Annotated in this window: 55 protein-coding genes, 1 pseudogene and 1 other annotated feature (2 of these 57 cut by a window edge); of the genes and pseudogenes, 6 read left to right on the top strand and 50 right to left on the bottom strand. The window is 40.4% G+C overall.

Translation table 11 applies throughout. From position 1 onward, the window contains the following. A protein-coding gene (locus ACVRZ8_RS01725; protein WP_447447801.1) for an ATP-binding cassette domain-containing protein crosses the window boundary here: on the top strand, positions 1 to 636 show its end. 870 nt of this gene lie to the left of the window's left edge; only the last 636 of its 1,506 coding nucleotides appear in the window; its start codon lies beyond the left edge, outside the window; its stop codon occupies positions 634 to 636. Positions 637 to 1,016: 380 nt separating this feature from the next. On the opposite strand, the gene ACVRZ8_RS01730 is transcribed toward ACVRZ8_RS01725, so the two are convergent. The 29 genes and pseudogenes from ACVRZ8_RS01730 to ACVRZ8_RS01870 all read right to left on the bottom strand — a co-directional run bounded on the left by ACVRZ8_RS01730 (position 1,017) and on the right by ACVRZ8_RS01870 (position 29,887). After that, complete coding sequence (locus ACVRZ8_RS01730) at positions 1,017 to 1,181, bottom strand: hypothetical protein (RefSeq protein WP_447447605.1); 165 nt, start codon at positions 1,179 to 1,181, stop codon at positions 1,017 to 1,019. Between the two features lie 442 nt (positions 1,182 to 1,623). After that, on the bottom strand, positions 1,624 to 2,937 hold the full coding sequence (gene obgE / locus ACVRZ8_RS01735) for a GTPase ObgE (RefSeq protein WP_447447606.1): 1,314 nt from the start codon (positions 2,935 to 2,937) through the stop codon (positions 1,624 to 1,626). Positions 2,938 to 3,007: 70 nt separating this feature from the next. Continuing rightward, on the bottom strand, positions 3,008 to 3,136 hold the full coding sequence (locus tag ACVRZ8_RS01740; RefSeq protein ID WP_447447607.1) for a DUF4044 domain-containing protein: 129 nt from the start codon (positions 3,134 to 3,136) through the stop codon (positions 3,008 to 3,010). A 256-nt stretch (positions 3,137 to 3,392) separates the two neighbouring features. Beyond that, positions 3,393 to 4,808 carry a hypothetical protein gene (locus ACVRZ8_RS01745; RefSeq protein WP_447447608.1) on the bottom strand — a complete coding sequence of 472 codons (1,416 nt, stop codon included), beginning with the start codon at positions 4,806 to 4,808 and terminating at the stop codon, positions 3,393 to 3,395. Between the two features lie 400 nt (positions 4,809 to 5,208). After that, on the bottom strand, positions 5,209 to 5,397 hold the full coding sequence (locus tag ACVRZ8_RS01750) for a hypothetical protein (RefSeq protein ID WP_447447609.1): 189 nt from the start codon (positions 5,395 to 5,397) through the stop codon (positions 5,209 to 5,211). Positions 5,398 to 5,431: 34 nt separating this feature from the next. After that, positions 5,432 to 5,914 carry a hypothetical protein gene (locus ACVRZ8_RS01755; RefSeq protein WP_447447610.1) on the bottom strand — a complete coding sequence of 161 codons (483 nt, stop codon included), beginning with the start codon at positions 5,912 to 5,914 and terminating at the stop codon, positions 5,432 to 5,434. A gap of 110 nt (positions 5,915 to 6,024) precedes the next feature. Then, complete coding sequence (locus ACVRZ8_RS01760; RefSeq protein ID WP_447447611.1) at positions 6,025 to 6,414, bottom strand: PaaI family thioesterase; 390 nt, start codon at positions 6,412 to 6,414, stop codon at positions 6,025 to 6,027. 89 nt (positions 6,415 to 6,503) lie between these two features. After that, on the bottom strand, positions 6,504 to 7,025 hold the full coding sequence (locus tag ACVRZ8_RS01765; protein WP_447447612.1) for a GNAT family N-acetyltransferase: 522 nt from the start codon (positions 7,023 to 7,025) through the stop codon (positions 6,504 to 6,506). Positions 7,026 to 7,459: 434 nt separating this feature from the next. Beyond that, entirely contained in the window at positions 7,460 to 8,488 is a 1,029-nt protein-coding gene (locus ACVRZ8_RS01770; RefSeq protein WP_447447613.1) for a S66 family peptidase, read from the bottom strand. A gap of 720 nt (positions 8,489 to 9,208) precedes the next feature. Further along, positions 9,209 to 10,096: a CPBP family intramembrane glutamic endopeptidase gene (locus ACVRZ8_RS01775; RefSeq protein ID WP_447447614.1), complete on the bottom strand. Its 888-nt coding sequence runs from the start codon at positions 10,094 to 10,096 to the stop codon at positions 9,209 to 9,211. A 22-nt stretch (positions 10,097 to 10,118) separates the two neighbouring features. Beyond that, the gene (locus tag ACVRZ8_RS01780; RefSeq protein WP_447447615.1) at positions 10,119 to 11,129 is read right to left on the bottom strand and encodes an alpha/beta fold hydrolase; all 1,011 of its coding nucleotides are present in this window, start codon (positions 11,127 to 11,129) and stop codon (positions 10,119 to 10,121) included. 16 nt (positions 11,130 to 11,145) lie between these two features. Next, positions 11,146 to 12,180 (bottom strand): alpha/beta fold hydrolase, encoded by a 1,035-nt coding sequence (locus tag ACVRZ8_RS01785; RefSeq protein ID WP_447447616.1) that lies wholly within the window; start codon positions 12,178 to 12,180, stop codon positions 11,146 to 11,148. A gap of 26 nt (positions 12,181 to 12,206) precedes the next feature. Beyond that, the gene (locus ACVRZ8_RS01790) at positions 12,207 to 12,974 is read right to left on the bottom strand and encodes a M13-type metalloendopeptidase (RefSeq protein ID WP_447447802.1); all 768 of its coding nucleotides are present in this window, start codon (positions 12,972 to 12,974) and stop codon (positions 12,207 to 12,209) included. Next, a pseudogene (locus ACVRZ8_RS01795) lies at positions 12,963 to 14,240 on the bottom strand (M13 family metallopeptidase); the annotation flags it as partial. The gene ACVRZ8_RS01790 and the pseudogene ACVRZ8_RS01795, both read right to left, overlap by 12 nt. Positions 14,241 to 14,324: 84 nt before the next feature. Further along, on the bottom strand, positions 14,325 to 15,443 hold the full coding sequence (locus tag ACVRZ8_RS01800) for a sensor histidine kinase (protein WP_447447617.1): 1,119 nt from the start codon (positions 15,441 to 15,443) through the stop codon (positions 14,325 to 14,327). Beyond that, the gene (locus ACVRZ8_RS01805) at positions 15,433 to 16,107 is read right to left on the bottom strand and encodes a response regulator transcription factor (protein WP_447447618.1); all 675 of its coding nucleotides are present in this window, start codon (positions 16,105 to 16,107) and stop codon (positions 15,433 to 15,435) included. The genes ACVRZ8_RS01800 and ACVRZ8_RS01805 overlap by 11 nt, the downstream gene beginning before the upstream one ends. 355 nt (positions 16,108 to 16,462) lie before the next feature. Next, positions 16,463 to 17,830, bottom strand: a complete 1,368-nt coding sequence (gene rlmD / locus ACVRZ8_RS01810) for a 23S rRNA (uracil(1939)-C(5))-methyltransferase RlmD (protein ID WP_447447619.1) — start codon at positions 17,828 to 17,830, stop codon at positions 16,463 to 16,465. A 137-nt stretch (positions 17,831 to 17,967) separates the two neighbouring features. Continuing rightward, a complete protein-coding gene (locus ACVRZ8_RS01815) occupies positions 17,968 to 19,425 on the bottom strand; it encodes an LCP family protein (RefSeq protein WP_447447620.1) in 1,458 nt (485 codons plus the stop codon). A gap of 11 nt (positions 19,426 to 19,436) precedes the next feature. Continuing rightward, positions 19,437 to 20,261 carry a prephenate dehydratase gene (gene pheA, locus ACVRZ8_RS01820; RefSeq protein ID WP_447447621.1) on the bottom strand — a complete coding sequence of 275 codons (825 nt, stop codon included), beginning with the start codon at positions 20,259 to 20,261 and terminating at the stop codon, positions 19,437 to 19,439. Then, complete coding sequence (locus ACVRZ8_RS01825; protein ID WP_447447622.1) at positions 20,252 to 20,743, bottom strand: shikimate kinase; 492 nt, start codon at positions 20,741 to 20,743, stop codon at positions 20,252 to 20,254. The genes pheA and ACVRZ8_RS01825 overlap by 10 nt, the downstream gene beginning before the upstream one ends. Beyond that, a complete protein-coding gene (gene aroA / locus ACVRZ8_RS01830; RefSeq protein ID WP_447447623.1) occupies positions 20,736 to 22,019 on the bottom strand; it encodes a 3-phosphoshikimate 1-carboxyvinyltransferase in 1,284 nt (427 codons plus the stop codon). The genes ACVRZ8_RS01825 and aroA overlap by 8 nt, the downstream gene beginning before the upstream one ends. Positions 22,020 to 22,096: 77 nt before the next feature. Beyond that, positions 22,097 to 23,050 carry an L-lactate dehydrogenase gene (locus tag ACVRZ8_RS01835; protein ID WP_447447624.1) on the bottom strand — a complete coding sequence of 318 codons (954 nt, stop codon included), beginning with the start codon at positions 23,048 to 23,050 and terminating at the stop codon, positions 22,097 to 22,099. Between the two features lie 229 nt (positions 23,051 to 23,279). Beyond that, positions 23,280 to 23,621, bottom strand: a complete 342-nt coding sequence (locus tag ACVRZ8_RS01840; RefSeq protein ID WP_447447625.1) for a YlbF/YmcA family competence regulator — start codon at positions 23,619 to 23,621, stop codon at positions 23,280 to 23,282. 9 nt (positions 23,622 to 23,630) lie between these two features. After that, positions 23,631 to 24,737 carry a prephenate dehydrogenase gene (locus ACVRZ8_RS01845; RefSeq protein WP_447447626.1) on the bottom strand — a complete coding sequence of 369 codons (1,107 nt, stop codon included), beginning with the start codon at positions 24,735 to 24,737 and terminating at the stop codon, positions 23,631 to 23,633. A 214-nt stretch (positions 24,738 to 24,951) separates the two neighbouring features. Further along, on the bottom strand, positions 24,952 to 26,118 hold the full coding sequence (gene aroC, locus ACVRZ8_RS01850; protein ID WP_447447627.1) for a chorismate synthase: 1,167 nt from the start codon (positions 26,116 to 26,118) through the stop codon (positions 24,952 to 24,954). 1 nt (position 26,119) lies between these two features. Continuing rightward, positions 26,120 to 27,187, bottom strand: coding sequence for a 3-dehydroquinate synthase (aroB, locus tag ACVRZ8_RS01855; RefSeq protein WP_447447628.1), 1,068 nt, complete (start codon positions 27,185 to 27,187; stop codon positions 26,120 to 26,122). Positions 27,188 to 27,190: 3 nt separating this feature from the next. Then, positions 27,191 to 28,060, bottom strand: coding sequence for a shikimate dehydrogenase (locus ACVRZ8_RS01860; RefSeq protein ID WP_447447629.1), 870 nt, complete (start codon positions 28,058 to 28,060; stop codon positions 27,191 to 27,193). Further along, positions 28,050 to 28,727, bottom strand: coding sequence for a type I 3-dehydroquinate dehydratase (gene aroD / locus ACVRZ8_RS01865; protein ID WP_447447630.1), 678 nt, complete (start codon positions 28,725 to 28,727; stop codon positions 28,050 to 28,052). Before aroD ends, ACVRZ8_RS01860 begins: the two co-directional genes overlap by 11 nt. Next, positions 28,724 to 29,887 carry a class I SAM-dependent rRNA methyltransferase gene (locus ACVRZ8_RS01870; RefSeq protein WP_447447631.1) on the bottom strand — a complete coding sequence of 388 codons (1,164 nt, stop codon included), beginning with the start codon at positions 29,885 to 29,887 and terminating at the stop codon, positions 28,724 to 28,726. Before ACVRZ8_RS01870 ends, aroD begins: the two co-directional genes overlap by 4 nt. 167 nt (positions 29,888 to 30,054) lie before the next feature. Between ACVRZ8_RS01870 and ACVRZ8_RS01875 the strand changes: the two genes are divergently transcribed. After that, a complete protein-coding gene (locus ACVRZ8_RS01875) occupies positions 30,055 to 32,202 on the top strand; it encodes an LTA synthase family protein (RefSeq protein WP_447447803.1) in 2,148 nt (715 codons plus the stop codon). A 431-nt stretch (positions 32,203 to 32,633) separates the two neighbouring features. Here ACVRZ8_RS01875 and eno read toward each other — a convergent pair whose 3' ends face one another. Further along, positions 32,634 to 33,932 carry a surface-displayed alpha-enolase gene (gene eno / locus ACVRZ8_RS01880; RefSeq protein WP_447447632.1) on the bottom strand — a complete coding sequence of 433 codons (1,299 nt, stop codon included), beginning with the start codon at positions 33,930 to 33,932 and terminating at the stop codon, positions 32,634 to 32,636. A 224-nt stretch (positions 33,933 to 34,156) separates the two neighbouring features. On the opposite strand from eno, the gene ACVRZ8_RS01885 reads away from it, so the two are divergent. Beyond that, the gene (locus tag ACVRZ8_RS01885) at positions 34,157 to 34,618 is read left to right on the top strand and encodes a YueI family protein (RefSeq protein ID WP_447447633.1); all 462 of its coding nucleotides are present in this window, start codon (positions 34,157 to 34,159) and stop codon (positions 34,616 to 34,618) included. Between the two features lie 7 nt (positions 34,619 to 34,625). Here ACVRZ8_RS01885 and ACVRZ8_RS01890 read toward each other — a convergent pair whose 3' ends face one another. The 4 genes from ACVRZ8_RS01890 to ACVRZ8_RS01905 form a co-directional block, all read right to left on the bottom strand. Beyond that, on the bottom strand, positions 34,626 to 35,744 hold the full coding sequence (locus ACVRZ8_RS01890) for a glycerate kinase (protein WP_447447634.1): 1,119 nt from the start codon (positions 35,742 to 35,744) through the stop codon (positions 34,626 to 34,628). 227 nt (positions 35,745 to 35,971) lie between these two features. Continuing rightward, entirely contained in the window at positions 35,972 to 36,343 is a 372-nt protein-coding gene (rplL, locus tag ACVRZ8_RS01895) for a 50S ribosomal protein L7/L12 (protein ID WP_447447635.1), read from the bottom strand. 73 nt (positions 36,344 to 36,416) lie between these two features. Next, positions 36,417 to 36,920, bottom strand: coding sequence for a 50S ribosomal protein L10 (rplJ, locus tag ACVRZ8_RS01900; protein ID WP_447447636.1), 504 nt, complete (start codon positions 36,918 to 36,920; stop codon positions 36,417 to 36,419). 31 nt (positions 36,921 to 36,951) lie between these two features. Continuing rightward, positions 36,952 to 37,087 (bottom strand) — a sequence feature (ribosomal protein L10 leader region). A 165-nt stretch (positions 37,088 to 37,252) separates the two neighbouring features. After that, complete coding sequence (locus tag ACVRZ8_RS01905; protein ID WP_447447637.1) at positions 37,253 to 38,608, bottom strand: hypothetical protein; 1,356 nt, start codon at positions 38,606 to 38,608, stop codon at positions 37,253 to 37,255. A 134-nt stretch (positions 38,609 to 38,742) separates the two neighbouring features. Here ACVRZ8_RS01905 and ACVRZ8_RS01910 point away from each other — a divergent pair, with 134 nt between their 5' ends. Next, the gene (locus ACVRZ8_RS01910; RefSeq protein ID WP_447447638.1) at positions 38,743 to 39,480 is read left to right on the top strand and encodes a peptidylprolyl isomerase; all 738 of its coding nucleotides are present in this window, start codon (positions 38,743 to 38,745) and stop codon (positions 39,478 to 39,480) included. Positions 39,481 to 39,567: 87 nt separating this feature from the next. Here the strand turns inward: ACVRZ8_RS01910 and ACVRZ8_RS01915 are convergent, their stop codons facing one another. Beyond that, on the bottom strand, positions 39,568 to 41,505 hold the full coding sequence (locus tag ACVRZ8_RS01915; RefSeq protein ID WP_447447639.1) for a beta-glucoside-specific PTS transporter subunit IIABC: 1,938 nt from the start codon (positions 41,503 to 41,505) through the stop codon (positions 39,568 to 39,570). 576 nt (positions 41,506 to 42,081) lie between these two features. Between ACVRZ8_RS01915 and ACVRZ8_RS01920 the strand changes: the two genes are divergently transcribed. Beyond that, on the top strand, positions 42,082 to 42,708 hold the full coding sequence (locus ACVRZ8_RS01920; protein ID WP_447447640.1) for a hypothetical protein: 627 nt from the start codon (positions 42,082 to 42,084) through the stop codon (positions 42,706 to 42,708). Between the two features lie 49 nt (positions 42,709 to 42,757). Here the strand turns inward: ACVRZ8_RS01920 and ACVRZ8_RS01925 are convergent, their stop codons facing one another. The 13 genes from ACVRZ8_RS01925 to ACVRZ8_RS01985 all read right to left on the bottom strand — a co-directional run bounded on the left by ACVRZ8_RS01925 (position 42,758) and on the right by ACVRZ8_RS01985 (position 54,176). After that, entirely contained in the window at positions 42,758 to 44,143 is a 1,386-nt protein-coding gene (locus ACVRZ8_RS01925) for an amino acid permease (protein WP_447447641.1), read from the bottom strand. A gap of 637 nt (positions 44,144 to 44,780) precedes the next feature. Continuing rightward, entirely contained in the window at positions 44,781 to 45,467 is a 687-nt protein-coding gene (gene alsE / locus ACVRZ8_RS01930; protein ID WP_447447642.1) for a D-allulose 6-phosphate 3-epimerase, read from the bottom strand. 17 nt (positions 45,468 to 45,484) lie between these two features. After that, positions 45,485 to 46,588: a PTS fructose transporter subunit IIC gene (locus ACVRZ8_RS01935; protein WP_447447643.1), complete on the bottom strand. Its 1,104-nt coding sequence runs from the start codon at positions 46,586 to 46,588 to the stop codon at positions 45,485 to 45,487. Between the two features lie 12 nt (positions 46,589 to 46,600). Beyond that, a complete protein-coding gene (locus ACVRZ8_RS01940) occupies positions 46,601 to 46,918 on the bottom strand; it encodes a PTS fructose transporter subunit IIB (RefSeq protein WP_447447644.1) in 318 nt (105 codons plus the stop codon). Positions 46,919 to 46,937: 19 nt separating this feature from the next. After that, on the bottom strand, positions 46,938 to 47,387 hold the full coding sequence (locus ACVRZ8_RS01945) for a PTS sugar transporter subunit IIA (protein ID WP_447447645.1): 450 nt from the start codon (positions 47,385 to 47,387) through the stop codon (positions 46,938 to 46,940). Between the two features lies 1 nt (position 47,388). Further along, positions 47,389 to 47,814 carry a PTS sugar transporter subunit IIA gene (locus ACVRZ8_RS01950; protein WP_447447646.1) on the bottom strand — a complete coding sequence of 142 codons (426 nt, stop codon included), beginning with the start codon at positions 47,812 to 47,814 and terminating at the stop codon, positions 47,389 to 47,391. Beyond that, the gene (locus ACVRZ8_RS01955; protein ID WP_447447647.1) at positions 47,804 to 49,279 is read right to left on the bottom strand and encodes a BglG family transcription antiterminator; all 1,476 of its coding nucleotides are present in this window, start codon (positions 49,277 to 49,279) and stop codon (positions 47,804 to 47,806) included. The genes ACVRZ8_RS01950 and ACVRZ8_RS01955 overlap by 11 nt, the downstream gene beginning before the upstream one ends. Positions 49,280 to 49,369: 90 nt before the next feature. Then, on the bottom strand, positions 49,370 to 49,627 hold the full coding sequence (locus tag ACVRZ8_RS01960) for a DUF896 family protein (protein WP_447447648.1): 258 nt from the start codon (positions 49,625 to 49,627) through the stop codon (positions 49,370 to 49,372). Positions 49,628 to 49,661: 34 nt separating this feature from the next. Continuing rightward, positions 49,662 to 51,698: a glycine--tRNA ligase subunit beta gene (gene glyS, locus ACVRZ8_RS01965; protein WP_447447649.1), complete on the bottom strand. Its 2,037-nt coding sequence runs from the start codon at positions 51,696 to 51,698 to the stop codon at positions 49,662 to 49,664. 2 nt (positions 51,699 to 51,700) lie between these two features. Further along, a complete protein-coding gene (gene glyQ / locus ACVRZ8_RS01970; protein ID WP_447447650.1) occupies positions 51,701 to 52,618 on the bottom strand; it encodes a glycine--tRNA ligase subunit alpha in 918 nt (305 codons plus the stop codon). A 283-nt stretch (positions 52,619 to 52,901) separates the two neighbouring features. Then, positions 52,902 to 53,312 (bottom strand): EVE domain-containing protein, encoded by a 411-nt coding sequence (locus ACVRZ8_RS01975; protein ID WP_447447651.1) that lies wholly within the window; start codon positions 53,310 to 53,312, stop codon positions 52,902 to 52,904. Beyond that, positions 53,305 to 53,763, bottom strand: a complete 459-nt coding sequence (locus ACVRZ8_RS01980) for a MarR family winged helix-turn-helix transcriptional regulator (RefSeq protein WP_447447652.1) — start codon at positions 53,761 to 53,763, stop codon at positions 53,305 to 53,307. Before ACVRZ8_RS01980 ends, ACVRZ8_RS01975 begins: the two co-directional genes overlap by 8 nt. Next, positions 53,760 to 54,176 carry an SRPBCC family protein gene (locus ACVRZ8_RS01985; RefSeq protein ID WP_447447653.1) on the bottom strand — a complete coding sequence of 139 codons (417 nt, stop codon included), beginning with the start codon at positions 54,174 to 54,176 and terminating at the stop codon, positions 53,760 to 53,762. Before ACVRZ8_RS01985 ends, ACVRZ8_RS01980 begins: the two co-directional genes overlap by 4 nt. Before the next feature lie 359 nt (positions 54,177 to 54,535). Between ACVRZ8_RS01985 and ACVRZ8_RS01990 the strand changes: the two genes are divergently transcribed. Next, entirely contained in the window at positions 54,536 to 55,084 is a 549-nt protein-coding gene (locus ACVRZ8_RS01990) for a helix-turn-helix transcriptional regulator (RefSeq protein ID WP_447447654.1), read from the top strand. A gap of 146 nt (positions 55,085 to 55,230) precedes the next feature. Here ACVRZ8_RS01990 and ACVRZ8_RS01995 read toward each other — a convergent pair whose 3' ends face one another. Both ACVRZ8_RS01995 and ACVRZ8_RS02000 read right to left on the bottom strand, forming a co-directional pair. Next, positions 55,231 to 56,421, bottom strand: a complete 1,191-nt coding sequence (locus tag ACVRZ8_RS01995) for a CPBP family intramembrane glutamic endopeptidase (protein WP_447447655.1) — start codon at positions 56,419 to 56,421, stop codon at positions 55,231 to 55,233. A 674-nt stretch (positions 56,422 to 57,095) separates the two neighbouring features. Continuing rightward, positions 57,096 to 57,671: the 3' portion of a sensor histidine kinase gene (locus tag ACVRZ8_RS02000; protein ID WP_447447656.1), read on the bottom strand. Its footprint extends 282 nt past the window's final position; only the last 576 of its 858 coding nucleotides appear in the window; its start codon lies beyond the right edge, outside the window; its stop codon occupies positions 57,096 to 57,098.

Consider the following 57,671-nt stretch of genomic DNA (forward strand, 5'->3'; position numbering starts at 1 on the left):
GAAAACTTCACGGAAATTCCGCAAGATATGGATGCCATCAAGATCTTTTTCTCAGATATCAGACCTCTGCCTGTCAGCAAGATCTTGCTGTGCTGGGAAAATCGGCCTTTGCCAACGGGACAAGTGATTGACCTTGAAATCCGCGGTCAGGATAAGCTGGCTATTACAGGACAAAATGGGATCGGCAAGACACGCCTGCTTAAAGAGGTTCTTGCTGCATTGATGGACAAACCAGACCTGTCCGTCGGCTATATGCCACAAAACTACGAAGAATTACTGGACGATAAGCAGTCTGCTCTGCAATTTCTCAAAAAGAATGCAGACGAAGAATCTTGCCGCAATCTGCTGGCCAGCCTCCAATTCACACGGGATGAAATCATGCACTCTGTTACAAGCTTATCAGGTGGTCAAAAGGCCAAACTCTTTCTAGCCAAGATTGTTTTGGAAGGTAGCAATGTACTGCTGCTAGACGAACCAACACGTCATTTTTCTCCAACCAGTCAGCCACTTATTCGACAAGTTTTCAAGGATTTTCCGGGTTGTATTATCAGCGTATCGCACGATAGGAAGTTTATAGATGAGGTGGCTAGAGAACAGTATTACTTAACGCAAACAGAATTGGTAAAATTGAATTAATACTCAAAGAAAATCAAAATCAGACGAGGCAACGTCTTAAGCAAATTCGCTGACGCTGAATTTGCTACGCCATGTCCTATAAGGGCCTTGGCTAAAAACCTTACTAGCTCGTTGGTGAAATAATATCGATTTCACCTCCTCGCGTCGCAACAAACCGCAGACAACTTCAATTATCTAGTGGATAGTTGAAGGCTGAAATGAGACAAACCTAACTTGTATCACTGGAGTACGGCAAGGCGAAGTTAATGACGTATTATTTTGATTTTCAAAGAGTATAACAAAAGCCCTAGACCATGAAAAACACCTTTTAAGTCAGACTTTTTCTGTCTAATTTAGAAAGTGCAGCTCAACTCTAGGGCTGTTTTTCTATTTGAGATGGCTTAAGATTCTTCTTTTTTCTTGGCTAATTTCTCACGTTCCAAACGCAATTTGCGATTAGGATTAAGCCTATTAAAAAGCTCCTCTAATTTTTCAGCGTTCCAGACATCAGCTGCCGACACAAAATTGCCATCTTTATCTTTAAATGATATTGGTTTATCACCCATAAGAACACCCCATTTTCTTGAATTGGTAAACAGATTGAAAACAGCTTATTGCACTTACGACACTATTCCCTCAACACTTGTTATACAGAATGTTACAACATGAGAAAAGTGATTCGCTCTTAATCACTTTTCGAATTAGTAAGTTCGCTAAGCAAGTTTCAGAGAACTATCATCTTCTTATTTGATAACTTTGCTAACAAGGACTGAACTGTTACGACATGCAGTCAAGTCAGTCGATGTTACTGACTTGACCGCATTAGTGATGCTGGTAGGAAGTCCGCCATAGCGGCTGAAATTTGACTGCCATATTTTTCAAAACATTACGACATGAGAAAAGTGATTCGATTTTAATCACTTTTCGAATTAGTAAGTTCGCTAAGCAAGTTTCATAGAACTTGCTGTGATTTAGTTAGCGGCTTTAGCCGCAACTAAATCTGCGAAGTTAATCCACAAACTCAAATTCAAACTTACCGATACGAACGATATCCCCATCTTTAGCTCCGCGTTCACGAAGAGCTTGGTCAACCCCCATGCCACGTAATTGACGGGCAAATTTCATGATCGATTCATCACGTTCCATATTGGTCATGACAAAGAGTTTTTCAAGTTTTTCACCAGACAATACCCAAGCAGCATCATCCGCGCGCGAAATATCAAAGGGACGTTCATCCGCATCGAAGCCGTAATAAACCTCTTCTTGCGCCATGTCCTCTTCTGTATACAAGAGGAATTCTTCTGTTTTATCCAACAATTCTGCTGTCGCGTCCAGCAAATTCTCCAAACCTTGATGCGCCAAACTTGAAATAGGGAAAATCATCGGCAATTCGTCAAATTCATCATAGTCAGATGCTAATTTTTCCTTGAAGGTTTTCAAATTTTCTTGGGCTTGAGGCATATCCATTTTATTGGCCACGATAATCTGCGGACGCTCCATAAGACGAAGGTTGTAAGTCTCAAGTTCTCTATTAATTTGGACATAATCTTCGTAAGGGTCGCGTCCCTCTGCCGCTGACATATCCAGTACATGCAGGATAACACGTGTGCGCTCAATATGACGCAGAAACTGCGTCCCAAGACCAACACCTTGTGATGCCCCTTCAATCAAACCGGGCAAATCAGCCATGGCAAAGCTCTCACCTGATTTGGTGCGCACCATACCTAAGTTAGGGACAATCGTCGTGAAATGATAGGCGCCAATCTTAGGCTTAGCAGCTGAAACAACACTAAGAAGAGTTGATTTCCCGACTGACGGAAAACCAACTAGACCTACATCAGCCAAAATTTTCAATTCTAATTCCAGCTCACGCTCTTCGCCAGGCTCTCCATTTTCAGAAATTTCCGGTGCAGGATTTCGCGGTGTTGCAAAACGAATATTGCCACGGCCGCCGCGGCCGCCATGAGCGATGACAAACTCCTGTCCATTTCCCACCAAGTCTGTGATGACCTTACCTGTCTCACTATCTCTCACTGTTGTTCCTGGAGGGATCGCGACAATCAAATCCTCAGCACCGCGGCCGTGCATGCCCTTAGTCATGCCCTTTTCGCCATCCTTAGCTTTAAACCTGCGATTATAACGAAAATCCATCAGGGTTCTCAGACCCTCGTCAACACGAAAAATAACTGAGCCGCCGCGGCCGCCATCGCCGCCCCACGGACCACCGTTAGGAACATATTTTTCACGGCGAAAAGCTACCATACCATCACCGCCACGACCGGCTTTCACAGAAATCTTAGCCGTATCTAAAAACATACTCATATAATAATTTCACTCTCTTTCTGCCTTCTTTTGTGCCAACGATTAACACAAAAAAACGCCCTGAAGCGTCTTAGAATACAGCTGCTACAGCTGAAAATACCAGAGCACCAACAGTTACGATTAACATAACAAGAACGACAAATATTGTCAATCGTTCAAATGCTGTTTTTTTACGCGGTCCGTTATCACCAAATGCCACTATTCTTACCTCTTTTTTTCTTATAAATATCTCTTTTATGGTATCAAATTTCCGATAAATAAGCAAATCATACCAGCCTTTGTAGGAATAATCTTTTTAAGATAAAAAAGATTATTTAAGTCTAATCGCTTTTATGCCGAAGGTATTTTACAAAGTTGCCTAAATAAGGCTAGATAGATGATTTTTTCTAAAGTCAAGCGGCAGCTTTCAGAAAAAAGGAAGTTCAGTTGAACCTCCTTTTTGTTTCAAAGATAAATTATAGGAAAGTAACAATACCAGTACCGTATGCGATGCTGACAGACTTTCCGCCGTAGGTGCCAGTAGCTCCTTTGACTTGTCGGCCAAGCTCGTCGAAATAATAAGTATTGCCATCTGATGCTTGGTAGAAACCAGTCACTTTATTACCATTCTTATTGACATAACTCCAATATCCTGATTCTCCTGAAACAGTTGTTTCAACAAATTTTTCGCGTGCTAACTGACCTGAATTCTTGTCATAATAGTAAGTCTTGCCTTCTTTATCGGTTTGCCAGCCATCTTTAGCCTGAACACCATTGTCATCAAAATAGACTTCCTGTCCATTAATGGTTTGATGTCCTGTAACTTTCTGTCCCTTAGCATCAACATAATACCACTTTCCGCCTTCTGTTACATAGGAGTTGCTAACACGGCGGCCTTCATGTCCTTCATAGAAGTATGTTTTACCATTCTCAGTAGTTACAAAAGCACCCTTGACTTGCTTACCATCTTTATCAAAATAATAGTTTCTGCCATTAATGACCGTCGAACCAGTCTGAAGGACACCATTTTTATCAGCATAGAGATAGCTTTCATCATACTGAATCCATCCGGTAGCGATTTCTCCGGTATCTTTATTAGTGTAATAAGTATTACCCTCAGAATCAGCTATCTTCTTGCCTTTTTTCAGATAATCGCCCGCATCAAGTTTTATATTGTAAACGTCACTATCAGTATATCCCTTAAACTGACCTAGACTAACCATAACACGAAACTTACCAAAGAAATAGTTTTTACTGTCAACAGTTTGAAGGCCTGATACAGAATGACCATCTGCACCGAAATACATAATCTGGTCATCGGAAATTTCTACCCAAGTATTTTTTACATTTTCACCATCTACCGTATAAGTATAGTAATTATCTTGATAATTGAGGTCTGAACGTTCTCCTATGATATAGTCACTTGACTGTTTGCTGTCTTCAGCTGCCTGACTGCTAACTGCTTGACTCTCTTGGCCAGCAGCTGTTGCAGTTGTATAACTGGTGGCCGCTTGGCTGTCCTGACTAGTTTCTGATTCCGTTAATTCAGAGGTACTTTCTGTTTTAGTCTCAGCCGTTGTCGCTTCGGAAGTGACAGTCTCTTGAGAAGTTGCTTCAGAAGATGCTGTCTGATCGCTCGCTGCTTCAGATGTTTCAGTAACTGCTTCTTGCTCTTGAGCGTTCACTTCTTGACCTTCAGCAGTATTGGCATTAGCAGAGCGGTCAATGCTGGTTTGGACAGTTTCAGTCACCGTATCTTGTACCTGACTTTCCACTACAGGAGTAGCGGTATCTGCAGTCTCCTCGGCAGCTACAACATTAGCGCCCAATAAAAGGCTTGAAAATAGCAGAGCCGAAACAGAGGTTTTTAAAAATGTATTTTTCCTAATCATAATAAACGGCCTTTCTTTTAATGATAATCTTATATTAACCTTAAAAAACTAAAAAGTCAATACTTTTTGTTTTAAAATAATAATACATTTTTAATTTTAAATAAAAAAACAGAGAAAATCGTCTGATTTCCTCCTAAATATAGCTTCTAATATATTTGATAAAAATTGGGTCTTAGTTTTTAGTAAGCCATGATAAATAAAAACTGTAAGTTAAGTAAAGCTTTTAAGCAGGAAAATCTTCCTTCAAAAGCAGCCAGACGAATGGGGGATATTGTTTCTCATTGACAGAACAACTACCGTTTTCTTGTTTATTTCTCAAACATAAAGTAAAATAATGTTTGTTTTTCTGTAAGAGTATGACAACACTTACAGCAGTGCCTAACATTTTTTCAAGAATTCTTCAAGATAGCCTTAACAATTTTAGCATTATCATAAGAAATGAACGTGAGCTTCTTCCATCCAATAAAACAGCTTCTTCGACTTCTTTTAAATTAGGATTTAAAATATCAACTTTATGACTCATCAAAGATAGGTCAGGCTCAAAATTTTGGAGAGCCTGACTTTTTTTAAACCAACTCAATAAGGACATTAGCTAACCTCCATCCAATTCTATTAAGCCATTTTTAACCCTGTCCATACGAAATGAGGTGCCATTGACCGCCTTTTTTCCTGACCAAAGTCCAAGACCAGGCAGTGTAATGATCATTAGGACTAAATCCTGGATCTGGGTCACTGCCTGTTGTAAAACTTGATGTAAAAACGATACAGTCATCATAAGTTTTAGAATTATCCTTTTTGTCATACCCCTCTTGATAACGCTTAGCATCCCCTTCTTTCCGACTGGCAAGTTCTTCTTTAGACTGTTCGTCTGAGGTGTAACTGAGCTTTTCTAATTGGCAGTTCTCAAAGGAAGCAAATTTCCTTAAGATCACCTTGGCCGCAGCTTTTCTTTCCTTTTGAGAATATAATCTTGAATGACCGTAATTAATATTGACATGTGAAGTATCGCCAGGCTGACCAAAAACAAAAAAATAGAGAGCTCTTATGCCAATAATGCATCCCAAAACCAAAATGATTAAGATGATTGTCTTTATAACGCGTCGCATGTAAATCCTCCTTATTGCCATTATAATACAGCGTCCGAAGTAGTCCTGATATACAGACAGAACGGATTAGCTTTCAAATAGTCTCACAGCAAAATTCTTTATTGAAAAACTTAGGATTCCTTGCGCTCACCTGTTACAAACATGGTAAAGGTCGCTTTTGCCACTTCTTGTTCTAACTGATTGGTTACCGTAACATCAACTACTTTTGTTGTTCGACCGTCATGGACACAGCGTCCATCAATCAATAACGTATCACCTAGTTTGCCAGACTTTAAATAATTGATGCTGGATTGAAGCGTCACCGCATCAAAACCAGTTGATATAGAGACCAATCCGCTGATTTGATCACACAGGGTAAAGATATAACCGCCATGGGCAAAACCGTAGTAATTTAAGGATTTATCTACTACTTCTGTCGTCACAACCACATGACCCTTCTCAAAAGAAACCATGTCAAAATTTTCAAACACGCGAATTTCGTGCAAATGCTTGTCATTCATTACTTTTACCTTCTGTCTTTTAAATATATTCATATTATAGCACTTTCAAAGACGAAAAGACTGCTTGAAAAACAGTCTTCCATTTTCTTCTATAATAAATACTCATATAATTTAAAGTGTGTCAATCCTGTATCTTCGTAGTACAGTTGAATAGAGCCTTGGTAGGTGAAACCACAGCTTACATAGAGCTTTTCAGCAGGAAGATTTCCCTCCAAAACATCCAGACGAATGGTTTTCTGCCGATTTTCTCTTGCTAGATTAATCGCTTTTTGTACCATTTCTTTGGCATAACCATTGCCAGAAAAAGAGGGATGAACCCCTAGTGCATGAATAACTGTAATATCAGAAGCATCAGCCTTTATCTTCCAATTAAAAGCCTGATAGCCTTCATTACAGTCATGGTTAAGAACCATGGCCGCCACTATTTGCTCCCCTTCAAGACCTATCAATAAGTCACCATCTGAAATAGAAGTCTTTAAAAAATCTGGTGCAGGGTAAATGTCCTTCTTCCAGCCAATATCAAAGGGCGACCCCTGCATACCATCAATTAAAGAATGGTAAAATCGCCTCACTCGTGCATAATCTTTTTCTTGTGCTTTTAAAATATTCATATTCACCTTAAGTCTTAAAAAAGTTGATACCAAATAGCGTAAAAATCAGTCAGTACAAACAAAATGATTGAGTGACTAGCCAATCTCTGGGACACTTCAGTTTATAGCCGTAGTCAAAAGAATATCCTATTCAGTCTTTGTTGTTTAAATAAAAAAATAGTTTTGCTCTACCCCAATAGAAAAATAAACGAAGCAAACTCTTATTCTGCACTTTTAATCAGCAAACTTACAACCACAGCAGTTCGCTGTCTCCAATGACTTCATTGCTTTACTCCTGCTTCTACGATTAGCGCGGTGACAGCTCACCAACCAAATATCTGCTTATTTTCTTGGAGCAACTGTGTAGAGCAGAGCATTTCCCTTTCACTTCCCACCGACACACCTGTCTGTAGTGAGGATCCTTGATAGGTCTTATACAAACTGGGAGTTTTCTCTTATTCTTCAAACTTAATTACCTGATTATTCACATCAACTGTCGCTTTCACGCCGAATGGTATAATGCATCTCGGCTGTGCATGGCCAACATTAATGTTAAACACTATAGACAGGCTCGGATTTGCAATTACATCAACCAGTATTTGTCTGTACTCCTCCGCATAGGTCTCATCCATTGGCTTCCCTGCCAAAACACCTGAGACAACATCAAAGATACCTGTCCCTTTCAGTGCGATAAGTGCTTCTCTGTATTTCTCAGGAGGCATTTTTTCTTCGCTAGATTCCAGCAGCAGAATTTTGCCAACCCAATCCTCTTTTTTGGGGAACAGTCCATATCTACTGCAAAGCTTTGGCATATCCGCATATCGGTCATCATTAAAAATATCGTAAAGTGACTCAATACAGCCTCCGAGTATCTCACCAGAAAATATAGAACTGCCCTGAAGCAATTCAAACCCATGGTTTGAATGAGAAATTAAGGGCTTTCCAATTTGGTCTACACCAAAATTTACCCTGCTTTCATACCACACCTCGCTGGGCTTTATTTCCTTTATCGTTCCGGTCTGTATCATTTCCTCAAAATACTTTTTTGTATAGGGAAGCATCTCCTCGTCAAGCTCGCAGATATCAGCAAGGAAGGATTGTCCGTAGAATGTATTTATCTCAACTTTATAGAGCATTAAATGATTGATGGTAGTATCTGAAAAACCGAGAAACACCTTTTCCGAAACAGCATCAGCCAACTCCCCTTGCTCAAATAAATACGGTAACAGGCGATAGGTATCATCACCACCGATAGCACAAAGAATCATGTCAATATCTGGGTCTCTGAATGCCTGTAAAAGATCAGCGGCGCGGTCTTCCGGATGATTCTTCATATGTTCAATTCCCTTAAGCGCATTTGGCATAAACCTTATATTCAGTCCAAAATCTTTCAGTCTTTTTACACCGATTTCCACTTCATGCCTGACAAAATCTTCTCCTATTATCCCAGCTGAGAGACTTACTATAGCTACATTTTTAATCATTATTGTTTACCTCAAAAATTCCAATTTGCTGCTCTGACATCTACCTTAGACATTCCACTGCCCAATATCTAGCGTAGCAACTCAACTCTCACACTCTTTGACAGGATTTGTCCTTGGATAAGTTGCCGCAGAGTATTCTGTCTGCCTGATACCAAATTTGCCCGATTTCCCGAAAAGAGCAGTATTACCGTATGTTCGTATCTGTTTTCCTTTGATCCTTGACATCAATACTACCCACCTCTACCTGATACACCTGCAGAAATCAGAAAGTCTGCTGGAAGTTTGCGTTAGCTTCACCTTAAAATATAACTATATTTACCAGTCTTCCCAAGTATTATACACCTTATTTGCTTCGCTTCCCTTAAAATGAATCACAAAAGCTCTCCAACTGTCAACGATAGGTATCCATAAGATTTATAATAGATTATATCAGGTTTTTCAGATAATTATAACGAGCAAAAAAATTTTATACAATGGGTAATGGACTTGATCTCTGCAATTAAAAACACTCTTGACTATAGTTTACTAGATTTCAACAGAAGTGTTTTTCTTTTATCTCATTTGGTGGGAGCTTTGCTGCGAATCCTCCAAAGACAAACAAAAATGCAGCCTCAAAGTAGGTCGCATTTTTGAAAAGCTGGATAAACAGTCAAGTCAAGACAGTTTCGCAGTCACCTATCATTCATCGTTCTAATCATATCAGCTAGTGAGTTATCGTTATCAGAACAGACTAATTTGGCTTCCTAAATCAAGTTTATCTTGCTTTTTTGCCAAATAGTAAATGAGAACACAGCCGATGCACATCACAGTTACAGATAACATGGTTCCTTCAAGACCAAAGTTCTTATCAAAGGCAAAGCTGCTAACAGCACTCTCTTTGTTCATCATAAAAATGGAATACTTTGATAAAGCACCACTATTTGGTAAACCAAAAATGATATTTTGTGTGAAATTCCAAGTGGTATGGCAGGCCATAGCCATCCACAAGCTATCAAATCCAGCAACAAACAAACTAAAGAAAATACCTGAAAGCAAGGTGTCCATAAATCCTAAAGCTGATATTCCGTCATTTCCTAAGTGCAAAATGGCGAACAAGAGTGCGTTTGCGATAATGGCAAAGGGAACACTATTGTAGCGTGCCTTTATCCTTTGATACAAGAAACCTCGACAAACCAACTCTTCAGCTGATGATTGAATAAAGACTACAAGGAATAAAAGCAGTAAATGCAGAGGTTCAAACTTATAGAAATGAAGTTTAAAATCCCCGTGCCAAAGTGCAAGCAGCGCACAAATACCGTTTGAGAGGAAACCGATTAAAAATCCTAAAAGCAGCATTTTCAGGGTATTCCCCGTTTTATTAGGCTTTATGGCCTCCAAGGTTGCCTTATTTTTCTTCTTAAAAATCAGAATGAATAATAGAGTAGCAACCCATATTCCCCAAAATATGACATACATGTTAAAGGTAGACTGAAAACCTTTGCTAAAGAAACCTGGTAAAGGGAAAGGAGTTGCAAAACCAGAAATGAGATCTCCCACAAGAAAGAGAGCAAAGCTTAGAAAATAAAGCCAGATGAGATTGTCTCTTAATAGTCCTTTTATTTTTGACATTGTAAATCCTTTCGTAAGCAAGCTATTTTTCATGTGCCTGAATCCACTCGTCAATAGATTGTGCCATTTGCTCGTAATGGGTATGGTAGAGCAGGTGGGTGGCATCTAGTTTTTCAATGGAAACGTCATTTGGATCTTCTGATAGGTCAATGTGCTGCTGATCCCAGTCTTTCAGATTTTTGAACTCTTTCTGGCGCATCTTGATACTATCGTCAGACTGTTTGGCTAGGAAATACTTGGCTGGCATACCCTTAGGGAATTTGACCTTTCTCATCTTATGAAGGTTTTCACTGACATGCTTGTCTTCATCAAGCAAGGTTTTATTGCCATAATTTTTAGTACCGATGGAGAAATACTGTTCATTGACTGTCTTATCCACATCAGGAATAGTTTGTGCCCATTTAAAAGTTGATTTATCAGAAGCAGTCGTTACTTCACCTTCCATATCTGGCGTGCTGGTATCCATACCGATAAAGCCTTTAACATCACTTGAATAAGTCTTGGCATAATTAAGAGAATACATGCCGCCAAGTGAGTGAGCCATAAGATAGAAATTCTTAACACCGACTTTTTCAAGAGCTGTGTGAATTTCCTTAGTGATATTTTCAATGGTACGTGGTTTATCAGTCAGGTCGCTAAGCCCATAGCCCAGCGGTTCAACAGTATAAATCTTATACTTTTTGCCAAGACGATCCAGCAAATTTTTGTAGCCATAGCGGGCTGAAATTTCGGCCTGACCTGGAATAACGACAATCGGAATGGTGCCTTGGCCCATACTGTAAATGTTCATCTTCTTGCCATTTCCGACATCAACTTTTTGACCATAATCCTCAATAGGCTGTGCCTTGTACTTGCTCAAATCAACCGCACCAGAAGCTTCTCTAGCTTTGTCTTCTTCAGCTTGCTGCTTGGCCGTTAGTTTTTCTTGCTGCGGCTGACTGTCGTGTGCTTTTTGACTTTCCTTATTTGCAGCACAGGCCGTGCAGAGCACAAGTGACAGGGCAAGAACGGATAGTTTGCTGATTTTGTTCATGACTTCTCCTTACCTTTTATTTTTCATGCGCTTGAATCCATTCATCAATAGCTTGCGCCATGTGTTCATATTGGGTGTGGTAGATGAGATGAGTGGCATCCAAGGTTTCAACAGAGACATCATTTGGATCTTCCGATAGGTCAATATGCTGCTGATCCCAGTCTTTTAGTTTAGGAAAGACTTGCTTGCGCATTTTGATGTCGTCGGCAGACTCACTGGCTAGGAAATATTTGGCTGGCATGCCTTTAGGGAATTTGACTTTTGCCATCTTGTGGAGATTTTCGCTGACACGCTTGTCTTCGTCACGTTCTGTTTTATTGCCGAATTTTTTAGCGCCGATGGACAAGTACTGCTCATTGGTCTTTTCATCAACATCTGGAATGGATTGCGCCCATTTCAAGGTTGAAGATGATGACTCTTCTGTTGTGCCGTCGCCTTCCATATCTGGCGTGCTGGTATCCATACCGATAAAGCCTTTGACATCACTGGCATAAGTCTTGGCATAATTAAGAGAATACATGCCGCCAAGTGAGTGAGCCATGAGATAGAAATTCTTAACACCGACTTTTTCAAGAGCTGTGTGAATTTCCTTAGTGATATTTTCAATGGTACGTGGTTTATCAGTCAGGTCGCTAAGCCCATAGCCCAGCGGTTCAACAGTATAAATCTTATACTTTTTGCCAAGACGGTCAAGCAGGTTTTTATAAGCATAGCGAGCCGAAATCTCAGCCTGTCCTGGGATAACGACAATCGGAATGGTGCCTTCACCCATGCTGTAGATGTTCATCTTCTTGCCATCACCGACATCAACCTTTTGACCATAATCTTCAATTGGTTTGGCCTTGTACTTGGTCAAATCAACAGCTCCTTTGGCAATCATATCCTTTTCAGCTGCTTCTTCAGCCTTTTTGGCTTCTGCCTTCTGCTTGGCGGTCAATTTTTCCTGCTTAGGCTGATTGTCTGGTGTTTTTTGAGATTGCTTGCTTGTGGCACAGGCCGTGCAGAGCACGAGCGACAGAGCAAGAACGGATAGTTTACTGAATTTAGTCATAATGTCGTCTCCTTCTTATCAATGAATTACCATAATGTCAGGCGTTTTTCTGGTTTGAGATACATCGGATCACCCTTCTTCACACCAAAGGCATCGTAAAATTCTTGGAAATTGCGGACAGGAATATTGGCTCTGAGCTCGTAAGGGGCGTGAATATCAGACTGGAGTGAAGCCTTGCTTTGCTCCTTGGTTGATTTTTGATGCCAAACGCTTGCCCATGATTCGAAGAATTCCTTATAGTTTGGATTTTCTTCTGTTTTGAGGGCTTCAAGTGCTGACATCACACCGCCGTTATCAGCGATATTTTCAGCCAAGGTCAGTTTGCCATCAACCTTACCGCCGTCAGCCTTGAGACCATCCCATTGCTCAATCATCGCCTGTGTTTTTTTCTTGTAATTGGCCAAATCTTCCTTGGTCCACCAGTCATGCAGGTTCCCATTCTCATCATACTTCATGCCGTTAATGTCAAAGGAATGGGAAATTTCGTGACCAATGATGGCTCCAATGGCTCCGTAGTTTTGACTGACAGATTTATTCTTGTCGTAGAATGGTGCCTGTAGGATAGCTGCTGGAAAGACAATCGCATTGGTATTTGGATCGTAGTAAGCATTGACAGCATTAGCGCTCATTTGCCAAGTGTCACGGGCATTTGGCTGATTGAATTCTGCAAAGGTCAATTTTTGTGAGAGTGCCTTGTAATTATAGGTATTTTCAAAGAAGCTTGCCTTGCTGTCCACTTGATATTGACGGTAAAGGTCAGAATAATCATCAGGATAGCCAATCATAAGTTTCATGTTATCCAGTTTTTTGATGGCCATGGCCTTGGTATCCTCTGACAGCCAGCTATTATTTTTAAGGCGTTCTTTATAGACTGTAATGATTTTCTGAGCCATGTGCTCAACGTCTTTTCTAGCCTCATCACCAAAGTATTTTTTACCATAATAGTCACCTAAGATATGACCAAAGGTATATTCTAATTGAGTGTAGGCGTTCTTTTCCTTATCCTCCATCTGAGTGAGGCCAGAAGCCACATTCTTATAGGTGCTAGCCGCTTGACGATTTTGCTCACCAAGAAGATCTGACTGGTCAATCATCAAGGCAACCATCATCCAGGCCTTCATATTTTCCAGTTGTTTGCTATTTAGGACATCGCCGATTTGTTTGAAGTAATCTTGGTCTTCCACATTGATAGCCTTATCTGTTGGACCAACCAATTTTTCAATCAAGTCTTTGAAGCTGAATTCTTTGGCATAGCTATTGACCGTTTCCATACTTTCTGGATGATAGCGGCCTGCAGCTGTGTCAGCTTCTGCAGTCATCTTGCTTGGATCAACTTGTGTCTTCTCTGCCAAGAGTTTGTCAAAAGCTAGAGCTTGCTTGACCAGCTTTTTAGCTTCTGCATCGCTTTTGCCTGCCTGTTTGAACAAAGCCATAGCCGACTCTCTGTAGGCTGATATCTTAGCCTCACCCTCCTTATTGCCTTTCTTGTATTGGTCAGGCGACTCTAAGAGCGATGGCGCTTGACGGAGAACCAATTGCTTTTGGCTGTTGTCTTGGGCGTTGGTTTCCACCGTTAATGAAAATGGCAGAGCAAAACCACCCATCATAAAATCATAAGCCAGATTTTGGAAGTCACTCATTGATGACACCTTTTCGATCTTATCCAAGAAAGGTTTCAAAGGCTCCAAGCCTTGCTTGTCACGTGTTTTAAAATCCATCCCCTGCTTATAGTAAGCTACCATCTTTTCCTGCTCGGCATTGGTCGTCTTAATCTCACCTGTAGACATTTTTTTCATGTCAGACACCAGCAATTTTTTAATTTTTTCTTCAACCTCTGAAAAACTGTTAACACTGGCTTCCCCCTTTTTTAGTTTCGTATGGGCTAACCAATTGCCGTTGACAGCCTTGTAGAGATTTTCTCTCGGACTGACCTTATTAGCTTTCTTCTCACTGGCAGATACGGATGTCATTGCCGCAATGTCCTTGACCACATAGCCAGACATGAGGCAAACCACCAAAGTCAGTGCGCTCATTGTCTTCAAATAGGATTTTCTTTGCATAAAATAGACCTCTCTTCCTAGTACAACATCAGTATAGCAAGAGAGGTGTTAAATCTTTGTTAAGAAATCAAAAAAGCTGAGCTTTTAACTCAACTTTTTCAAATTTATTTTAAAGACAGTTCCTTGGGGCTGGTTGTTCTCTACGGTGATGGTGCCTTGGATCTGGTTGATGATTTTGGCAACGAGGCTGAGGCCGATGCCGTAGCCTTTGATGGCTGAGCTGCGGCTGTCGTCAGCACGGTAAAAGAGGTCAAAGATGTGCTTTTTGTCTTCGTCGCTGATGCCGATACCAGTGTCGCTGATGGTCAATTCAATTTGGTCTGACTGGTCTTTGATGTCAACCTGCACACTGCCATTGGTCACATTGTACTTGATGGCATTTTCAAGCAGGTTGTAGAGCGCACGCGCCAGTAACCGGTCATCACTGGTCAGGATAAGGTCGTCGCCTGTCAGAGAAAGGCTCACCTGCTTCTGCTCTGCCATTCCCTCAAGGTCAAAAAGAATCTCCTCCAGCAAGTCTTTGAGAGCTACTTGGCTGAGAGTCAGCTGGTTCTGGCGGCTGAAAAGGAGGACGCCTTCGACGAGGTTTGAGAGGCGCTCAACACTGGTGTCCATGCTGGCTACAAAGTCCTGCGTGTCCATCGGCTGCTTTTGGTAGAGGTCAATTTTGCTGCGCATGATAGCTAAGGGCAGGCGCAATTCGTGGGCGACATCATTTGAGAAGCGGCGTTCATGGTCATAGGACTGATAAAGCTTGCCCAAAGCCTGGTTAAAGGCGGTTGTCAGCTGCTCCATTTCACGGGTCGTGCCAACGGTCGCTAGGTCATTCTGGTAATCAGGCAGGTTGTCAATGTTAATGTCTGCAACGGTTCCAGCCAAATCCTTGAAGGGTTTCATGATACGCTTGATTAGGGTATAGAGAATGGCAGATCCCAGTAAAATGGTCACAAGCACGACACCAATGGAAAAGGTCCGAAACTCCCACATAGACTGGACATAAGAAGTATCCACCAAGACCAAGGTCTCTTTTTTCTCCGCTGCACTAGCCTGAAATCCCGCAAGCATTTCATTGGTCAGATGGGTCTGGTACCAGTTGATGAGCAGATTAGACAGAATGGTCATAGCAACAAAGACAGAAATAATGGCTAATGACAGCTGGCCAATAACACTACGCCTGATTGATTGCCATTTTTTAGGTTTCATCTTCAATGATATACCCCTTTCCGATGACATTATGAATAATATTATGACCAAGCGCTGCCTTTAACTTCTTGCGCAGACTGGCAATATGCACGCGCACTGTTCCTGAAAAACTATTGCTGTCTACCTCCCAGACATGTTCAATCAATTCCTCACTGCTGATATGCCGCCCTTGATTGACAAGCAGGTATTCTAAAATGCCCAGCTCTTTTCGGGTCAGGCTCAGCTCCTTGCCATCAATCGTCACCTTGCGGCTGCTGGTGTCAAAGGTCAAGCGTCCGCAGGTCAGCTGACTGTCCTGCTGAACGGACTTACGGCGCAAAAGCGAGCGCACTCTAGCTTCCAATTCCTCAAAATAAAAAGGTTTGAGCAGGTAATCATTGGCACCCATATCCAGAGCTGACACACGGTCTTCGACATCTGAGCGTGCCGTTAACATGATGATATTGACTTCCTTGTTGTACTTGCGGACTTCTTCCAGTACGGAAAATCCGCTGCGCTTAGGTAGATTGATATCCAAAATCACCAAGTCGTAAGTTTCAACATAAATGAGTTCTTCTGCCGCTTCGCCATCTGCTGCAGTATCCACCGCATAACCAGACAAGCGCAAGCCTTCCGCCAAAGACTGCAGCAAATCTAACTCATCCTCAACCACTAAAATTTTCATAAAAACAATATCCCTTTAAACAGTTTTCAAGAGCCAGCAGGCTAACTTCACACTCAGCAGTTCACCGCATCAAATTATTTTATCGCTTTGTCCCTGTTTCAAAAAATTACAGTTACATTTAAACGTATCTTATATTTGATTTATGTCAAAGTAATACAAATGATATAACAAAAACTTTTAACATTAATTCTCAGAAGTCACAAGATTCAGTGGTTCTTGTGAACAACTGACCTTAAAACGAGAAAACCAGTCGAACAATTTAATACTCAAAGAAAATCAAAATTAGACGAGGCGACGAAGCGCAGGCTGTACTGGCGTACGGCAAGCTGAAGTCAACAAAGTATAATTTTGATTTTCAAAGAGTATAATTACATTTTTCAAGCAAGCTCACCACTTCCACATGATGCGTCATTGGAAATAAATCCACCGGCTGGACTTTTTTCAGCTTGTAACCCAGTTCTTCATAAAGCTTGATGTCACGCGCCATGGTGGCTGGGTTGCAGGAGATGTAGGTGATTTTCTTGGGCTGCATATTGGCGCTGGCTTTGATGAAGCTTTCTGTCAGGCCCTTGCGCGGTGGGTCGACGAGGATGACATCGGGTTTTATGCCCTGCTTGCTCCAGTTGGCCATGGCATTCTCAGCTGTGTCCGCCACATAGTGGGCGTTTGTGATGCTGTTCAGCGCAGCATTTTTCTGGGCATCACGGACAGCTGCTTCGATAACCTCTACGCCGTAAACAGCCTTGACCTGCTTAGCAAAAGACAGGCCGATGGTTCCGATGCCCGAGTAGGCGTCAATGACGGTATCATCTGGCGTCAGCTCTGAAAAGTCAATAGCAGTCTGATAGAGTTTCTCGGCCATAACGGTATTGACTTGGTAGAAGGATTGGGCGGAAATGGCATAGCGGTTGCCCAGCATAGTATCTTCAATGGTATCTTGTCCGTAAAGTGTGCGGAATTCCGATCCAAAGATGACATTGGTATTCCTATCGTTGATGTTTTGAATGATAGACTTGACCGCTGGAAATTCAGTCACAATCTTCTCAATTAGCTGCTCAATGCGAAAGATTTTAGGGCGTGTCGTCACCAAAACCAGCATCACCTGACCAGTATAGTGTCCGCGGCGAACAACGATATTGCGAACCAGGCCTGTCTGCTCTTTTTCATCATAAGGCTTGATGTCAAAATGGCGAAGCAAGTCACGCGTGAAATTGATAAGACTATCAATCTCCTTGTCCTGAATGAGAAAATCCTCAATCGGCATCAGATCATGTGAATTTTTGCGGAAGAAACCTGTTTCCAGCTGACCGTTGACACGACGGACAGGAACCTGCGCCTTATTGCGATAAGCAAGAGGATTATCCATACCAAGCGTCTCTGCAACCTCAATGTCTGAAATGCCCGCTGTTTTATGGAGGTTGTCCACTACTTGCTTGCGCTTGAATTTTAGCTGCTCACTGTAAGCCAAATGCCCCAAGTCTGCAATTCCTGTCCGTAGGTAAGCTACGTCTAAGTTCTCATTACGATAAGGTGATGTGCTAAGGTACTCCTCAACCTTACCAAAGCCAATCTTCTTTTTTACTTTGAGCACGCGCATCTGAATCACTTCGCCAGACAGGGCATTGTCCACAAAAAAGACCAAGCCATCAACCTTTGCGACACCCTGCCCCTCATGACTCAAGTCAATAATTTCAGTTTCAATAATATCGTTTTTAGTTACCATGCTATACCTTTCTGCCTCGCTCTGCCATTTCCAAAAAGAAAAAGAGAGACTTTCGTCTCTCCATTATATCATATTGAAAACTGTCCATTTACTTCCACTTAGCCTTTATTTTTTTCATAAGCTAAATAACTGTACGATTAACGCAGACCAAGTTTTTCCAATTTAGTCTTATAAGCTTCAAAATCAACTTCCAGAGCAGAACCTCCGTACATATCATAAGTGTCTATCCAGTCACCTTCTTCTGGTACTGTCGTCGTCTCAACCCCATTAGAAGCATCTGAGACAATGTCCAAACCATTTCCGGCAAGATAACCCCACCCAATATTGGTTGAAGTCAAAGCATAAACTTTACCAATAGCCTGAGCACCTGTGAAAAGTCTTGCTGGATTTTTAACTTGGGAAATGACTGCCTGCAATACTTGCTGCTGACGCTTTGTACGGCCGTAGTCCCCCTCATCATCCTTACGAAAACGTGCATAATTAAGAAGAGTACGGCCATCCATCATCTGCTCACCTTCTTTGATAGTCTGCGTCGGGACATTGCCATTTTCGTCCATGTTAAGATCATCTGGCACTTCAACTGAACTAACATCTACACCATCAACTGTGGAGAATTTAGCATCAATCTTAACCCCGTCTGGAAAAAGGGTGTCAATACCTTCTGCAAAGGTCTGAAAATCAACCATAACATAGTACTTGATATCAATATCAAAATTGCGTTTTAAGGTTTGACGCATGAGCTCTGCACCCTGATTATTATTTTGTTCGCCAATATTGAAAGCCGTATTTAACTTAAGATCAGCATTGTAATCATCATAGGAAGCTCCCTCAATATTAACTAAGGTATCACGCATGAAGCTAACCATCTTAATCTTGTTATCGCTATTTCCAACATTGACTACCATGATGGTATCTGTTCGCGCGTCAGATGAACCCTGACTTATTCGCTGGTCGGAACCAAGAACTAGAATGTTCGTACCGTCCTTGGCATCTTCGCCATTAAAAACTTCCTGAACAGCGGGCTGATAGCTTTTCCCGTCTGCACCCGAAGTGACCTCATTGTAACCCTTCCATAGAAAAATTCCCATAATGGCAAGCAACAAAAAGAGAAAAAGAGCCAGAAATTGCAAGGCACGCTTTATTTTTTTTCTGCGGCTGCCTTTTACTTTGGGTCTTTGAGCTCTCTCTGCTTGTTTGTCAGCCTTTCGCCGAGAGCGCTCCAATTTAGCTTGCTGCCTATCATAATCTTCTGGGTACTCAGGTAGACCTTGAGCTGTATAACCTGTAGAAGATGCTGCTAAATCAGGATTGTCATAATAAGATTCATAATCAGGAAATTGGCTGTTTTCATCAGCCTTATAATCTCTGCCATCCCAATCGTAGCTGCTCTCATAGCTGTTATTTTCTTCTGGATAATAAGCAGAGCTTTCTCTGTAGGCATCATAGGTCGCCTGAGCATTGTGAGCATCAATCTTGCTTTGAAGGTAATTAAATTCCGCAGCTTCCTTACCGTTAAGATAGGCCAGATTTTTCAAAAGATAGCTGTACCGCAGTTCCTCATGCCGAGTCAGCGGTCCATTCGTATTTCTTGCCATAGATCTTTCCTTTACATTTCATAAACCTTGTAATCGCCAAGGATTTTTTTTCGTATCCCAATAGCGGCTAATTCTTCAAGGGCAAATTTGGACAGTTCTTTCTTTTTATTTGCAAAATCAATGATGAAAAAATATTCACCCAAAACTGTCTTAAGAGGACGGCTTTCAATTTTTGTCAAGTCAATACCTCGCCAAGCAAAAGTCGATAAAGCTTTATAAAGGGCTCCGGGAAGATTATCCGGAAGCGTTAAGGCCAAAGTCATTTTTCGATCAATGATATCCAATGGCAGAGTAGGTGCTTTATGTCCCAAGACCCAAAAACGCGTATAATTCTCATCAATTTCCTGAATATCATTAGCCAGAATTTGCAAGCCATACTCCTCAGCTGCAGCATGGGGCGCAATAGCTGCAAAGGGCTCGTCCGCATGCTCCGCTACAAATCTTGCCGCAAAAGCGGTAGAAGCGGTTGTTTCAATTTTGGCTTTAGGAAAATGCCTACGGATATATTTTTTCCCTTGGGCAATCGCTTGGGGGTGAGAAAAGATTTTTTCGATATGGCGGTGCTTTTTAGTCGCCATCAGCTGCTGCTTTATAGGCTGTAAGATTTCAGCCACAGCCCGAATTTCCGCTTGATGAAAAAGATAGTCCAAGCTTTCGTGAACCGAACCTTCAATAGAATTTTCTACTGGAATAATCGCATAATTCACTAAATTAGATTCATAAGCCTTGATGACTTCTGTGATCGTTCCAAGCGGAACCAAGTCAGCATCTGGAAACCCCTTAAGGGCTGCAGTATGTGTGAATGACCCGCTTGGTCCTAGATAGCCTACATACATTTAATCAACCTTGCTACTTCCTCTGGTGTTCTGTTGTCCACATTGATAATCAAATCAGACAACCCTTCATACATTTCCATACGGCGCTCGTAAATGGCCTGAAAGTCTTCCTTGGAGTTGTTAAGAAACAGCGGACGCTGGTAAACCTTATCATGTTTGATACGATCATAAAGCACTTCAAAGGTAGCTTCCAAAAGGACATTATAACGGCGGTTCTTTTTCAAAAGTTCACGGTTGTGTTCAATAGTGACCACACCGCCGCCTGTTGAGATGACAACATCATCATTACACTCCATCAGCTCTTCCAACGTTTCAGATTCAATCTTACGAAAGGCGGCCTCACCTTCCTTAGCAAAGAAATCTGCGATGGACATGCCAATTTTTTCTTCAATGACATGATCCATATCAATAAAATTATCATCTAAAAAGCCTGCGACAGTAGTCTTTCCAGCTCCCATAAATCCTAGTAAAATTTTAGCCATTAAGTAATCCTTCCAAATCTGTAAAGAAGCTTGGGTAGCTTGTGTTGATGGCTTCAGCACGTTCCAGCTCTACTTCTCCATCTCTAACCAAAAGAGCGGCTATTGCTGTCATCATTCCGATACGGTGATCGCCAAAAGTATTGACCAAAGCGCCGTGCAGAGCTGTCTTTCCTTGGATAATCATGCCATCGTCCGTTGGTGTGATATTAGCACCCATACTGTTTAAAGCATCTGCCACAACTTGAATACGGTCGGTCTCTTTAACTTTTAGTTCTTCTGCATCACGAATAACTGTTCTGCCATTAGCCTGAGTGGCTAATAGCGTAATAATAGGAAGCTCATCAATAAGGCGAGGAATAATATCGCCACCAATCTCAGTTCCCTGCAGCTCTGATGTCTCAACCGTGATAGTTGCAGACTTAGCAACAGCATCATGGTTTGAGATGGTTAACTTACCGCCCATTGCTTCTATCACATCAATGATACCTGTTCGTGTCTCATTGATACCAACATTTTCCAAAACAACTTTGGAATGAGGTACAATAAGCCCCGCAACTAACCAAAAAGCCGCTGAAGAAATATCTCCTGGAACTACAACTTCCTGTGCTGTTAATTCCTGACCGCCGGATATTCTAATTTCTTTACCGTCAACCGCAATCGTTCCCCCAAACTGGACGATCATGTCTTCTGTATGATTGCGCGTCTTTTCTTTCTCAATAATGAGTGACTCCCCATCAGCCTGCAAAGCTGCAAAAATCAAGGAAGATTTAACCTGAGCAGAAGCGACAGGAAGCTGATAAGAAATCGGCCGCAAATGCTTACTGCCACGCATTTTGAGCGGAGGCAAATCACGATCGGTTTGACCTGTAACTTCAGCCCCCATCTGACGCAAAGGAATGGTAATCCTATCCATAGGACGTTTAGACAGCGAATCATCACCAAACATCTCTACATCAAAATCCTGACCAGCCAGAACACCTGAAATCAGCCGAATTGATGTTCCGGAATTTCCCATATTCAAACGATTTTTAGGAGCTTTCAAGCCATCAAAGCCAAGACCTTGAATTTTAACGACATCTCCATTGTCCTCAATGGTGACACCAAGATCACGAAAAACCTGCATAGTAGATAGAACGTCTTCTCCACGGAGAATATCATGTACGATTGTTTCACCCTTGGCAAGGCTTCCAAACATAATGGAACGATGACTGATTGATTTATCACCTGGAACACGAATCGTCCCTGAAAGCCCTTGAGCCTTGGTCGTAAGTTTCATAGTCTACTCCTAAATAATAATTTTCTATTATTATACCATATTTTAAGATACAAAAATAGACTGAACTCTCAAAAAATTCAGTCCGTAGTATTGAAGTACTTTTTATGTTCTAATTCCTTTATTGCCTCATCAACTCTGACCTTTATAAGTTTAGCTGATTTTTCCAAAAGGGCATTTTCTTCAGGTGTCAGACTCAGCTGAATGGTTTCTGTTACACCGTTTCTGCCAAGGACAACAGGATAACCAAGGTAAGTTCCTAAGTTTTTTTGGTAAGTGGATACTGGTAGTATTTCAAAACTATCTGATAAAACAGCCTTGCTTACATGTAGTGCTGCACTGGCAATACCATAGGAAGTGAATCCTTTGCCATAAAAGACTGTATGTCCGCCTTTCATAGATTTGATGAAAAGTTCCTGACGTTCTTTTTCCGTTGTTAAATCTGTAATAGGCCGCCCTTTGACAGTTACTTGACTCCAAGCTGTAAACTGAGAATTGCCATGTTCGCCAAGATTATAACCCGAAACAGACCTAGGGTTAACCGATAAATCATCGGCCACCGCCGCTTTCATACGGGCTGTATCAAGCAAGGTTCCAGTTCCAATCACTCTTTCCTTAGGCCAGCCTGTAAAATGCTGATAAAGCGCAGCTACTGCATCAACAGGATTAGAAATGACAAGGAGCACTCCTTTGAAATCTAATGGCTTTAATTTTTGAGAAACCTGATAAACAGCCTCTTTGGTAAAAGGGAATTCTGCAAAACGATCTTCGCCAGCATTGTGTTGAAGCTGTATATTGCCCAAACTGGAAACAATAATATCAGCATCTTCTAAAGCCTGATAATCATTGACTGTAATTTTAGCATAATTAGGTAAATTAGCCATGGCATCTTTAAAATCCTGAGCATCTGCTTCTGCTTTTTTATCATTGATATCAATAAAAACATAGCTGTCAGCCAGACCTTCTGAAATATAAGCATGTGCCAACGCCGCACCAACATTTCCCATACCGATAATTCCAATTTTTCGTGACATCTAAAAGCCTCCTCAACATATATAAATTACTTTCATTATACTACTCAGCTTGAAAAAGTGCCATCAAAATAGAGGCAGGAATCAGCTTCCAGCCTCTATTAACGAGTATAATCAGTTAAGTTTTCATAGTCTTAAAATGAAATGATTTGACAATCATTTAAAGGAACATTATAAGTCTTTCTCACATCAAACTGAGCTTGGAATAAATCTAAAACTATTTAAATTCCTTTTATTTATTCAGTTCTTGCAAGGGTCCAAAAATGATACGTTCAATATCTGTGATATAAACGCCCAGTGCTTGTTGAGCTTCCAAATAAGATTTTAAAATAGGATTGGCTTCTACTTTTTGTCCTAAAGTCTGCATTTTTTCCTGATCCTCAGCTGTTGGCATAGTCCCTGATTGCATTTTAGTATAGAGACCTTCCTGAAAAGCTGTAAATTCATCAAATAGAGCCTTAGCTTCTGTATCTGAATCAATTTTAGCCTTATTGTCTGCCACTGTTTGATATTCTGGAAGAACACGGATAGCGCGTTCTAGTTCATTTGCTAAATCGTAAATATTTGCTGTCATTATAGTCTCCTATGCGATGATTACTTTGTAATTGGTATTTTCAGTGATAACTTTCTCAGCATGCTGTTGGTCTTTTTGATTTTTAAAGGAAATTTGCAAGATACCATTAATATCTTCGCGGTTTTCCTCATTGATATGGACATTAACCAGAGATGTACCGCGCAGCAATTCCAAGATATGAAGAATAACATCTTCTTCGTCCGGAACATCCACAAAAATATTGAAAGAGCTGTCAACACCGCCCCGCTTATGAATTTTCATCTCTTTGCGCTTCTGACGACCCAAATCAAAAAATTCCCAGATATCTTCTTCTTTTCTTTGGGAAATAAGCTCCGCTACTTTATCTAAACGCCTTTTAAAATCTTCGATTCTCTCCAAAACAGCGGTGGGATTGGTCAAAAGAATAGACGTCCACATCCCAGGTTCACTCTCAGCAATACGGGTCATATCCCTAAAACCACCTGCTGCGAAGCGATTTGTAAGATCGTGCTGATCTGCATAATCAGCGGCCTGCTCCATGAGAGCCGAAGCCAAAATATGCGGAAAATGACTGATTTGGCTGGTAACTTGATCATGCTCTTTCGCATCAATCTCAATATATTTAGCCTTAAGCCCTGCCAAGAGATCTCTAAGTTCTGAAATCGTTGTCTCCTTGGTTAAGCTGGTCGGCGTAAAAATATAATAAGCATTTTCAAAAAGAGTAGCATCTGCTGCAATGGCTCCTGATTTGTGAGAACCTGCCATGGGGTGTGAACCTACAAACTGAACAGGCTTGCCAGATAGGAACTTTTCTGCTGCTTGGACAATTTCTAGTTTCGTCGAACCAGCATCTGTGATAATAACATTTTCCTTCAAATCCAGCTCTGCCAATTGCTGCAAAAAGTCAATAGTCTGCTTAATAGGAACAGCCAAAATAATAACATCAGCCAGCCCTGCAAATTCAGCAAAATTATCTGTCGCCTTGTCTACAATACCGCGCTCAAGTGCTACATTGCGTGAAAGGTCTGAACGATTATAGCCCAAAATATGATAATCTGGGTGCGCTCGTCTAATCCCCAAAGCAATGGAGCCGCCAATTAGACCCAGGCCTGCAATGTAAATGTTTTTTTGTGTCATAATTCTCCACTTCTATTAACCTTTTTGGCTATTCTTTTGTCTAATTCCAAAAGGTAACGCTTGCGCTCAACATCGCCGCTATAGCTACCTAATTCTCTATTTGCAGAATTATACAGTGGCAGGAAATCAAAATAGCAATCTGATTAGTCCCATTAGCATTACCAACAGCCTTAACTTGTTAGGGTCGTCAAGTACTGAGGTTAGTCTAGACCTCTTAGAAATGCTTGACATAATCGCGGTGGCGATTAACAGCTTCCTTGAGCTCCTCCAAATTGTCAGACGAGAATTTTTCAAGAATTTCATTAGCTACAACCGTTGCTACGACAGCTTCCATAACAACACCCGCGGCAGGAAGAGCCGTTGGATCTGAACGCTCTACCGTCGCTTTGTAAGGCTGGTGCGTTTCGATATCAACAGACATCAAAGGTTTATAGAGGGTTGGAATTGGCTTCATAACACCGCGTACGATAATGGGCTGGCCATTGGTCATGCCGCCTTCAAAGCCGCCAAGATTATTAGTACGGCGGGTATAGCCTTCCTCTTCATTCCAGAGAATTTCATCCATAACCTCAGAACCGCGCAGGTAGCCGTCTTTAAAACCGAGCCCGAATTCAACACCCTTGAAAGCATTAATAGATACAACTGCCTGTGCTAGACGGCCGTCCAACTTACGATCCCATTGGACATAAGAGCCCAAGCCTGCTGGTACACCGCCAACAATGGTTTCAACAACACCGCCGATGGTATCCCCTTCTTTTTTGATTTGATCAATATAATCTTTGATTTCCTGCTCACGCTCTTGATTGACGACTGAAATTTCTGACTTCTGAGCCAATTCTTTGATTTCCGATACACTTAAGCCCTCTGGCACATCAATTTCTTTACCGCCAAAAACCACGACATGATTGGCAATTTCAATATCAAGCTCTGCAAGAATACGCTTAGCGACCGCACCCACAGCCACTCGCATCGTCGTCTCACGCGCTGACGAACGCTCCAAGGAATTGCGTAAATCATCAAAACGGTATTTCATGCCCCCTACCAAGTCGGCATGACCTGGACGCGGATGGGTAATCTTACGTTTCGTTTTGAGACGATCCTCAATATCCTCAGCTGACATGATGTCCAGCCACTTTTGGTGATCTTTATTGATAACGTCCATAGTAATAGGCGCTCCCGTCGTCTTGCCATGACGGACACCAGACGTGAAAACAACCTTGTCACTTTCAATTTTCATACGACCGCCACGACCATAACCGCCTTGACGCCGTTTCAAATCAACATTTATATCTTCTGCTGTCAAGGGAAGACCTGCTGGCACACCCTCTATAATCGCCGTTAAACGCGGGCCATGCGATTCACCAGCTGTTAAATACCTCATCTTATTTCTCCAAATATTCTTTCATCTCTTCTAGGGGAATTTGATTAATAGCTGCGCTGCCAATTTTAGGAACAATAACAGTTTTGATACTGTTGCCGCGAGCTTTTTTATCGTGTGTCAGCGCTGCATACAAATCATTAACTTTCCAAGGCTCATGAGCGATAGGCAAACCAAATTTGGCACACATAGCTTCAATTTGTTCGGTAATACCTGCTGGCATGAGACCTTTTTTTTCAGCAATACGTGAAATTTGTACCATACCAATAGCAACAGCTTCACCATGCATAACCCTGCCGTAGCCAGCTGTCTGCTCAATGGCGTGGCCGATGGTATGACCGAAGTTAAGATACATGCGAATACCGCCTTCAAACTCATCTTCAACCACGATTTTACGCTTAACATCACAGGAGTGGTAAATGATAGCCTCCGCATTGTCCAAAATCGCTTGAGGAGAACCATCAAGCTGATCCAGCAGCTGCCAAAGTGCGAGATCCTCAATCAAACCATATTTGACAACCTCACCCATACCTTCAATGAGTTCACGTTTCCCCAAAGTTTGCAGTACATTAGGATCAATTAAAACACCATCAGGCTGAGCAAACGTCCCAACAATATTTTTGGCAAAAGGAGTATTGACACCAGTTTTTCCGCCAATAGAGGAATCCACCTGCGCCGTTAAGCTGGTCGGAATTTGCAGGAAATGAATTCCTCTCATATAAGTTGAAGCCACAAAACCTGCTAAATCACCAACAACACCGCCGCCAAGTGCCACAATCCCATCTGAGCGAGTCATTCCCTGCCCAATGAGAAACTCGTAAGCTTTATTGACTGTTGTCAAATTCTTAGAAGCTTCACCTTCCAAAAAATCAAAAACTGCGACCTTAAACCCAGCACCTTCAAGCTGAAGTTTAACCTTCTCAGCATAAAGACTGCCGACATGGTTGTCTGTAATAATAACGATTTTTTGCGGCTGCCAAAGCTGCGAGGCCCAATCACTAACTTGATTGAGTGCTCCTTTTTCAATAATAATATCATAGGGTGTGTGTGTCAGATCAACATGTAATTTCATAGACTAGCCCTCTTTTGCTTTGTAAATAGCTTCTAATTCTTTCCAAATCTCATCGGTCGGCATCTTCTTTCCAGTCCAAAGACGAAAAGCTTCTGCTGCCTGATGAAGCAGCATACCGAGTCCATTAATCACTTCCACACCCTGTGACTGAGCCAATTTCAAAAAAGGTGTCTCAAAAGGCTGGTAGATAATATCAGCCACCAACTGTCCCTTTTTGAACTTGGTTTCAGGCAAGATTACCATGGTCTCACCGTCCATTCCGGTTCCATTGGCATTAATGACAAGATCTGCTTCCATAATTTTTTGCTGAATGACAGCTTGGTCTGCAATGTCAAACACATCAATCGGAACACCAGTAACCTCAGTAATTTTTCCCTGACGCTTAACCGTTACATCAAGGTATTTTTCCTTATTGAACATATTGATTTTTTTGACGCCATGTCTTGCGGCATAGGCTGAAATAGCTGTCGCTGCTCCTGAGCCGCCTAAAATAGTAATGGTAGACCCTTTTAATTTGAAAGAACTAGGCAGGCTGGCAAAAAAGCCATAACCATCTGTGTTGTAGCCAACTAATTTACCGCCATGATTAACAACTGTATTGACCATGCCAAATAAGGATGCCGATACATCTAAATCATCTAAGTATTGGGATACTACACGTTTGTAAGGCATTGATAGATTGATACCCCACATATCATAGCGACGAATATTATTGACTGTTTCTTCTAGGTCTTTTTCCTGAATATCCCAAGCGACATAGACACCATTGATGCCTAAATGTTCAAAAGCATAGTTATGAATAAAAGGAGACATAGAATGTTTAATAGGCGTTGCTACAACCGCAGCAAGACGTGTATGTCCATCAATCTTCATCTAAGACCTCCCTAATTTTACGCATGTCTGCCAGAGCTACCTGACCAGGAGCGCTAGCATTTTCCAGAGAAGCAAAAGTCCACGAAGAACCAATTAAATCACCTGCCAAACGAGAAAGCCGTCCGACTTTGCCCATGGACATAGTAGCGAACTCTTGCTCAGGATTAAGAGCCTTAAACCCCCGTGTGTAATTCATCAAATCCAATACGTCTTGTTCCTGATGCGGCATAACTGCAATTTTGACAACACGCGGTGTCAGAGCTGTCAACTCTGAAAAAACCTCCATTAGATTTTCTGGTGTCTCTTCAAAATTATGGTAGGACAAAACAAGATTAGAAAATTCTAGCATATTTTCAAATACTTCACGATAGGAGAAATATTCAAAATCAATATAATCTGGCGAGTAAAGTGCTGAAATGTCACGAATAAGAGCTACATAGTCTTCATTGGTCAAATCAATATGGCCGCCTTCACGAGTCGTTCTGAGGGTAAAAAGCACCTCAACGCCTGAAAATTTTTCAAAAACAGCTGGTGCTACGGCTAAAATGTTGTCCTTATCCAGAAAATCTGCTCGCCATTCAATAATATCTGCGCCTTCAAACTTAGAAGGATCAAGCGCCTCAACTTCTTCGAGACTAGTTGGCATAACTGGTACTACGATTTTCATAAATTCACCTTTATTGTATATACTTTCAAATAATTTGATGCTGGGTCATTAGGATTCGTGGTAAAATCTGCCGGCAGCTGCTGGAAATTTACAAATTCTGCCTTAGCAGTCCCCAATCCTTTTTGGAGTTGTTTTTTAAACTGCTGAACTGTCATATTGGCTGCATTAGTACTGGCAACAATAGTGCCTCTTGGCGATAAAATCTCTAAAGCCTGTCTAATTAGCTCGTGGTAATCCTTATTAACAGAAAAAGTCTGTTTGTTGTGGCGGGCAAAACTTGGTGGGTCAATAATGATAAGATCAAAGTGTAAACCCTTTTTCTTAGCATATTTGAAATAGGAAAAAACATCCATAACAACCAAGTGATGCTGACTTGTATCAAATCCGTTAGCCTCAAAATGAGCCTTGGACAATTCTCTGGAACGTTTAGCCAAATCTACCGAGGTTGTCTCAAGAGCTCCGCCCATAGCTGCTGCAACCGAAAAAGCTGCCGTATAAGAAAAGAGATTGAGCACTGACTGGCCAAGCGCCAGCCCCTGAACCAAATTATCCCGAACTTCATGCTGATCCAGAAAAATTCCTGTCATCAGTCCATTATTAAGAAAAACAGCATAGCGGACACCATTTTCAACAATAGTAAAATTTGATGGAGCTGCTTTTCCAAATAGATGCGACGACTCATAATCAAGCCCTTTAAAGCGAATCTTCTCATAAGCACCAAAAACCTCTGGGAATACCTCTTTAAAGGCCTTAAGAATAACTGTTTTAAGAGAAAAAACAAAGGGATTATACCAAGAAAAGAGAGCATAATCACCATAAAGATCCACTGTCAGACCGCCAAAATTATCTCCATCCTGATTAAAAAGCCGAAAAGCTGTTGTCAACTCGTCATTATAATAAGACTGACGCTTAACCTTTGCTTTTTGGAAAAGAGATACAAAATACCACTCCTCCAAAACAATTTTTTGAGAGGATAAAAACCAGCCAATTCCTTTATTTTGCTTGGACATATAAGCTGTTCCCAAAAAATTTTGCTTTCTATTATAAAGATAAACCAGCTGATCAGTGGGTAACTGCTCTGGAAAACCGGTCGCTAAAAGAAGCTGCTTTCCTTGCTTGATTTTCTTTTCTGCAAGCGAATCCACTGTAAGTTCAATCATGTTTACATTATACCAAAAATCTGCGGATATTTCCTTAATGTCTCAATATTTTGACAACTGCATGAATTTTTCCTTGAAAAACTATGCAAAATTTTGAGTGTCATTTTGAAATTTGGTATAATAAGAGCGATATTATATTACTCAAAGGAAAAATGACTTTGAAAGCATTGAAAATATTATTGGAACGTTTTTGGAAGGGGATTAATACACGGCTGGGTTTTGTCCTGCTGCTTCTCTTCTTTTATTGGATAAAAACGCTTTGGGCCTATTATATTGATTTGGATTTGGAGTTAGAAAATTTCAGGCAAGTTTTTCTGACACTTATCAATCCTATTCCTATGGGACTGCTCATCTTGGGATTGGGGCTTTACATCAAAAACAGTAAACTTTTTTACAGTTTAACGGTTTTTCTCTATATCGTTTTGAACCTTTTGCTAGTAGCTAATGTGATTTACTTTGGAGAATTCACTGATTTTATCACGGTCAATACGATATTGGCAAGCGGCAGCTCTGCTGCAGGCTTGGGGGATTCAGCTCTCAACCTGCTGGAAATAAGTTATTTGTTCTATTTGATTGATCTGCCTTTCTTTATTTACGCCATTTATAAGAAGAAATTAAAAAGTGATAAAAAGGTTCTCAATAAAAGAGCTAGTTTCGCGGTAACAGCTTTATCAGGATTACTCCTTTCTGCTAATCTTTTTATAGCTGAAACAGATCGCGGTGAACTCTTAACACGGGGGTTTTCCAATAACTATATTGTCCGCGCCATGAGCATCCCATTTTTTACCGCTTATTCAGGAAATCAAACTTACCAAGCTGCAAAGGCTAGATCTGCTGCTTCCGCAGATGATTTAGATGAAGTTGTTGATTACGTTCATGAGCATTACGCTCAGCCCAATGCTAAATATTATGGCATTGCTCAAGGAAGAAATGTTATCATGATTCACTTGGAGAGTTTCCAGCAGTTTCTTATTGACTACAAACTAGAATCAGATGGTCAGTCCTATGAAGTTACTCCCTTTTTGAATTCGCTCTATCATTCAAATTCTACTATTTCCTTTTCAAATTTCTTTAATCAAGTTAAATCCGGTAAGACATCTGATGCTGAAACATTGATGGAAAATTCTCTTTTTGGTCTCAGTACAGGTTCTTATATGGTAAATTACGGCGGAACCAATACCGCCTATGCAGCGCCTTCTATTTTAGCTCAAAATGGGGGCTATTCATCCGCTGTTTTCCACGGCAATACCGGCTCTTTCTGGAACCGAAACAGTACTTACAAACAATGGGGCTATCAGTATTTCTTTGATTCCACTGCCTTTGAAAAACAAGACAGCAATAACTCTTTCCAATATGGACTCAATGATAAATACATGTTTTCTGACTCTATCAAGTATTTAGAACAGTTGCAGCAACCTTTCTATGTTAAATATATCACAGTGTCCAACCATTACCCTTATACTTCTTTATCTGGTGACTCCAATGAAGAAGGATTTCCTTTGGCAAAGACTAAAGATGAAACTGTCAATGGCTATTTTGCGACTGCTAATTACCTAGACGCTTCGATTAAAGCCTTCTTTGATTACTTGAAGGCTTCTGGGCTCTACGATAATTCCATTATTGTCCTCTATGGTGATCATTATGGTATTTCTGACGGCCGCAGCAGCAACCTGGCAGAACTTCTTGGCAAGAATTCTGAAACATGGTCTAACTATGATAAAGCCATGCTGCAGCGTGTCCCTTATATGATTCATATTCCAGGTTATACTGGTGGTTTCATCTCTGATACTTATGGCGGCGAAGTTGACGCCCTGCCAACATTGCTTCATATTTTGGGCGTTGACACTAGCTCTTACATTCAAATGGGACAGGACTTACTTTCTGATAACAACAATCAAACCGTTGCTCTAAGGACAGCTGGACAGTACATCACACCAAAATACACCAGTTATTTTGGCAAACTCTATAATACCCAAACGGGAGAAGAAATTACTAATCCTGACCAGACAACAACTGATGAGACAGCGGCTATTAAAGAAGCCGTCGCCACTCAGCTTTCTATGAGTGATGCTGTACAAACTGGAGATTTGCTTCGCTTCTATAAAGACAGCGGCCTTAATACTGTTGATGCTAGTAAGATTTCCTATACCAATCAGATGAAACAGTTAACCAATACCCGCGATGATTTAGGAAATAAATCAACCAGTGTTTACAGCCTTAATGGCAACCAAACAACCACAGGATTATTTAATGCTCCATCCTATATAGAATTACATCCGACAAATGGAACAAGTTCGACCTCAAGTTCCCCGTAAAAAAAGCTGCTTCTTTCTTGGTTTATGACCGAGAGAGAAGCTTTTTTAAGTAAAAATAAACACAGGAAAAACGGCAAACTATTTGTGAGATAATTTGAACAGGAAAAGAACCTATTTTATCAACAAAACTTTGTTAGTTTAAAACAGTTCATTCCCAAAACGTTTAAATTAAAGCTTTACTTATTCTATCTTTTAACTTCAGCAATCTATCGGACAGTTAACATTAATAAAGGAAGGATAATCGTTTAAGCAGAAATAAGATAAAAGCAATTTGTTACCTTATTGAAAAGGGCTGCGCCACTTGTAGGAAAAAGCTCCCAATCAACAACGATTGAGAGTACTGCACAGGATTAAATTTGTTGTGTTTAGAGTGTAAAAAAGAGACTAGGAACAAAAGTCCAGTCTCTTTTTAAGATTAATAATCTATTGTCTTATTTTTTCAAGTTGTAGAATGACTTCAAGCCACGGTATTCAGCAACTTCACCAAGTTGGTCTTCAATACGAAGCAATTGGTTGTATTTAGCAATACGGTCTGTACGTGACAATGAACCAGTCTTGATTTGTCCAGCGTTAGTTGCAACTGAGATGTCAGCGATTGTTGAATCTTCAGTTTCACCTGAACGGTGTGATACAACTGCAGTGTATCCAGCTTCTTTAGCCATTTCGATAGCTTCAAAAGTTTCAGTCAAAGTACCAATTTGGTTAACTTTGATAAGGATTGAGTTTGCAGCACCTTCTTTGATACCACGAGCAAGGTAGTCAGTGTTTGTAACGAAGAAGTCGTCACCAACTAATTGAACGCGTTTACCGAGACGTTCAGTAAGAGCTTTCCAACCATCCCAATCGTTTTCATCCATACCATCTTCAATAGTGATGATTGGGTATTTGTTAACCAATTCTTCAAGGTAATCAATTTGTTCAGCAGCAGTACGTTTAGCACCTGTTTCACCTTCGAATTTAGTGTAGTCATAAACACCATCTTCATAGAATTCTGATGAGGCACAGTCAAATCCGATGAATACTTCTTCACCTGGTTTGTAACCAGCTGTTTCAATCGCTTTGATGATTGTTTCTACGGCATCTTCAGTTCCGTCAAATTTAGGAGCAAATCCACCTTCGTCACCAACTGCTGTTTCAAGTCCACGTTCTTTAAGAATCTTCTTAAGAGCATGGAAGATTTCAGCACCCCAGCGAAGAGCTTCTTTAAATGTAGGTGCACCAGCAGGTACAATCATGAATTCTTGGAATGCGATTGGAGCATCTGAGTGAGAACCACCATTGATAATGTTCATCATTGGAGTTGGAAGAACTTTAGCATTGAATCCGCCAAGATAGTTGTAAAGTGGTACTTCAAGGAAATCAGCAGCTGCACGTGCAGTAGCAATAGAGACACCAAGAATAGCATTAGCACCAAGTTTACCTTTGTTTGGAGTACCGTCAAGAGCGATCATAGCACGGTCAATAGCTTGTTGATCACGTACATCGTAACCGATGATAGCTTCTGCGATAATATTGTTTACATTATCAACAGCTTTTTGAGTACCAAGTCCTCCGTAGCGAGATTTGTCGCCATCACGAAGCTCAACTGCTTCATGTTCACCAGTAGAAGCTCCAGAAGGAACCATACCGCGACCGAAAGCACCTGATTCAGTGTAAACTTCTACTTCAAGGGTTGGGTTACCACGTGAGTCAAGGACTTCGCGTGCATAAACATCAGTAATAATTGACATTACAATACTCTCCTTATGAGTTTAAATTTTTTACACTGCTATAGTACCATAATATCAAGGGTTAATCAAATCAAAACCCAACTTTTTTCAGGCAACTGACATAAATAAGGGAAGCTTTTTTGATAATCTAAGCTGAGGAATTGCAGCTTTTAGCAACAGCTCCTACCAGACCTTTCTTCCATTTTATAGTATAATCAGATTAACAATTTTTTAGGAGAAATATTATGGAGAACCTAAATCAAAAGGTTTTAAAGGCGGCTACTGGCGAAAAAAGGCTCAATCCTGACGAACAGCGTCACTATTTGGGAACTTTTGCCGAACGTGTCGTGTTGGCTATCTTACTTGAAAACACCAGCAAACCGCAGGTAAAAGAACATTTTAAGGAAATATTAAAAGAACTGATCAAAAAATATGAACATTTGGCTATTAAACTGTCTCCCAAGTTAGATGACACTGTGCAATTTTACTATATCAAAACAGCTCAAACAATGAATATTCAAGCTACTATAGTTGACGAGGCCAAATCTGATTCTCCTTATGGCCTTATTATTCACAGCAACAAGGCAGAAAATCTAACCGAGATTCTCTATTGCAAGCTTTATCCCAAATATATTTTTTATGAAGAAAAAAAGGCAGAGCAGAAAAAACAAGGCTTCTTTGCCAAGCTTTTTAGCAATCAAAAATAGACTGGAATTAAAATTTCCAGTCTATTTTTATAAGATTAGCAATATTTAAAGCTGTGCGTTCAAGATTAATCTTTGCTTGTGTCAAGGTATCATCAAGAGAAGTGACTTCTGCAATAATCGGAAAGGCAGCTGCAATACCTGCCGTTGGAAAATCAGGTAAATCCTGCTTGAGACTGCCACAAATCGCAATCACTGGAATAGCAGCTGGCGTACGTCTTGCCACACCAACAGGAGCTTTCCCAGATAAAGATTGGCTATCCATACATCCCTCTCCAACAATAACCAGATCTGCCTTTTTAACCCGTTCATCAAAATTAACGATATCTAATATATAGTCAATTCCAGATACAATTTTGCCGCCTGCAAAGGTGATAAGACCTGCTGCCATGCCGCCGCCAGCTCCAGCTCCTTTTTGATCAAAAATTTTTGAATTAGCTAGCTGATAAAAATGCTTCATAGCTTTATCTGCTGTATCTCGTTCGGATTGCGGCAGACCTTTTTGACTTCCAAAAACATAGGCCGCCCCTTGAGAACCACAAAGAGGATTGCTTACATCTGTAATAATAACAATCTCTAAATTTTTGATAAAGTTTGGAACATTTTTATCGGAAATACGGGCAACCTGACCAAGATTGGCACCAATAGGATCCAGTTCATTTTCCTCATGGTCAAAAAATTGATAGCCTAGTCCCGCTGCCATGCCAATACCACCATCATTTGTGCTAGAGCCCCCAACTCCAATCAGTATCTTTTTAATCCCGCTTTTAGCGAGTTTGACAAAAAGCTCTCCTAAACCTTTTGTGGAAATCTTTAAAGGATTACGCTTAGATTTTGGAATTTTTCCTAGACCAACCAGCTCTGCCATTTCTATAAGAGCCAAATCTTCCTTAAAGGCACAACTTAGAGAAACGGTTTTACCAAAAGGACCAGTCACATCTACTTGGGCATAGTCCATATTAAGACTGGCTGCAAGAGCTGCCACAGTCCCTTCACCGCCATCTCCAATCGGAAGCAAATCAAAAGTGGCAGTAGGAAAACCCTTTATAAAACCAGCTTTCAGTGCCTGAGCCACCTCAGCAGACGACAAACTTTCTTTGAAAGAGTCTGGCGCAAGTAAAATATGCATATGAAACCTCCTTTAGTTATGTTTCTTAAAAAGATTATAACTTAAAAAGATAAAAGAAACACGAAAAAAATTAATCGTCTAACTAAACATAAAAAAATAACCCCGCCAAGCGAAGGCTTGGTGGGGGGTTTGTGAAGAATAAAATTATTTTCCACTATATATTCGCTTTTTTACACTACTCAAAACCTTGTTAAGCTAGGATTTCGCAATGTAATTGCGTACCCTTATTATTTAAGAGTAACTGAAGCTCCTGCTTCTTCAAGTTTAGCTTTAAGTTCTTCAGCTTCAGCTGCTGGTACACCTTCTTTAAGAACAGATGGTGCGTTATCTACGAGGCCTTTAGCTTCTTTAAGACCTTCACCTGTGATTTCACGAACAACTTTGATAACAGCAACTTTTTTGTCGCCGCCTGCAGTCAATTCAATATCAAATGAATCCTTAGCAGCACCGCCGTCTGCATCACCTGCAGCACCAGCTGCAGCTACAGGAGCAGCTGCTGTTACACCAAATTCTTCTTCGATAGCTTTTACAAGATCGTTAAGCTCAAGGATTGAAGCTTCTTTAATTTCAGCAATAATGTTTTCAATGTTCAATGCCATTGTAATTTCCTCCAAATTTATCTAAATGTAATAATGTTGCAGCTAAAAAACTGCTAGTGGGTTGAAGCAGTGCTTAAGCAGCACCGTCTTCTTTGCTTTCTGCAACTGCTTTGACAGCATATGCAACGTTACGCACAGGCGCTTGAAGTACAGAAAGAAGCATTGAAAGCATTCCTTCGCGGTTTGGCAAGCTTGCAAGGGCATTGATGTCTTCTTTTGTAGAGACAGCACCTTCAATTGCGCCACCTTTAATTTCAAGAGCTTCTGCATCTTTAGCAAAATCGCTAATAACTTTTGCTGGTGCAACAACGTCTTCATTTGAAAATGCTACTGCAGATGGGCCAACAAAAACATCTTTAAGGTCAGTAAGACCAGCTTGTTCAGCCGCACGTGTTAAAATTGAATTCTTAATAACTTTGAATTCAACACCGTTTTCACGCAAATTACGACGAAGCACTGTATCTTGTTCCACAGTAAGACCACGTGAATCTACGACAACAATAGCTGCAGCTTCTTTCATTTTAGCAGCCACTGCATCAACTTGTTCGGCTTTCTTAGCAATGATAGCTTCACTCATGTTTAGTTTTACCTCCGTTTTTATTTTTGGGCTAGGTACAAAAAAATCGCACCTAAACCTAGACACGAAAGTACAATACGTTACAATTTTCAGTTACGTTTTGTGCCTCGGTAGGATATTTACGAGTCCGGCTCCCCTACTGTCTTAGGTCAGTTTTTTCAAACCTTAAGCATTTTATCATAATAGAGAGACTCGGTCAAGAGCTAGATGGATTTTTATTGAAATTATTTTGAATGAAAGTTCTATGAAAATTTACAAGACAATATAAAAAACAACCAACATCATTCTCTTAAAAGAAAATAAACGGATTGTTTTTTTGTTAATCTTTTACCTTAATCGTCACTGGATGATTTATAAGTGAGGTAGTAGGCGTCTTCATCTTTTACATAATCAAATGATAGAGATACATACTGAAGCTTTGATTCTTCAGCATCATAATCTGAATATGAAAGAGAAAGTGATTTTTCAAATTCGCCCTTTTCACTTGTTTGTATACTATAATTTACAGTGTAAGCTTTCGGATGATCTTTCAAAACATCTGATAATTTAGTACCACTTGTAGGATCACTATAATCCCCTTCCTTTAAAGCATCATACTGTTCTTTAGTCCAATCTGATTTATAATTGCTGTCTTCTTCAACAAGGTCTTGTTTAAAGTGAGCAGATGCGGATGTCAACACAAAGATGCCATCATGCTGTTTTTCAAAGTAAAGGGTCACATCTTCGTCATAATTTGCTCCCTTGTATTGAAGTGTCAGTTCATCACCTGACATTTCAGCATCAGATGCCTTACCATGTGATTTCATAATATCTGATACGGTATCTTCTTCAACTTTCAGCTTAGTGAATTGTTTTTCATTCCAATCAAACTTGTAGCTGCTGTCGATATAGTCATTAACATTATTGCTATCACCGTCAGTATTTTTAGATTTACTGCTATTTTTAGAAGTTGATACTTGAGCTCTTGAGTCAGAAGCTGATGCTTGTGAATTTTGATAAATGAGACCACCGATGGAAAGCAAGAAAAGAACACCTGTTACTGAGGCAGCAACGATAGAGAGCACCTTGTCTTTACCATTGATATTGAAAATAAGAGCCACAATAGCTACTGCTAAAGCCAAGAAAGCGAAGATGACATAAAGCACTGCCGGAGCTGCAAACCAAGCCAATGCACTAAAAATCACCCCTATTACAATAGCTGCAATTGGTAAAATTTTACCAAGCCATAGAGATTTCACATTATTTGGCTGTTGGAATTGCTGAGGTGGCTGCTGTTGAAACTGACCTGTTTGAGCAAACTGATTATTCGCAGCAAATTGGTTGACTTGAGCTGAATCTGCCACCGGCTGCTGACCTGCCAGATTCTGTTCAGGAGCTGCAAAATTTTGATTTTGGAAAGCCGCCTGTTGCTCTGAACCATCTGGAATTTGCCCTTGAACTGGCGCAGACGGTGTTTGCACATCAACAATTGGTTCTTCTGCAACAGCATCTGCAAAATCTGATGCTGTTGGTTCTTGATTCGGCATAGTTGTTTGATTTTGCTGTAAGTTAGCAGCTCCACCATTAAGCTGAGCAGACAAAGCTGTTGTATCAAAGTTTGCTGCTTTAGCTTCCATAAATTCTTGAGGGGTTGGTTTACGACCTGTTACGGCCTCAAATAGATGACTCCACTCTTCTTTAGTAGCCATACGAATCTCCTTTTCATTTGATAATAAAACTATTGTACCACAATTCAGACTATTTCGTATAGAAATTTTTGATAAGATTCATTTTTCTGCTATTTTTTGCTAAAATAGTAGAACATACACTGATGGAGAGATTTATGAAAACTTTTAAGAAATTCCTTCCTTTTTTATTTTTAGCATTGCTGGCACTTTTAATTTACAATTACCGTGATTCTATTCTTCGTGCTATCCGCGGAGATGACTATGTGGACAGCAAGATTGCCTCTAAAGTCCATAAAGAACAGCTGCCGCAGCTATCAACAAAGATAGCGGATAATGAAGCTGAAGCGATTCTTCATACTTCAAAAGGTGACATTACGGTTAAACTCTTCCCGAAGTATGCTCCCAAAGCTGTTGAAAATTTCCTAACCCATGCTAAGAAGGGCTATTACAACAACCTTATTTTTCACCGTGTTATTGCAAATTTTATGATCCAGTCCGGAGATCCTAATGGTGATGGAACAGGAGGCGAATCAATCTGGGGAGAGCCTTTTGAAAATGAAATCAGTCCCTACCTTTATAATTTCAGAGGGGCTCTAGCCATGGCTAATACTGGCAGTGACAGTTCAAACGGCAGTCAATTTTTTATTAATCAAAATAATGAAGATCAATCTGCCAATCTTTCAAAAGAAAACTATTCTGATGCAGTCACTAACGCCTACAAAAATGGCGGAAATCCTTCACTTGATGGGAACTATACTGTTTTTGGCCAAGTTATAAAAGGAATGGATGTCGTTGATAGCATTGCTAGCACAGCAACAGACGATAAGGACAAACCTACCGAGAATATTACTATTACTTCTATTGAGATTACCAAGGATTACAATTTCAAGTAGAAAGTACTCCTTAGAATCGCTCTTTTGTGCATAGGCAGCGCAATACAAAACCTCAGTCTGAATGACAGTCAGATTGAGGTTTTTAGTTTATTTGACAGCTGTAAGAAGGTAATCACCTATATTGACACGTGACTCTTGAGTTGTAAGAACATCATCAAAGTCAGCTGAATTTGTTACAATGACTGGCGAAATAACCGGTAGCTTGGCATCACGGACAGTGGCAAGATCAAATTCTAAAAGTTTTTGACCCGCTTCAACTTTTTGACCGACTTCAACAAATGACTTGAAGCCTTTACCAGCCAGAGATACGGTATCCATACCAATATGTATGAGAACTTCAGCACCATTTTCAGTTCGCATGCCAACAGCATGACCTGTAGGAAAGACGAGAGTAACCTCACCATTTGCTGGAGCAACAACTGTACCATCTGTTGGATCAACCGCAATTCCTTTACCCATAGCTCCTGAAGCAAATACCTCATCTGGAACATTTTCAAGTTTAACAACTTCACCAATCATTGGGCTGGCAATAATTTCTTGTTTTAATTCTTTAAGTTCAGCCTCAGCCGCTGGCGCTTCTGTTTTTTCATCAGCAGCAACTGTTTTGGGACCACCATAAAGGTAAGGGATTTTAACGAACTGCGTCAAAATAAAGCCAATTGCAAAGTTTGCCACAATAGCAACCAAGAAATGAATTAAGGTCATTGAATTCTTAGAGTCAATAAAGGATGGGATGGCAAACAAGCCCATACCTCCCATAACCTGCATTTTAACATTGAATAGGGCTAAATAAGCACCAGTAACAGCACCTGAGATACAGGTCATAATAAATGGTATCCGCATTGGAAGAGTGATACCGTAAATGGCGGGCTCAGTGACACCGAATAAAGCTGAGATAAAAGCAGGAATGGACAATTCGCGTACCTTAGGTTCTTTTGTACGGAACATAATATTAAGTAGAGCACCCGCTTGTGCAAAACAGATAGCAATACTTGCAACAAGAAGAACACCTGGCCCTTTTTGAAGTTCTAAAAGGGCAATTGGAACAAGTCCCCAGTGAAGGCCAAACATAACCAATACTTGCCACAAAGCACCCAATATTAAACCATAAAGAATCGGACTAAGGCCATAAATACCTGTAAAAATAGCACCGACAAGATCAGATGCCCAATTCATAACAGGGCCGATAACAAGAAAAGCAAGCGGAACAGTGATTAAAATAGTAAAGAATGGCACAACAAAGACTTTAACGACATCTGGAATAATCTTTTTAAAGAAAGCTTCAACTTTAGAACCGACCCAAATAGCTAAGATAATCGGCAATACTGTTTGTAAATAACTTGAAGCCGGAAAAATAATCGGAATTCCTAAGAAGGTAGAATAAATCGGCGATTCAATAACCGTTCCCTTAAACAAAGTATATAAGGGAGCATCTGCCGTAAAGCTAGCTGCAATATTAGGATATACCAAGGCAAAGCCAATGGCTAGAGCTGTAAATTGCTCCATTTTGAAACGCTTGGCTGCAGTAATAGCCAAAATTAGAGGAAGGAATTGAAAGAAGCCATCTCCTGCTGCATTTAATACTACATATAAACCATCAGTCTCCTTGACGCCTACAGCAGCTAAAATAGCAACTACACCTTTGATCATACCTGCTGCCGAAAGGGCTCCAAGCATTGGTTGAAATAGACCTGAAACCAAGGCGATAAAGCGATCAAAAAGATTTCCTTTTGGAACATCGCCTTCATCTACATCAATGCCTCCATCACCAGAAATACCTGATACTTTCAATACAGTATCATAAACATCTGGAACGTGATTACCAATAACAACCTGGTATTGTCCACCTGCTTTAACAACAGTAACAACACCGTCACGTTGTTTGAGATAGTCATCATCTGCTTTACTTTCATCTTTAAGAGTGAACCGTAAGCGGGTGACACAGTGAACTAATTTAACGATATTATCCTTACCGCCAACATGAGCGACAATGTCTTTTGCCAACTCGGTGTAATCTTTAGCCATATTAAGGCTCCTTTCATAAGATGCTAAGCCGTTAAGCAACTCACAGGAAAATAGGAACCATGACAAAGATGCTTGCATCTAGGAAATGGTTATCTTTTTTCAAAGAGTTGTAGGCGTGCTCAGTTAAATAAAATGCTAAGCCGTTAAGCAACTCACAAGAAAATAGGAACCATGACAAAGATGCTTGCATCTAGGAAATGGTTATCTTTTTTCAAAGAGTTGTAGGCGTGCTCAGTTAAATAAGATGCTAAGCCGTGAGTGACTTATTGATTTTAAATAATCGAATTCAGCCAATCTGGCTCCAGCACAGTTATTTTTTAGAATGATTACCATTTCACACGCAAAAAAACCTAAACAAATACCAAATAAATACAACAAAACACTTGTTTGTAATCTATTTCGTATTTATCTAGGTTTTGCCTGCTAATCAGTAACAATCCTTATGAACCTTATATTAGCAGATAATCCAAAATATTGCAAGCCTTTTCAAAAACTCTTTTTGATTTTTACTTGACCTTCATAAAGAAAGGCGTTATACTATTGTTAGTTTATAAACTAACAGAAAGAAGATTATTTATGACATCTACTATTATTATCCAACTGCAAAATCTCTATGCCAGCCTAAGCAGCCGTTCTCTAGGTTGCCACCCTTTGAAAACATCGCTAGCTGTTGTTGATGCTGAAGGATATATTCTATCAGCTACCCCTGTATTTCAAAATGTTTTTGGAAAATGCGGTGCACATATTAAGACACTTCCTTTTGACAGCCATACAAAAGCAATTAAAAGCAGCGGAGGATCAGAACAAGAAACAAAAAGGTTAAACAAATGGATAACTGAAACGATGCTTGTCCCTGTTGATAGAGATTTGTATCTGACAAAAATTCAGAAAATCCATAGACATTTATCGCTTCTGCCAGATCTTAAATCAATACAGACACTGACAAATGACCGCTTTCTTTTAAATGTTAATAAGGAATTAACTGATGCTGATCTCCGTATTCTCCAAGGTCAGATCTTAAATCTTTCTGGCAGTTACAGCTTAATTGGCGCCTCTTCTGCCGGCTACAATAAAGCCTTGATTGCACTTGATTCTGCTAAACAAAATCCAAATGGGCGCGCCAGATATAACCAGCCTGAGACTGCTTTTAAGCGCAGTCTGGATGTTATTCATCACTTTTTTCAAACAAAATCAGCGGCTTAATGCCAATCAAAAACAGTTAGTTCAAAAGACTAACTGTTTTTGAAAAAGGTTATTTATTATGCCTGAGATTACTGTAAATTCCAAAGACAATAATCCAAACCGCTGCTCCTATAGCACCAAAGAAAGTTGAATCTTGTAAGAAAAGACAGGCAAAAACAAAGATAAAGAATATTATCGTCAAAGGATTGAGTACCTTATAGGCTGGCATAGTATAACCATCTGCCATAAATTCCTTTGATTTGCGATAACGTAAATGAGCAACCATTGTTAAGAAATAAATCGCAATGTACACGCCTGACGAAGATGCTGTAATCAAAGCAAAAGCATCAGAAACTCCTGGAAGAACATTGATAAAAGCCGAAATAGCAATGACAACAGCTGAAAGAATAATGGCTTTACTAGGTACACCTGTACGTGATAAAGTATCTAATTCCAACTTAGACATAAGCGGATTATCCATTTCATTGGCCAATTGGTAAAGGTGCCGTCCTGTTGAGTAAAGGGTTGAATTTAGCGAAGAAGCCGCTGCAGTCAAAACAACAAAGTTGATGAAGGCTGCTGCCCATTTGATGCCGGCCAACTGAAAGACCATGACAAAAGGCGACTCATTCACTGGCAGCTCTTTCCATGGAAAAATTGACATAATAGCAACCAAAGCACCGACATAAAAAATGACGATACGAACAGGAATTTCTTGAATAGCTTTTGGCAGAACTTTGCGCGGATTTGCCGTCTCAGATGTCGTAATTCCAACAAATTCAATGGCTTGATAAGCAAAGAAAACCATTTGGAATGCGACAATAAAGTTTTTTACACCATTTGGAAACATCTGAAAGCCGTCTGTGATATTAGTCAAACTGGCATGGCCAACTGGTGTTTTAAAATCTGTTAAAACCATGAAAACACCCGTAGCAATCAAGGCCAAAATTGTAATAATCTTAAGCATTCCAAACCAAAATTCGACTTCTCCAAATATACGCACAGCAATAAGGTTAACCAAGCTAAGAATAAGAAGGAAAACAATTTGAATCTGCCAAGCTGGCCAAGCAGGGAACCAATACTGGACATAAGTAGCAACTGCTGTGATTTCAGCCATGCCAAGGAAAATCAGAGACACCCAATAAGACCAGCCCGAAAAGAAGCCCCAACCTTTACCGACATACTTAGTGATAAAATTAATAAAGGTATGCTGATTGGGATCCATATAAAGCATCTCACCGATGGCACGCATCATGAAAAACATGAAAATACCTGTCAGCAAATAGACCAAAATAATAGAAGGACCTGTCAGACTAATAGAGCGGCCAGCACCTAGAAAGAGCCCTGTCCCGATTGTTCCAGCTATGGCGATTAATTGAACATGGCGATTTTGAAGGCCGCGAACCATCCCATTTTCAAGTTCTTTATTCTTTTCATCTTGTTTGTTATCCGTCATAAAAACTCCAATCAAAAATATATAAAACCTATTATACTCTATCTTTCATAAAAAAACAAAGCTGTTAAGAAAATTCTGAATATACGATTCAAAAAAAGAGGCTAGGACAAAAATCGGTAATTCGAAGAATTCGATTTTATTGTCCCACCTCCGAACGGTTTGGTTTGGGATTTATATGAACTAACGTTCATGGGATTAGATAACCTCCAACAATTAAACTGTTGGGGCTATTACTTACACAATTGAACACGAGCTACGAGCTGTGTCAAAAAGATAGTTTTTCCTAGAGTCTTGTGACTCTTCGTCAAAATTCCTATTTTGCCTTTGCTCGTAAACGCTCTTTGTATCTTAATAATTGAACACGAGCTGCGGATTGGGTCAAAAAGATGATTTCGCCTAAAGCCGCTTAACGACTCCTTGGTAAAATCCCTATTTTGACTTTATCCGCAAACGCTCTTTGTATCTTGTCTAGTAAGGAATAAGGATATCCAATCACCGCATCTTGCAAGTAAAATGACAAAAATATAATATAAGGAATTGGATACTTTTATACATAATCTTCACGATTACACTCTTCTGCGGGTGATTGCACAGCAATCATCGTGGTTTGTCCCACACTCTTTTTTATCAACTAATTCTAAAATGTCTTTCCAGTCGTATCATAATAATCCTTGGACATCATTTCCCACGATTTTGCAATATCATCAGTTAATGCAAATAGGCCACTGCGTCCAATAACATAAATATCTGGGCCAGCCTTGTCAATACGTTTAAAGGTTTTACGGCTTGAAGAACCATCCATTTCAATAACATAATGATAGCCTTTTTCAACGCGAATATTCCGAAGTTCCACAATTTTGTTAAGGGTCGGCTCTAAAAATCTCTGACCGGCAAATCCTGGTTCCACAGTCATGATTGTAATTTTATCAACTAAATCAATATAAGGAAAAATAGAATCTATAGATGTTTCAGGATTCAAAACAACTCCTGCTTTTAGACCAGCATTATGAATCTGATCAATAAGTCTAAAAGCTAGTCCGTTAAGCACCTCGGCATGCATACAGATCCAATCACATTTAATATTAATTAATTCTTGTACCCAAAATGCTGGATCTGTTACCATCAAATGAGCTGACATAGGCAGTTGACTAATCTTTCTGACTTCTTGAATAAACCAAGGAGAAAGGGTAATATTAGGAACAAAATGACCATCCATTATATCCATATGATAAGAACTGACATGCTTATTTAAAAATGTGATCTGTTCTGTAAATTTATCTAAATCCATACACATAAGTGACGGGGATAATTCTGCCTTTTTCATTACTGTTACCCTTTCTATTATAAAATTTCAATATCATCAAAACTAATTTCTTCCTCTTCTGCCTTTTCTTCTGTCGCAAGCTCTTCGTCTGTTTTATTTTTGGCAATGAGAGCATAGACAAGTCCAGTCACAAAGACATTAACAATGATAGCAAGTAAACCCGTCCAAGGATGAGTCATTGTTGGCAGCATCAAGAATCCGCCAAATGGAACGGTCGAATCAGCTCCAAGCACCATAGAAGTTGCGCCGCCTGCCGCACCACCAATAGCTGCTGCAACAATTCCGCGAAAAAGATCATTCATAACAATAGGAATAACTCCTTCAACAATGTTCAGCACGCCCATAGGTACAGCTGATTTTAAATTTTCTATTTGCGCTTGGCCATAGATATTCTTATGCAATAATTTCGCAACAAAATAAGCAAAACCAAATCCAATCGGTGTTGAAGTATTAACTAATTGGAGAGCTGTGACTGGCTCTTTGACACCAGATGCCAGTAAAGTAAGCGTAAATGCGTACACTGTTTTATTGACTGGCCCACCAAAATCAACAATACTCAAAAATCCAATAACCAAACCAAAAATTAACATTGAGGATGAACCAAGTCCTTGCAGGAAATTGGTCAGCCAATCGGTAAACGCAGCAATTGGAATACCAATTATATAAATCATCAATAATCCTGAAATGAAAGAAGACAGCAACGGCACAATAACTGTTGGCATGAGTCCTTTCGCCCATTCTGGTACTTTAACATTTTTTAAAATCCAAAGTGCTAGAAAACCTGCGATATAACCGCCGATAATACCACCGATAAAGCCTGCACTAATAGCATTTGCTGAAAGACCTACTACAAATCCGGGAGCAATACCAGGTTTGCCAGCAATAGAAAATGAAATCCCAGTTGCAATAATAACTGGAAGCAAACCGAGTGCCTTCCCTCCCATAGTAGCTAAAGTATCCCAAAAGCTAAATTTTCCCTGTATTAAGGCATCTTGTGAGCTGCCACCCAATGCCATACCTATAGCTACTAAGAAACCTGCACCGCAAACGATTGGGATTAAATAGGATATAGCAGTCAGCAAATGACCTTTTAAATTCATTTTTTTCCAAATTTCTTTCATCGCTAACCTCCTTTATGATTGGTCTTTTAAGACTTCTGCTGCTTTTTCAAGCAACTTGTTCGGTGATTTAATAGCTATTTCAGTTGGTACCTTGATAACCTTTTTCCCCTCAAAACGCTCCAGCCCTGCAATCTTAACATCAACTGCAAGAATAACAATATCAGCTGCATCAATCTGTTCCTTGGTTAATTCATTTTCAATACCAATAGTACCTTGCGTTTCGATATGAACATCGTCTCCTCTTTTTTTAGCAGCATTCTCAATTTTTTCTTGCGCAATATAGGTATGTGCAATTCCCACTGTACAAGCAGCAACACCAACAATTTTCATAAGAGTTCCTCCATTTTTATTAAGCAAATGCATTGACAACATCATCAACAGACTGTGCTGCCAACAATTTTTCAACAACTTCATCATTACCAAGTTTACGTGCAAACAGGGACAGTAATTTCAAATGTTTTTGAGCTCCTTTTGTATCACTGCCAACTGCAAATAAAATAACAATTTTCACCCCTTTACCATCTAAGCTTTCCCAAGGAATTTCTAATCGATTGATTCCAATAACAACGCCAATTTTATTAACAAACTGACTTTTACTATGCGGAATAGCAATGTAGTTTCCAATCCCAGTTGAGCCCTCGCTTTCACGTTTATAAATATCCTCAATAAAATCTTTAACATCAGAAATATAGTGATTCGCAAGCAAGACTTCACTGAGTTTTCGAAACACTTCATCTTTTGTTTTACAATTCAAATGAGTCACAACTAAATTTTTGTCAATAACATCTTTTATTTCCATATTAAACCTCTAAACCCTCTAAAATTTTTTCCTCTGACTGTTCAAGCAGTTCTGCAATATAGTCGTCAGAACTTAACTTAGTAACAAAGTTTGTTATACGCTTTTTCTCCTTTAGACTTGCCTGTTTTGCCAGAATAATAGCAATAACTAGTTTAATGCGTTTTATGTTAGGCAACCAACAGTCTATTTCGTCTTTGAGCCGCAGAAGGATGACCTGATTTTGTATATTTTCCATCTCAAAATGAGGCAGCACTGTTTTATCAGCAATCTGAATATTCCCCAAAGATTCTCTTATCAAAAAACTTTCTAAAACCAAGTCCTTTGATAAGTGGTTTTTCCGACCAATTATACGAGATAAAAAATGATAAACATCCTGCCGTGACATAAGAGGCTCATCCAAATACACCTTATAAAAATCATCTGCCATAGTTAATTTCCTCTATCTTCTGAACTATCTTGCTTTGATCTTCCTTATTCATCATTGCACTAATCAGGACCTTATTAAACCGATTTTCGGTATTCAAATCAACTGTGGTCACTAATAAATCAATTATGGGATAGTTTTTTTCCACACTCGCTGCATCTTGATAAGAGATAACATTAACAATTTCAATATCAGGAAACAATTTTTCAATTTTTGATTTTAGGAGTTCTGATGTTCCGATTCCTGAGGAACACATAATCAAAGTTCTAATAGGTCTAATCTCCATCTCTTGGAATCTAGCAAAATATAAGGTTAAAAAACCAATTTCATCTTCATTAACCGTTGGAAAACCATATCGCTGACTCATTTTTTGGGAAACTTGTTTGGTTTCTTGAAAGATCCTTCCGTAATTATCTTTGATTTCACTCAACATATTATTTTTTATACGAATTTTATTGTCTAAACGGCGCAGTAAGGGACTGATGTGATTGGCTAAGTCAATAAAAACAGGAGATTGTTTATTGATCTTCTTTGTTTTCATCATATCCATCTGTTTAAAATAAAAGGTTGTGATATCAATCACGCGTTTAGAAAACCGAATCTTCTGCTGCTGAAAACTCAATTGAAAACGAGAGGAATAAAGATATTGGTACAAATAGTTAATTTCAATAGTATTAATTTTTTGACCTAAATAATCACTAATATCTCTAATAACTCTTTGACTCTCTGTTAAAAGGGCCTTATCAAAATTTCTTTCGTTCCTAATTGACATAAAATAACTGGGGTTTCTGCTGCCTTTTTTGATTCTTTCAATCATAATGTAAAGGTGGGAGAAAATATTAACGTTATAAGGATAAGGTAATTTGGCATCTAAGTGTTGTTCCATCAGGCTAATCTCTTTTTGAACAAATTTAGCAATCTGGTAGTTAATCTTATCTGAATGAATGGATAAAGCTAAATTATCAATATCAATTATGTCGAAAGCTGGAATTAAATCAGCTATAGCCCTTCTAATATTCTCCTCATTTCCTTCAATGAAAATTGCTCCCGAGCGCGTAGCGATTTTTAAACCGTAAGTATCTATTAATTTCTGAATTTCCTGTTTATCTTTAAACACCACTGAATCACTGACATAAAATTCTTGACTCAAATCATAAATGAGTAACTTTTTAGGCGCTATCAGAAGCAAACGTTCCAAAATTCGAGCCTGCCTGCTTGCAGGCGTATAAGTCTCCTCCTCTCTTATCTGCTGCTCAGGCAATACTTTTCGATTAAGTTTTAAACCACTCCCTTTCTTCGTCGTGACTATTTTATTTGGAAAATAGACATCATTAGTTTCTTGTATTAGGCGATAAATTGTTTTTTCTGAAACCTGTAAATAATCAGAAAGTTCCTTAGCAGTTACAAAATCAGTATGCTCTTTCAAAATAGAAAGCAGCTTTTCAATTTTTTGCTTTTGTCTAATCATAATTATCCCCCCATTACATCTCCATTGTAACCGTTTTCCTTGATTTAAAAATATAAAAAAATGTCCTTTTCATTGGACATTTTTTTATATTTAAGATTCAGGATCATCTAAACTCCGCCCATGAAGGCCTTTTTCTCGCTGTACTTGACGAAGTTTTTCAGGGGTCACATCATTGCCTTCTTCGTCCACTAATTTAATCCCTTCAATATGGTGGCGAACCGAACGGCGGTAACCCTCAATGTATTCACGGCGAAGCTTTTCCTGCTCTACCTTTTCTGGACCTGTCAGTCCTTCAGCTTTCTTTTTCTTTGCTAACTCGTTGATACGAGCAATTTTTTTAGGATCCACTGTTTCTCCTTCCTTTACACTTTGTTTTTGCTAGTTATTTCGTATTCAGCTTGTTAAAGGCTGCAATGGTTTTAGCTTTGGCTGTCAGGCTAGCAAGGAGAGCCAGGCGGTTGTTTTTGACCGCTTGGTCGTCAACCATGACCATGGTATTGTCAAAGAAGTTGTCAATGACTGGGCTTAGGGCAAATAGCTGAGCGAGCTTGTCGCTGGCAGTACCTGTCAGGACTAATTCATCAGTAGCTTGTGCGAGTGCTTTTTCGGCGTCATTTTCAAAGAGGCTGCTGTCAATCTGACTAGAAGCGTCAGCTTTTTCGCCAAGGTTAAAGACACGAGAGAGTGACTCAACGGCTGACTTGTAGTCGTCGGTCTTGCTGGCTCTCAGCAAGCTTTCAGCGGCAGCAAGCATTTCTGGGACAACAAAGGTTGTGCTGGCAAGAACAGCTTCCTTGATATCTTTAGGCATTTTGCCCATCATCTTGTCAACACGCGCTTTGATAAAGCTGATAACGTCAGCCTTGTTGTCATAAGTCAGGCTGTCAAAGCTGAGGGCGTAGATGTTATCAACCAGCTCATCCATGGGAATATTCCAACCGAAGGCATCCAAGATACGAACAATCCCTTGAGTGGCACGGCGCAGAGCGTAAGGGTCATTTGAACCGCTTGGAATAAGACCAACGGAAAAGAATGAAAAGAGCGTATCCAGCTTGTCCGCAAGCGCCAAAACGGCACCAACCTTGCTTTCTGGAAGTTCCCCATCAGCTGAATTCGGCAGGTAGTGTTCGCGGATTGCGGCTGCAACTGCCTTGTCCTCCCCTGCAAGGAGGGCATATTTTTCACCCATGATACCTTGCAATTCGTCAAATTCACCAACCATGCCTGTCAGGAGGTCAAATTTGTAAATTTGAGCTGCACGGTCAACAGCCGCCGCCTCATCAGCAGTAAGCCCTGCTTTTTCTGACAAATACTTGGCGATGACACGGCTGCGGCCCATGTGTTCTGAAAGTGATCCAATCTTTTCATGGAAAGTCACTTGGTTAAGTTTGGCAACCAAGTCAGAAATAGCGAGTTTTTGATCTTCACGCCAGAAGAATTCACCATCTTCCAGACGAGCAACCAGTACCTTCTCATTTCCCTTGACAACATTTTCAAGGAATTGATCGTTCCCGTTGCGGACTGAGATAAAGTTAGGCTTGAGCTTGCCATCCAAATCACGGACAACGAAGTAACGTTGATGGTTTTTCATGGAAGTCACCAGAACCTCTTCTGGAACTTCTAGATACTTAGTATCAAAGCTTCCCATGAAGGCAGTTGGGTATTCAACCAGGTTAAGAACTTCATTGAGCAGCTCTGCATCAATTTCAACCTGAACACCTTCTTCTTTTTCGATAGCCTTGATTTGCTCAACAATCAGCGCTTCACGTTCTTTGGCATCTGCGATGACAAATTGCTTGCGCAAATCGTCTTCATAGCTACTGCTGCTTGCAATTTCTGTTTCCTGTCCAAGGAAACGATGTCCGCGGCTGACGCGCCCCGAATGAATATCCAGGAAGTCCATAGCCAAAGCCTCATCATCAAGAAGAACAGTCAGGGTATGGACAGGACGGATATATTCAAAGCTGTTCTTAGCCCAGTGCATGCTGACTGGGAAAGACATAGCCTCAAGCACTTCTGGAATACCTGCAAGCACTTCTTTAGCTGATTTACCAGCTTCGTGTTTGGTCACATAGACGTATTCTTCGCCTTTAATTTCTCGGAATTCAATGTCATCTGTTGTCAAACCTTTACCGCGTACAAAACCTTGGGCTGCTTTGGTGAAATTGCCTTCGCTATCTAAAGCGATCTTCTTAGAAGGACCTTTAAAGTCTTCTGTCAAATCATCTTGTTTATCCGCAAGTCCGCAAACACGCACAGCTAAGCGACGTGGTGTTGAAAAAGTTTGGATACTTTCAAATGCCAAACGGTTGTCTGTCAAGAAAGTTGCCATTTTGTCCCCAAGCTGCTTTTCACTTGGTGTGACAACATAGGCTGGAAGTTCTTCCAAGCCAAGTTCTACTAATAAGTTGTGTTCCATTCTTATTCTGCCTCCTCTTTCAATAATTCTGCACGTGTCTCTTCGTCCAAGAGTGGATAACCGAGTTTCTTGCGTTCTGCGACAAAGGTTTTAGCAACGACACGGGCAAGGTTGCGGATACGGGCAATATAGCCTGCACGTTCAGTAACTGAAACAGCACCGCGTGCATCAAGCAGGTTAAAGGTGTGTGAACATTTGAGCACATAATCATAAGCTGGATGAACCAAGCCTAATTCCAAAGCGCGCCCTGCTTCTTTTTCAAATTTTTCGAAGTTTTCAAGCAACATGTCTTGATCAGACACTTCAAAGCTGTATTTTGAGTGTTCATATTCTGGTTGGAGGAAGATTTCACCGTATTTAACGCCTGGTGCCCATTCGATATCATAGACCGAATCAACTTCTTGGATATAAGAAGCCAGACGTTCCAGACCATAAGTAACTTCGGAAGTTACTGGTGACGTTGCCAAACCGCCAACTTGTTGGAAGTAAGTGAACTGCGTGATTTCCATGCCATCTAACCAAACTTCCCAGCCAAGTCCAGCTGAACCTGTCGAAGGGTTTTCCCAGTTGTCCTCAACGAAGCGAATATCATGTTCCAAAGGATTGATTCCCAATTTTTCTAAAGATTCAAGATAAAGCTCTTGAATGTTGCTTGGCGATGGTTTCATAACCACTTGAAATTGGTGGTGCTGGTAAAGACGGTTGGGATTTTCCCCGTAACGACCATCAGCAGGACGGCGTGATGGCTCCACATAAGCCGCATTCCATGGCTCAGGACCGATAGCACGCAGGAAAGTGTAGGGACTCATTGTTCCCGCACCTTTTTCATTATCATAGGCCTGCATGAGCATGCAGCCTTGATCATTCCAGTATTGTTGTAAGGTCAAGATAATTTCTTGGAAGGTTAGTTTTTTAGACATGTAAACTCCTTTTTTATTTTTGTAAAATAGCTGACGCTGGGAAATCAAAAGAACCACGCTCCTTCACTCCTATGCCAACTGACATAGGGGCGTCTGAAACGCGGTTCCACCCTAATTTATTACTTCATTTATCTGATTATTAGCTTGGCTATAGGCCAAGAGAAAGCTCCAGCTCCTTATCTTGTTTCACCCGACTTACACTATCTCAGGCTCGCTACAGAAACGCCATAAGACTTTCTTTCTTGACAAGTATTATAGCAGAAAATCAGTAGACTGTCTAGCATCAGTCAATCTTCATATATCTAAAAACATACATAAAGAAATCTCGGCTGACTTCAAAGTGCCCATAACGAAGCTGACTGACATAGGTCTTCCAGTCTGGGTGCAGTCTAGCGGTTTCAATCGGGCAAGGACGGACAGGCTGATAATACTCAACATCACGCCTGAAAGGAATAAAGTCCGGCGCCATTTCAAACTGGTAGACCCGATCGTCCTTCATCTTGCCCACAGCCGTGAAAGCCTGCAGTTTTTCGTCAGAATCCAGAGCCACCTTGGGGCTATAATAAAGCAAATAATCTCCCTGCTTCATACGTTTTAGGGGACCGCCTTTTCCATGGCAGACCTGGCAAAAACCGCCATCAACACCTAATCTAACGTGATTTTCCGAAACCACTCCAACCCAAAATTTAACCATTTGTCTCCTCCAATTTTATCAACAACTGATTGAAGACCGTCAGCTGATTTCCCAGCTGGCCAAAGTAAGCCTGATCAATTTCCTCAACGAGAGGCAAAGCCCGATTCATGCGCTCTCTGCCTGAGTCCGTCAGAAAGACAACCTTTGCCCGGCTATCCTGCGGGTGCTCCCGCCGCTCAACTAATCCTTTTTTCAGCAAGAGCTTAATAACCTGAGAAACCGTCATCACATCCATATCTGAAAAAACAGCCAGATTGACCTGGGTAATTAAATCTTGCTGCAACTCCAAAGCCCCCAGACTAGTTAGGATGATAAACTGTGGATGCGTCAGCTCAACCTCTCGCAGAGTCTTTTTTATCTTAGCATGCCAAGCATTGTATACCTTGGCAAATAAGAAGCCTGTTGACTCTTGGTGATTGTCCTTGTAGCGTGAATTAAATTTTGCTGTCATGCTGCCTCCACAGTCTGTTTCAGTTTTTCAACGCTGTCTGGCACATCGTCAAAAATCTGTTTCAAAAAGGCCAACGCCTCCTCTGTCATAGCGCCGTCTGTCAAAGAAACGGAATGTCTCAGGCTAATGCTGCCAGCAGGATTTTCAAGTATCTCATGCTCAAAGAGAACATTGCCAAAGGGCGTTGCTGTTACATCCGAAAAACACTGATTCTCGTGCACCTCAACTAAAGTGAAGGCAAGTTCAGGCATGCCCTTCATCTTCATTTTCCCCTTTTGTCCTGTAGTGAAATCACCCTCCAAGCTAATTCCTTCCAAATCACCCTCCCAGACAAACCAGTGATTAACTTGAGAATAATAGACCCAAACGTCTTCCTTTTTGGCATTGACAGCCAACTCAAAAGAAAATTTCATAAAAAACTCCTCCTTGTTTAATAAATATTTATATTATAAGTTAACTTACAATATTTGTCAAGAAAAATGAAAGATATTTACCTTCTCCCAGAATATTTTCAATTAGAAGAATCAAGATCTTAGAGGACACAGACCCCCATTTTGACTTTATCTTCAGACATCTTTGTAACTTGAGCTTATGAAGAGCACCTGTCAGCCTTTCTTTTATTTTATAGATATAAGGATAAGTTTACAAGCCTGTCAACTACCTTAAAGTCTTTTAAAATGCGGGTGTAACAATTTTGTTGCTCAAGCAAATTAGCAGTTTGCCTATAAAATATGATAATATGATAAGTGATTATCCTACAAGGAGGTATGATGTGGAATTAGGAAATCATCTACAGCAAGCGCGCTTGGCCGCGCATTTGACACAAGAGGATGTGGCACAAAAATTATTCGTAACCCGCCAGACCATTTCCCGCTGGGAGCAAAATAAAACCCTGCCTAACATTTATGTTTTGCAGGATTTGAGTCAGCTCTATCAGGTTGATTTACAGTACTTTCTGGGGAAGACTGAACAAATCGAGGAGCCGGTCCCCAAGAAGAGGCTGCACCTCTTATCTTTAGCAGGGGTGATTCTCTTCAACATCATCTTTTTTCTGACGGCTTATATGATGCTCGTAGCTTTTCTGCTTTGCTTTTGGGGTTTTGCTGTGGGGTTTATTCTCATGCCTTTGACCCATTTTACCAACTCAAACTTTATTTATATTGTTATTGATAATCATCGATTCGTTCCCAGTCTAGGCTGGAGTTTTACTCTCTGCGGTATCGGCCTCTTGATGCTACCGCTCATGTGGTGGCTAACTAGGCAGGTTTGGCGCTTCACTAAGCATTATGTCCGCTATAATATCAAATCGGTTTATTATTGATGCTAAAAAAGCAAGTCCCGAGACTATCGGAACTTGCTTTTTTATACTCAAAGAAAATCAAAATTAGACTAGGCGACGAGCCGCAGGTAGTACTAGAGTACGGCAAGGCGAAGTTAACGACGTATTATTTTGATTTTCAAAGAGTATTAGATCTCTTTTAACTGCTTGGTCTGCTTGTCCAGCAGTCTCCGTACATTGGTTTCAATCGTCTGCCTGCGTTCGCCCGTCAGCATATAAACAGAAAAGAGGGAGATGACGAGAACGAGGTAGGCTGTGAAGATGAATGTTTCTGCATCAACAGCTCCGCTCATCTTGGTCGCGGAAGAGGTAGAAAAGGTAATCACATCCCAGACAGCATGATAGAGAACTGCCAAGGAAAGTTTACCCGTATAAAGGTAGATAAGAGCAAAAGGAATACCTATGAATATTGCTAGCAGAGATTGCATCACAGTATTTGGAATATCTTGGCCGATGAAGACATTGGTTAGGTGTATCATTCCGAAAATGGAGGAAGAGAAAAAGATAGCGCCTACTGTTCCCAGTTTTACTCGCTTGGCTGCGGAGAAGTCAGAAAGCAGACAAAGAAGGGGAATATATCTAAAGAGAACCTCTTCTAAAAGACCTGCCTTGATGCCTGTAAAGAGGAATTTCCAAGTGACCTGGAAAGGATGAACATCGAAAGGAAACAGCAGGCCAGGCAAGCCAGCGCCTTTGAAATTATTAAGGAGTAAGAGATAGAGGCAAAAGACGGTCATGGTCATCAATGCTGAGCTTTGCCATTTCCCCTTACTCTTCCAGTCTGGCCAAGCAAAGCCCCATGCCCGCATCATAACGACAGCCATCAGGAAAAAGGCCAACGACCACCAAAGTCCAGAGGCAAAGAGTTCATACAGGAAACCATGCTTAGCGGGCAGGTATGAAACAATACCAGACACACTGATGCCGCCAATGCTAGCCCACCATAAGGCCAGCAAAATTCTGAAAAGGGCGGACTTGAACCTAGGAACGACAAACTCACAGATAACAGGGATAAAGGCAAAGAGACAATAGAGCATCAACAGCGGATAGGAGGAAGGCAGAAATTTTGCAGCAGAGGCTACCCCTGCCATAATTGATAGGGGATAAGTGATAGATATTATACAGGTAACAACTATGTCCCCCAATTTAGGCAGGTCTTTATAACTGATTAGCAGGCCCAAAAGACAGGACAGGATAGCCAAAATACCAATGGGAAGATTGGCAAATTTACTCTGCAGCAGGTAAGCAGCAATGATAATAGCATGAATCACTAGCTGCCAGCGGTAAATGGATTTGATGTTAAGGTTTTTAAGAAACATAAGGACTTCCTTTTCTGTTTTTTCTATCCCCACTGTACTGGTATTTCGGTCTGAGAGCAAGCAACAGAACTGTTACATCCACGTTTTAAAAGGCTTTAAGGTAGTTAACAGACTTGTAAACTTCCTTTTATATCTATAAAATAAAAAAACTGACAGACGCGATGCCCCTTGTTAGTTCAAGTTACAAAAGGTATCCGCATATAAAGTCAAAATAGGAAGTCCGCATTCCTTTAAGCTTTGAGGCTAAAGAAAAAGCCAGCAAATTCAACTGGCTTCATTTACTATAATTTCACTTTTCGCATATATGTTCTGCGAAAAGTTACTTATATTATCAAGATTTTCAAATCGCTCTAGTAATACCTGTCTGGAATTAACTAACATGGCAGTACTAGTAGTACTTGCTCTAGCTTCAAGAAATTGAGGCAAGAATCAGACACACTTTTTAGATCACATCAATAACCCAATAATTGTGTAAAAACCAGCAGAAAATCGCTTTTTTAAGGACAGACTTAAGCCACCCCAAAGAGCATCCTTCTTCTGTAAAACCTCATGGTGCAAAGGTAAACTTCACTTTTTCTCTTTCTTTTGTTACATAAACTTTAATTAACCCTTTTTGAGCTGTTCTGATATTTGTTGTCTTTTTGTATTTTAATGCAGGTATCACAGGTTCTAAATCAGCTTTTGCTGACTCTTTGCTGTCTCACCGTTACTTTTGTCCCCTGTTCAATGTGACTTTCAATATCAATCTTTAGTCCCAATTTATCCAGCACCTCTTTGGTCATATAAAGCCCTAAACCAGAAGCTTTCTTGTGCTGATGACCATTAAAACCTGTAAAACCTTCTTCAAAAAGTCTAGGCAGGTCTTCTTCGAGAATGCCAATCCCCGTGTCCTCAATGATAATGCCTTGGCCTGTCATTGTAATACTAACAGTACCGCCTGTCCTAGAGTACTTGATGGCATTATCTAGAATTTGTGAAATGGCAAAGCTGAGCCATTTTTGATCCGTTACCAACTGCCATTCCCCTGAAACCTCTACTTGGAGATTCTTAGCTAGACAAAGTATGCGGTAGCGTTTAACCTGCTCCATAACCAAACACTTGACAGCAATCGCTTCAAAACGGAAGTCATCTTGTTTTTCCTTGAATTTAACAAAACTCAAAAGAGTGGTCAAATAATTATCCAAGCGAATAATTTGCTGATTAATCTCCTCTTTGGATAGCATATTTGTCTGTGACATCAATGACAAAGC

Source organism: Streptococcus dentiloxodontae, from assembly GCF_053206925.1.

Bases quoted from the DNA above. Each gene is read 5' to 3' on its own strand.
- ACVRZ8_RS01730 (WP_447447605.1), bottom strand. From the start codon at position 1,181: ATGGGTGATAAACCAATATCATTTAAAGATAAAGATGGCAATTTTGTG.
- obgE (WP_447447606.1), bottom strand. From the start codon at position 2,937: ATGAGTATGTTTTTAGATACGGCTAAGATTTCTGTGAAAGCCGGTCGT.
- ACVRZ8_RS01745 (WP_447447608.1), bottom strand. From the start codon at position 4,808: ATGATTAGGAAAAATACATTTTTAAAAACCTCTGTTTCGGCTCTGCTA.
- ACVRZ8_RS01750 (WP_447447609.1), bottom strand. From the start codon at position 5,397: ATGTCCTTATTGAGTTGGTTTAAAAAAAGTCAGGCTCTCCAAAATTTT.
- ACVRZ8_RS01755 (WP_447447610.1), bottom strand. From the start codon at position 5,914: ATGCGACGCGTTATAAAGACAATCATCTTAATCATTTTGGTTTTGGGA.
- ACVRZ8_RS01760 (WP_447447611.1), bottom strand. From the start codon at position 6,414: ATGAATGACAAGCATTTGCACGAAATTCGCGTGTTTGAAAATTTTGAC.
- ACVRZ8_RS01765 (WP_447447612.1), bottom strand. From the start codon at position 7,025: ATGAATATTTTAAAAGCACAAGAAAAAGATTATGCACGAGTGAGGCGA.
- ACVRZ8_RS01770 (WP_447447613.1), bottom strand. From the start codon at position 8,488: ATGATTAAAAATGTAGCTATAGTAAGTCTCTCAGCTGGGATAATAGGA.
- ACVRZ8_RS01775 (WP_447447614.1), bottom strand. From the start codon at position 10,096: ATGTCAAAAATAAAAGGACTATTAAGAGACAATCTCATCTGGCTTTAT.
- ACVRZ8_RS01780 (WP_447447615.1), bottom strand. From the start codon at position 11,129: ATGAACAAAATCAGCAAACTATCCGTTCTTGCCCTGTCACTTGTGCTC.
- ACVRZ8_RS01785 (WP_447447616.1), bottom strand. From the start codon at position 12,180: ATGACTAAATTCAGTAAACTATCCGTTCTTGCTCTGTCGCTCGTGCTC.
- ACVRZ8_RS01790 (WP_447447802.1), bottom strand. From the start codon at position 12,974: ATGAAACTTATGATTGGCTATCCTGATGATTATTCTGACCTTTACCGT.
- ACVRZ8_RS01800 (WP_447447617.1), bottom strand. From the start codon at position 15,443: ATGAAACCTAAAAAATGGCAATCAATCAGGCGTAGTGTTATTGGCCAG.
- ACVRZ8_RS01805 (WP_447447618.1), bottom strand. From the start codon at position 16,107: ATGAAAATTTTAGTGGTTGAGGATGAGTTAGATTTGCTGCAGTCTTTG.
- rlmD (WP_447447619.1), bottom strand. From the start codon at position 17,830: ATGGTAACTAAAAACGATATTATTGAAACTGAAATTATTGACTTGAGT.
- ACVRZ8_RS01815 (WP_447447620.1), bottom strand. From the start codon at position 19,425: ATGGCAAGAAATACGAATGGACCGCTGACTCGGCATGAGGAACTGCGG.
- pheA (WP_447447621.1), bottom strand. From the start codon at position 20,261: ATGTATGTAGGCTATCTAGGACCAAGCGGGTCATTCACACATACTGCA.
- ACVRZ8_RS01825 (WP_447447622.1), bottom strand. From the start codon at position 20,743: ATGGCTAAAATTTTACTAGGATTTATGGGAGCTGGAAAGACTACTGTC.
- aroA (WP_447447623.1), bottom strand. From the start codon at position 22,019: ATGAAACTTACGACCAAGGCTCAAGGGCTTTCAGGGACGATTCGTGTT.
- ACVRZ8_RS01835 (WP_447447624.1), bottom strand. From the start codon at position 23,050: ATGTCACGAAAAATTGGAATTATCGGTATGGGAAATGTTGGTGCGGCG.
- ACVRZ8_RS01840 (WP_447447625.1), bottom strand. From the start codon at position 23,621: ATGACAGCAAATATTTACGATTTAGCAAATGAACTAGAACGCGCTATC.
- ACVRZ8_RS01845 (WP_447447626.1), bottom strand. From the start codon at position 24,737: ATGACACAAAAAAACATTTACATTGCAGGCCTGGGTCTAATTGGCGGC.
- aroC (WP_447447627.1), bottom strand. From the start codon at position 26,118: ATGAGGTATTTAACAGCTGGTGAATCGCATGGCCCGCGTTTAACGGCG.
- aroB (WP_447447628.1), bottom strand. From the start codon at position 27,187: ATGAAATTACATGTTGATCTGACACACACACCCTATGATATTATTATT.
- ACVRZ8_RS01860 (WP_447447629.1), bottom strand. From the start codon at position 28,060: ATGAAGATTGATGGACATACACGTCTTGCTGCGGTTGTAGCAACGCCT.
- aroD (WP_447447630.1), bottom strand. From the start codon at position 28,727: ATGAAAATCGTAGTACCAGTTATGCCAACTAGTCTCGAAGAAGTTGAG.
- ACVRZ8_RS01870 (WP_447447631.1), bottom strand. From the start codon at position 29,887: ATGATTGAACTTACAGTGGATTCGCTTGCAGAAAAGAAAATCAAGCAA.
- eno (WP_447447632.1), bottom strand. From the start codon at position 33,932: ATGTCAATTATTACTGATGTTTATGCACGCGAAGTCCTTGACTCACGT.
- ACVRZ8_RS01885 (WP_447447633.1), top strand. From the start codon at position 34,157: ATGGAGAACCTAAATCAAAAGGTTTTAAAGGCGGCTACTGGCGAAAAA.
- ACVRZ8_RS01890 (WP_447447634.1), bottom strand. From the start codon at position 35,744: ATGCATATTTTACTTGCGCCAGACTCTTTCAAAGAAAGTTTGTCGTCT.
- rplL (WP_447447635.1), bottom strand. From the start codon at position 36,343: ATGGCATTGAACATTGAAAACATTATTGCTGAAATTAAAGAAGCTTCA.
- rplJ (WP_447447636.1), bottom strand. From the start codon at position 36,920: ATGAGTGAAGCTATCATTGCTAAGAAAGCCGAACAAGTTGATGCAGTG.
- ACVRZ8_RS01905 (WP_447447637.1), bottom strand. From the start codon at position 38,608: ATGGCTACTAAAGAAGAGTGGAGTCATCTATTTGAGGCCGTAACAGGT.
- ACVRZ8_RS01910 (WP_447447638.1), top strand. From the start codon at position 38,743: ATGAAAACTTTTAAGAAATTCCTTCCTTTTTTATTTTTAGCATTGCTG.
- ACVRZ8_RS01915 (WP_447447639.1), bottom strand. From the start codon at position 41,505: ATGGCTAAAGATTACACCGAGTTGGCAAAAGACATTGTCGCTCATGTT.
- ACVRZ8_RS01920 (WP_447447640.1), top strand. From the start codon at position 42,082: ATGACATCTACTATTATTATCCAACTGCAAAATCTCTATGCCAGCCTA.
- ACVRZ8_RS01925 (WP_447447641.1), bottom strand. From the start codon at position 44,143: ATGACGGATAACAAACAAGATGAAAAGAATAAAGAACTTGAAAATGGG.
- alsE (WP_447447642.1), bottom strand. From the start codon at position 45,467: ATGAAAAAGGCAGAATTATCCCCGTCACTTATGTGTATGGATTTAGAT.
- ACVRZ8_RS01935 (WP_447447643.1), bottom strand. From the start codon at position 46,588: ATGAAAGAAATTTGGAAAAAAATGAATTTAAAAGGTCATTTGCTGACT.
- ACVRZ8_RS01940 (WP_447447644.1), bottom strand. From the start codon at position 46,918: ATGAAAATTGTTGGTGTTGCTGCTTGTACAGTGGGAATTGCACATACC.
- ACVRZ8_RS01945 (WP_447447645.1), bottom strand. From the start codon at position 47,387: ATGGAAATAAAAGATGTTATTGACAAAAATTTAGTTGTGACTCATTTG.
- ACVRZ8_RS01950 (WP_447447646.1), bottom strand. From the start codon at position 47,814: ATGGCAGATGATTTTTATAAGGTGTATTTGGATGAGCCTCTTATGTCA.
- ACVRZ8_RS01955 (WP_447447647.1), bottom strand. From the start codon at position 49,279: ATGATTAGACAAAAGCAAAAAATTGAAAAGCTGCTTTCTATTTTGAAA.
- glyS (WP_447447649.1), bottom strand. From the start codon at position 51,698: ATGGAACACAACTTATTAGTAGAACTTGGCTTGGAAGAACTTCCAGCC.
- glyQ (WP_447447650.1), bottom strand. From the start codon at position 52,618: ATGTCTAAAAAACTAACCTTCCAAGAAATTATCTTGACCTTACAACAA.
- ACVRZ8_RS01975 (WP_447447651.1), bottom strand. From the start codon at position 53,312: ATGGTTAAATTTTGGGTTGGAGTGGTTTCGGAAAATCACGTTAGATTA.
- ACVRZ8_RS01980 (WP_447447652.1), bottom strand. From the start codon at position 53,763: ATGACAGCAAAATTTAATTCACGCTACAAGGACAATCACCAAGAGTCA.
- ACVRZ8_RS01985 (WP_447447653.1), bottom strand. From the start codon at position 54,176: ATGAAATTTTCTTTTGAGTTGGCTGTCAATGCCAAAAAGGAAGACGTT.
- ACVRZ8_RS01995 (WP_447447655.1), bottom strand. From the start codon at position 56,421: ATGTTTCTTAAAAACCTTAACATCAAATCCATTTACCGCTGGCAGCTA.